The sequence below is a fragment of the Paeniroseomonas aquatica genome (assembly GCF_030409335.1).
Classification (GTDB): domain Bacteria; phylum Pseudomonadota; class Alphaproteobacteria; order Acetobacterales; family Acetobacteraceae; genus Belnapia; species Belnapia aquatica.
Window position 1 is genome coordinate 55,330 of the sequence record NZ_JAUFPN010000184.1, and the last position, 54,862, is coordinate 110,191.

The following is a 54,862-nucleotide window of genomic DNA, read 5'->3' on the forward strand; positions in this document are numbered from 1 at the left end:
CCGGGCCGCCCAGGCGTTGACCAAGTGCAGCAGCGGGATCAGCGCGACCTCCTCGCTGGCGAGATGTACCGCCTGCCGCAGCACCGCCTCGCGCTCCAGCGGGTCGAGGGTCGCGGTCGCGCGGTCGGTCAGCGCATCCAGCGCCGGGTTGGAGTAGCGCCCGGCATTGGCCGCGCCGCGCCGTGCGGCCGGGTCGTAGCTGCCGAGCACATTGGCCAGCAGGTAGCTCGCCTCCCCGGTGCTGCTGCCCCAGCCCGCCAGCCGCATGGCAAATTCCTGGCGGGCGGCGCGGGCGGAGAAGCTGGCCCAGGGCAGCGCCGCGACCTCGGTGCGGATGCCGATGCGGCTCCACATCTGGGCCACCGCCTGGGCGATCCGGGCATCGTTGGGATAGCGGTCGTTGGGGCTGTGCAGGGTGAGGCGGAAGCCCTCGGGGAAGCCGGCATCGGCCAGCAGCCGGCGGGCGGCGGCGGGGTCGAAGGGCGGCACCGGGGTGCCGGGGTCGTGGGAATAGACCCCGGGCGGCAGCCATTGCCCGGCCGGCTGGGCGGCGCCCTCCATGACCCGCCCGGCCAGCGCGGCCCGGTCGATGCCGAGCGAGAGCGCCCGGCGCACCCTCAGGTCCCGGAAGGGGTTCGCGGGCAGCGGCTGGCCGGCATGGTCGGTGACGAAGGGCAGCGGCCCCTCGTGGGAGAAATCGGGCTGCAGGAAGATCAGCCGCAGCCCCTGGATCTCGAAGACCCCGACCCGGGCATCCTGCTTCAGCCGCGCCAGGTCGGCCGTGGGCACCTGGTCGATCAGGTCGGCATCGCCGGCCAGCAGCGCGGCGGTGCGGGCGGCGTCGTTGCCGAGGAAGCGGAGGCTGACCCGGGCCCAGGGCTCGCGCGGGCCGAAGTAGCCGTCGTTGCGGGCCAGCTCGGTGCGGTCGTTGGCGGTGTGCGAGACGAAGCGATAGGGGCCGGTGCCGATGGCGGCGCGGCCGCTGTTGAACTCCTCGGTCGTCGCGCCCTGGGCGGCATGGCGGGCGATGATGGCGATGTAGCCGAGCTCGGTCGGCAGCAGCGCATGCGGCTGCCGAGTGTGCAGGCGAAGGGTGAGCGGGTCCACCACCTCCACCTGCGTCACCATGCGCAGGAAGCTGCCGTAGCCGGAGGGGCTGTTCGGCACGTTCGGCGCGCGGGCGAGCGAGAAGGCGACGTCGTCGGCGGTGAAGGCATGGCCGTCGTGCCAGAGCACGCCGGGGCGGAGGCGGAATTCCCAGACGGTCGGCGCCACCGCCCGCCAGCGCTCGGCCAGGCCCGGCTGCAGCCGGACCAGCGCGTCGCGCTCCACCAGGCGAGAGAAGACATGCGCGGCGAGCTGCGCGTTCGGCGCCGCGTTGAAGAAATGCGGATCGACCGAGGTGGCCGGCGCGGCGACACCGATGGTCAGGGCGTCCGGCGCGCGCTGGGCCATGGCGGGAATGGCGAGGCCGGCCAGCGGGAGCGCCCATAGCAAGGTCCTGGCGAGGGGCGGCACGTGATTCTCCCGGCTGCGGGGTGAGGTTATGGCCAAGCCGCCCCGGGTATGCCAGGAATTCGCCCAAGCCAACCGACAAGGGGAAGAAACGCATGCTCGAAATCGAGAACATCGCGGCGCTGCGCGGCCATATCGGCCAGAAGCTGGGCAGCAGCGACTGGCTGGTGGTCGACCAGAAGATGATCGACCAGTTCGCCGAGGCGACCGGCGACCACCAGTGGATCCATATCGACGTCGAGCGGGCGAAGAAGGAGATGCCGGGCGGCAAGACCATCGCCCATGGCTACCTGACCCTGTCGCTGCTGCCGAAGCTGAACCAGGGGATCTTCCGGATCAAGCAGCGCAGCCGCGGGGTGAACTACGGCTCCAACAAGGTGCGCTTCACCGCCCCGGTGCCGGCGGGCGCGCGGGTGCGCGGCCATCTGACGCTGAAGGCGGTCGACCCGATCGAGGGCGGTGCCCGGCTGACGATGGAAGCAAGCGTGGAGGTCGAGGGCAACAGCCGGCCGGCGCTGGTCGCCGAGACGCTGTCGCTGGTCTACGAGTAGCCGCGCATGGCCGAGGGCGAGCCCTCACTGCGGGAGCGGGTGAAGGAACCGCCCTCGGCCCTGCTGGTCGAAAGCTACTACCGCGGCGCGGTCGCCCGCGCCCAGCGCGACGTCTTCGACCACGAGATGTGGGTGCACCTGGCGCATGGGCTGATGCTCGAGCGCCAGGGGATCGTCGCCCGGCCGGCGATCGCCGCCTGCCTCGCCGAGGTGCTGGCCATGGCCGCCGAGGGTCCGGCCGGTGTGCCGGTCGATTTCGCCCAGGAGGATCTCTACTCCTATGTCGAGCGGCGGATCGTGCGGGCGCTTGGCCCCGACGTCGGCGGCCGGCTGCACACCGGGCGCAGCCGCAACGACCTGAACGTGACGAGCTGGCGGATGGCGCTGCGCGCGCAGCTGCTGGCGGTCCAGGAAGCGCTGCTGGCCCTGCGCGGCACCCTGCTGCGGCTGGCGGGCGAGCATGCCGCGGTGGTCATGCCCGGCTATACCCACACCCAGCATGCCCAGCCGATCACCTTCGGCTACTGGCTGCTCTCGGCCGCCGACGCGCTGGCCCGCGACCAGGTCCGGCTGTCCGGCGCCCTGGCCCATGCGGATCTCTGCCCGCTGGGCGCCGGCGCGCTGACCACCACGGCCTTCCCGCTGGACCGGATGTTCACCACGGCGCTGCTCGGCTTCGCCGCGCCGCTGGAGGCGGCCTATGACGCGGTCGCCTCGCGCGACGACGCGCTGGAAGCGGCCGCGGCCATGGCGGTGCTGATGACCTTCCTCAGCCGGCTGGCGACCGACCTGCAGGCCTGGAGCACCTGGGAATACGGCTTCCTGGAGCTGGCGGACCGGCACAGCGCGGTCTCCTCCATCATGCCGCAGAAGAAGAACCCGGTGGCGCTGGAACATGCCCGCGCCGCGGCGGGGGCGGTGCAGGGCGCGCTCATGGCGGCGCTGGCGGCGACCAAGAACACCGCCTTCGCCGACGTGAACGACGCCGTCACCGCGGTGAACGAGCCGGTGCTGGACGCGGCGCTGCGGACCCGGCGCATCCTCGCGCTCCTCGAGGAGGTCCTCGCCCATCTCGCCCTGCGCCCGGCGCGGATGATGGCGGCGGCGGCCGAGGGCTTCGGCACCGCCACCGAGCTGGCCGACGTGATCGTGCGGGAGGCGGGGCTGTCCTTCCGCATGGCGCACAGCATCGTCGCCGTGGTGGTGCGGGATGCGCTGGCGGCGGGGCGGCAGGCGGGGGCGATCACCGCGGCCGACCTCGACGCGGCGGCGGAGGGCCTGTTCGGCCGGCGGCTCGGCATCCCGGCCGCGGCGGTGGCCCAGGCGCTCGACCCGGCGGAGAACATCCGCAGCCGGACGGTGCTGGGCGGGCCGGCGCCGGGCGAGATGGCGCGGATGCTGGCGGCGCGCGACGCGGCGCTGGCGCGGGATGCGGCGGCGGTCGTGGCGGTGCAGGACCGCATCGGCACGGCGCGGCAGCGCTGCTTCGCCCTGGCCGAGGCCATGGCCCGGGGGTGAGGCGCGGCGCATTCGCCGCTCGATTGCCTGGAGCCGCCGGCGCATTATCTCTCCGGCAGGAGGATCGGAACATGGTCAGGCGCTTCGCGCTTCTCGCCGCCGGGCTGGTCGCCGGGCTGGCACTCCCGATGGCCGAGGCCGCGGCACGCGGCGGCCATTGGCATGGCGGCGGTGGCTACCGGGGCGGCTTCGGGGTCTTCATCGGCCCGCCGGCGCCCTATTACCGGCCACGTCCCTATGTCCACGGCTATGGCCGGCCCTATCGCTACTACGGCCCGCCGGCCTACCTGCCGCCGCCGGTGGTCTATGCGCCGCCCCCGGTCTACGCCGGCCCCCCGGTCTATGCCGCGCCGCCGCCGCTGGTCTACGGCGCACCCGCGGGGAATTACTTGCCGCCGGTCGCCGGCGCGGACGGCGGCTACAAGCGGTAGTCAGTCGAGGCGGATATCGGCGCGGCGGATGACCTCGCCGTAGCGGGCGATCTCGGCGCGGACCAGCGCGGCCGCCGCCGCCGGGGTGCCGCCGGCAGCCTCGAAGCCGGCCTCCAGCAGGCGAGCACGGAAGGCCGGGTCGGCCAGGGCCTGGTTCACCGCACCGGCCCAGCCCTGCACCACGGCCTCGGGCATGCCCGCCGGGCCGAACAGCATGTACCAGACGTTCAGGTCGTAGCCCGGCACGCCGCTTTCCATCACCGTCGGCACGCCGGGCAGCTGGTCCGACCGTGCCGCGGTGGTCACCGCCAGGCCGCGCAGCCGGCCGGCGCGGATATGCGGCAGCACCGACGACAGCGTGTCGAAATTCACGTCGACCACGCCGGCGGCGAGGTCGATGACCACCTGCCCGCTGCCGCGGTAGGGGACATGGACCATGCGGGTGCCGGTCGCCAGCATGAACAGCTCGGCCGCCAGGTGCTGGCTGGTGCCGACGCCGTTGCTGGCGAAATTCAGCCTGCCCGGGCTGGCCTTCGCCAGGGCGACGAGGCCGGCGAGGTCCTGCGCCGGCGAGGCGGTGGGCACCGTCACCACCATCGGCACCGCGGCGACCTGGACCAACGGCGTCACGTCGCGCAGCGGATCGAAGGGCGGCGCCCGCATGGCGAGCGGCACCTGCACGTTGTTGCTGACGGTGCCCATGGTGACCGCATGGCCATCCGGCCGCGACCGCGCCGTCGCCACGACGGCGATGGTGCCGCCGCCGCCGGTGCGGTTCTCGACCGCGACCGGCTGGCCGAATTCCTCCACCAGCCGGGCGGCCAGAAGGCGGGCGAGGATATCGGTGCCGCCGCCCGGGGCGAAGCCGACGGTCATGGCGATCGGCCGGGCGGGAAAGGCCGGCTCCTGCGCCCGGGCGGCGAAGGGCAGCAGGGCGGCGGCGGCGAGGCCGCGGCGGGTGGGCATGGCCTCCCCTCCCCTACAGCTTCGGCGCGCCCAGCTCGGCCGCCAGTGCATCGAGCTGGGCGCGGAGCTGGGGCGGGATCGGCACGCCCTCGATCGCGCGGCGGGCGCGGGTCGCGGCGCTCTGCTCGCCGGGGAGGAAGATGCGCTCCACCCCGGGCAGCCGCTCGCTGCCGCGGATCTCGCGGGCCAGCGCGTCGATGCGGTCGCGGAAGGCCTCCGGGTCGCCGAAGGCGGCGATGTCGATGGCGAGGATCGCCTGGCCGGTATTGGTCACGCTGGTGTCGTCGGCGTTGAAGTCGACGACGTCGCGGCCCATCGCCGCGCCGTTCAGCGTGCCGGCGAGCAGGCCGAAGATCAGCGCCAGGCCATAGCCCTTGTAGCCGCCGATCGGCAGCAGCAGCCCCTCGTTCGCCCGCGCCGGGTCGGTGAGCGCGCGGCCGAGCCGGTCGATCATCCAGCCTTCCGGCATGGCCTCGCCGCGCTGCGCCTTGACCTTCACCTTGCCGTAGGCGGCGACCGTGGTGGCCATGTCGAGCACGATCGGCGGCTCGTGCCGGGCCGGCACCGCGACCGCGATCGGGTTGGTCGAGAGCAGCAGCTCCAGCCCGCCCCAGGGCGGCAGGTGGTTGGCGCTGCCGACCGCGAGGTAGAGGCCGATCATCCCTTCCTCCATCGGCATCCGCGCATAAAGGCTGGCAGGGCCCGCGTGGTTGCCGCCCCGAACGCCGCACCAGGCGACTCCCTGGGTCTTCGCCTTGGCGATGGCGGTCCGCGCCGCCAGGGTGGTGGCGAGGTGGCCGAGGCCGTTGTCGCCGTCGATCAGCGCCGAGGCCGGGCGTTCCTCGACGATATGCGGCACGGCGCGGGGGTTCATGCCGCCGGCGCGGATGCGGCGGACGTATTGCGCCAGGCGGAAGACGCCATGGCCATCGGCGCCGATCAGGTCGGCCTCGGCCATCAGCCCGGCCACCTGCGCGGCATCGGCCGCGGGGACGCCCGCGGCCTCGAAGATGCCGGCCATGAAGCGGCGAAGCGCGGCGGCGGCGACGGTGTCTGGCATGCGATGTTCCCCCGCCGCCAGGATAGGCCAGGCGGCGTCAGAGGTGCGGCGAATAATCCACCGGGTGGAGCACCCGATCCTCGATCATGCCGACCATCGGCCCCTGGTCCTCGGGCGTGTCGCGCTTGATGCCGATCCATTCCTCGTCGGCCAGGAAGCTTTCCCAGGCGGCGCGCAGGCTCGGCTCGTCCGGCCATTCGAGCAGGTAGCTGAATTCCGGCCCCGCCTCGGACCGGGATTCCCAGATCGCCAGGATGTGGAAGCCGTGCCGGGCCATGATGCGCATGGCGTGGTCGCGGAAGCGGGCGAGGAAGGCGGCGCGGGTGGGCTCGAAGATCTCGTAGATGCGGAGTTGTTCGATCATGCGGCGGCTCCGGATGGTTCCGCCGACAGCAACGCGCCAGGGGCGGCCGGCGGTTCCCCAAGTTGGTTCCCCGCCGGCCGCATGCATCAGGCCGTGACCGCCCGGGCGGAGCGCCGCAGCCCGGCGTATTCCAGCTCGGCCAGCGCCGCGACGATGAGGGCCTGGGCCAGGATGAAGCCGACGCCGAGCCAGTTCGGCGCGATCCAGCCCGGCAGCAGCAGCAGGACGCTGTCGATCGCCCAGAGCGCATTGCCGATGATGACGCCGAGCACCGCCCAGCGCGGCACCGCCGGACGGCTGCCGAGCCAGCCGAGGGCGGCGGCGAAGGCCAGCAGGAACAGGCCCGCCTCCCGCAGCAGCGCCTCCGGCAGGTGGAACCACCCGCCCAGCGGCGCCGCGGCCAGCGCCAGCACCAGGCCCATGCCACCGCTGCAGGCCGCATCCAGCAGCAGCGCGCGGCGAAGGAGGACGGAGGGGAGGATCATCTCCATCACGCCGCCTCCCGCACCGCATCGAGGAAGCCGGTGACGCTGCCGAGGCGTCCGTCGGGGGAGAGGGTGGCGAAGTCGGTGCCGGCGGCGGCGGGCGCCGCGCCCGGGACGCCGAGCTCCCAGGCGAAGCGGAGGTTGCCGCCATGCGCCTCCACCGCGCCGCGGCGGGTGAAGCCGAGGCCGGGGAACTGCGCCTGGGCGGCACCGATCATGGCGGCGATGCCGGCATGGCCTTCGCCCTGCATCAGCGGGTCGCGGTAGCGGGCGTCGGCGGCGAAGGTGGCCGCCACCAGCGCGGCGCGGCGTCCCGCATCCGCCTCGTTCCAGCAGGCGATGTAGCGGTCGATCAGGCTGTCGTGGTCGCTCATCCGAGGTGTCTCCGGTCACGCGGCGGGGACGTCCCGCCGCGTGACCGGACCATCACCCCTCCGGCGGGTCGGAAGCGATTACCTCGGGCGTCATATCGCCCAGCCTCGGCGCACCATGCCGGATCCGCGGCCGCTCGCCGTCGAAGGACAGCGGCATGGCGACGAGGGAGAAATCCTCGCCGGGCACCGCCTGCAGCATGTCCATGGCCGCGGCCTGGGGCTCGGCCAGCACCTCGGGGATGGTATTCACCGGGGCGCAGGGGACGCCGGCGGCGACCAGCGCCTCGGCCAGCGCGGCCCGCGGGCGGTCGCGCAGCAGCTCCGCGATCTGCGGCAGCAGCGCGCCCTGGTGGGCGATGCGCTGGCGATTGGTGGCGAAATGCGGGTCCTCGGGCCAGTCCGGCCGCCCGAGCTGGGCGGCCAGCTTGCGGAACAGCCGGTCGTTGCCGCAGCAGATGAGCAGCGGGCCATCGGCGGTCTCGAAGGCCTGGTAGGGCACGAAATTCGGATGGCCCGAGGCATGGCGTTCCGGCAGCTTGCCCATGTTGACGTAGGCGCTGATCTTCTGCCCCGCCCACATCAGCGCGGTCTCGAACAGCGAGGTATTCACCACGCAGCCGCGGCCGGTGGCATGGCGCTGCTGCAGAGCGGCCAGGGCGCCGATGACGGTCCACATGCCGGTGCCCTGGTCCACCACGGAGGCGCCCATCCGCACCGGCGGGCCGTCCGGTTCGCCGGTGATCGAGGAGAGGCCGCAGAAGGCCTGGAACAGCGGCTCGTAGCCCGGGCGCCGGGCGAGCGGGCCGAGGTGGCCGAAGGCGCCCATGGCGCAGTAGATCAGCCGCGGATGCCGGGCGGTGACGGGTTCAGGGCCGATGCCGAGCGCTTCCGCCACGCCGGGGCGGAGGTTGTGGACCAGGATATCGGCATCCTCGAGCAGCGCATGCAGCGCGGCGACGCCCGCGGGGGATTTCAGGTCGAGCGCCACGCTGCGCTTGCCGCGGTTGAACTCGTGGAAGTTCAGCGCGTCGCCATGGCGGAAGGCCGGGCCCATCTGCCGGGCATCGTCGCCGCCATCGGGCTTCTCGACCTTCCAGACCTCGGCGCCGAGATCGGCGAGGATGGCGCCGGCGAAGGGGCCGGCCAGGACCTGGCCGAGCTCCACCACCTTGATGCCGGCGAGGACGCTCATGGTGCGCCGGTGAAGCGCTTCGGCAGCCCATCCCAGCAAGCGTCGTAACTCGGCTGAAGCTGCGGCGCCGCCATGGCGAAGGCACTGGGGCGGATGACCTGGCTGGTCTCGAACATGAAGGCGAGCGTCCCTTCCAGCTTGTGCGGCGCAAGCTCGGCGGCGATGGCGCGTTCGGTGGTGGCGGCATCCGGGCCATGGCCGCTGAGCCGCGGATGCAGCGAGACGCCGCCGGGGGCGAAACCCTGCGCCTTGCCGTCGTAGACGCCGTGGATCAGCCCCATGCATTCGTTCATCACGTTGCGATGGAACCAGGGCGGCCGGAAGGTGGCCTCGGCCACCATCCAGCGCGGCGGGAAGATGACGAAGTCCATATTGGCGACGCCGGCGGCGGCGCCGGGGCTGGTCAGCACGGTGAAGATCGACGGGTCCGGGTGGTCGAAGCTGACCGTGTTGATCGCCATGAAGTCGCGGGTATCGTAGACATAGGGCGCGTTGTTGCCGTGCCAGGCGACGACATCGAGCGGCGAATGGCCGAGCGTCGTGGCCCAGAGCTGCCCGAGGTATTTCTGCACCAGCTCGCACGGCTCGTCGCGGTCCTCGTACCAGGCGACGGGCGAGCGGAAGTCCCGCGGATTGGCCAGGCCATTGGCGCCGATCGGGCCGAGGTCGGGCAGCCGCAGCGCCGCGCCGTGGTTCTCGGCGACATAGCCGCGGGCGGTGCCGTCCGGCAGCTCGACGCGGAATTTCATCCCGACCGGGATGACGGCGATCTGCCCGGGTGCCACCACCAGCCGGCCGCATTCGGTGGCCAGCAGCAGCCGGCCCTGCTCGGGCACCAGCAGCAGCTCGCCGTCGCTGTCCATGAAGACCCGCTCCATGGAGCGGTTGGCGCGGTAGAGGTGGATGGTGACGCCCGACAGCGCCTCCCCCGCGGCGGTGGCGCCGATGGTCGTGAGGCCGGCGACGAAGTCGGTCGGATCCTCCGGGATCGGCAGCGGGTCCCAGCGGAGGCGGTTCGGCGTCGGCGGCGCCAAGGGGCCGCAGAGCAGCCCCTGGTCTATGGGGCGGAAGGCGCCATGCCCGGCCGAGGGGCGGATGCGGTAGAGCCAGCTGCGCCGGGCCTCGGCGCGGGGGACGGTGAAGGCGGTGCCGCTGAACTGCTCCGCATAGAGGCCATAGGGGACCTTCTGCGGGCTGTTGCGTCCCGGCGGCAGGGCGCCCGGCAGGGCTTCCGTGGCGAATTCATTGCCGAAGCCGGATTGCATGGCCAGGTCCATGGATGCCTCCCTTTGGCCGCCTGATTGCGCCACCCCGCCGGTGGTTTCAAGTGAAACCGTTCAGCGTACCCGGGCCAGCAGCCGCCGGGCGCGCTCCACCACTGGCAGGTCGATCATCGCCCCCTCGAAGGCGACGGCGCCAGAGCCCTGGGCCAGCGCCGCGTCGAAGGCGGCGATCAGCCGGCGGGCCCGGTCGGCCTCGGCCGGGGCGACGCCGTATTCCTCGTTGATGATCGGCACGTGCAGCGGATGGATGCAGGCGGTGCAGGCGAAGCCGAGCCGGCGGGAGCGCTGGAGGGAGGCGCGGTAGCCTTCGAGGTCATTGAAATCGGCGAAGGCCCCGACCGAGCCGAGCGGCAGGATCCCCGCGCCGCGCGCCGCGGCCACCGCCATCATGCCGAAGTGGTAGAGCATGTCGGCGCCGGGCACGGCCTCGAGCTCGGTCGAGAGATCCTCCGAGCCGACGCCGAGGGCTGCCATGCGCGGATCGGCGCCGGCGATGGCGACCAGGTTGGGCAGCGCCTGTGGCGTCTCGACGATGGCGATGAAGCGGGTATGGCCGATGGGCAGGCCGAGTGCCGCCTCCCGCACCGCGACCACTTCCGACAGCAGCTTGATGTGCTCGCCGCCCATCACCTTCGGCAGCATCAGCGCGGTGACCTGCGGCATGACGGCGGCGGCGATGTCGGGGATCGCCAGTTCCAGCGCCCGGTTGATGCGGACCGCGACCTCATTGCCGGCGGCATGGATTTGCGCCGCGGCGGCGGGCAGCGCGGCGCGGGCGGCCGCCTTCTCCGCCGGCGGGATGCTGTCCTCGAGGTCGAGGATGATGACGTCGGCACCGCGGGTATGGGCGCGGGCGACGAAGCGCTCGGCGGTGGCGGGCACGAAAAGCAGGGAGCGCCAGGTGGGAAGGGTCATCATCATTTCCTTCAGGCAGCCGCGCCGGACTGCAGCATGGTGGCGATCTCATCCGCGGTGTAGCCGGCCTCGGCCAGGATCTCGGCGGTCTGGGCGCCGAGCCGCGGGGCGGGCAGCACTTCCTCCCGCATGCCGCCGCGGAAGGTGACGGGGGTGCGGGTGCGGCGGATGCGGCCTTCGGTCGGGTGCTCGTCAAAATTCCAGAAGCCGACGTCGTTCAGATGCGGATCGTCCAGCAGGTCGTCGAGGGTGTTGTAGGGCCCGGCCGGGACATCGGCCTTGGCGAAGATCTCCAGCCACTCGGCGGTGTTCTTCTGCGCCAGGGCCTCGACCTGCACGCTGAAGTAGTCGGCGGCATGCTGGGTGCGGCTGCTCGGCGTGGCGTAGCGCGGGTCGGACTTCAGCTCCGGCCGGCCGATGGCCTCGAAGAAAGCGAAGGCCTGGCGGTTGTCGTTGGGGCGGACGGTGATGTAGCCATCCAGCGTCGGCAGCGGGCGGTAGTCCGGCGAGAGCAGCCGGGCATCGCCGGTCGGGCCCTCCGGCGGGTCGAAGGTGGCGGCGCCGAGGTGTTCGGAAGTCACGAAGCTCGCCATGGTCTCGAACATCGGCACCTCGATCGATTCGCCGTGCCCGGTCTTCTCCCGCCGGTACAGCGCGAAGCCGATGGACTGCGCCGAGACCAGGCCGGTGATGTGGTCGGTCATCACCATCGGCACGAAGCGCGGCTCGCCGATGGCACGGTCGAAGGTGCCGGCGACGCCGGACAGCGACTGGATGATCGGGTCGTAGGCCGGACGGTTGGCGTAGCGGCCATCGGTGCCGAAGGCGACGATGCCGCAGTGGATCAGCCGCGGATTGCCGGGCGCGAGCGAGGCGTAATCCAGCCCGGCGCGGGTGAGTGCCGCCGGCCGCACGTTGGAGACGAAGACATCCGCCGTGGCGATGAGCGCCTTCAGCGCCGCGATGCCGGCGGGCTGCTTGATGTCCAGCACGATCGACCGCTTGTTGCGGTTGAAATTGATGAACTTGCCCGACATGGCCGGGGAGCGCGACCCGGCCGCGAGATAGCGCAGGATGTCGCCGCCCGGCGCCTCCACCTTGATCACCTCGGCACCCTGGTCCGCCAGCGTGCGCGTCGTGATCGGCCCGACCACCACCGTGGTCAGGTCGACGACGCGGACGCCCTCCAGCGGCCCACCGCTCATGTTGCGAACTCGCACTCGAGCTGGGCGTTCTGGTTGCCGTCGCGGTCCTGCACCCAGGCGAGCAGCCTGCCCCCCTCGCCCGGCCGGCCGCAGAGGGTAATGGTCTCGCCGACGTAGATCGGCCGGGTCAGCCGGGCGGAAAAGCCGGCCAACCGGCCCGGCGTCTTCGCCACCGCCGCGTCGAGCAGCAGCTGCATGGTCAGCCCGCCGTTCTGCACCGTGTCCGGATAGCCTTCCTCGGCCCGGGCGTAGTCGGCGTCGTAGTGGATGCGGTGGGCATTCCAGGTGACGGCGGAATAGCGGAAGACCATGGGCGGCGTCAGCGTCACCGCCGTGCTCCAGGCGGCATCGCCGGGCGCCGGCGCCGGCGCCGGCGGCGGGACGGTGCTCTTCTCGCCGGGCTTCACCGCCTCGCGGTAGACCGCATCGAATTCCTCGATCGCCACCACCTCGTCCTTCACCCGGAAGGTATGGCGCATGGTCAGCACGGTGATGAAGCCGGTGCGCGCCTGCTTCGGGACGATGGCGGCGACCTCGGCGGTCTTCACCGCGACGTCGCCGATCCGCAGCGCGCCGGGGATGGTCACCCGGCGGCCGGCGCCCATGCGGCGCGGCAGCGGGATCGGCGGCAGCACCACGCCGGGCTTCGGGTGGCCATCGGTGCCGATGTCGGAATGCCGCGGCGTCTCGGCGCAGAACAGGGTGAACCAATGCGGCGGCAGCACGTCGCCGCGGCGGAAGTCCTCGGGGTCCATGTCGAGCATGCCGGCGATGCGGCGGACGGCGCCGAGGCTGATATCCTCCTCCACCTCGCGGGTGCGGCCCACCCAGGATTGCAGTTCCTCGCTCAGGGTCAGGGACATCAAGACCTCCTATTCGGCGACAAGGTTGAGACGGCGGATCAGCGGCGACCAGCGTGCGCCCTCGGCGCGCGCCATGGCGCTGAATTCCGCCGGCGTATTGGCCGGCGCCACATCGGCGCCGACCTTGGCATAGGCGGCCCGGACCCGCTCGTCCGCCAGGGCCTCGTTCAGGGCGGCATTCAGCCGGGCGATGACCTCGGGCGGGGTGCGGGCGGGGGCCGAGAGGCCGAAATAGCCGCCGGCCTCGAAGCCCGGGATGGTCTCGGCGACGCTGGGCACGCCGGGCCATTCCGGGCGGCGGCCGGGGGTGGTCAGCGCCACGGCGCGGAGGCTCGGCTGGTCCCTCACCGTGGCGCCCTCGGGCAGGCCCATGCAGCGGGCGTGGATGCGCCCCGAGAGCAAGTCGGTCATCGCCTGGGTGCTCTGGCGATAGGGCACGTGCACCATCTCGAGCCCGAGGCGGAGGCCGATATCCTCCATGATGAGATGGGTATTCGCCCCGACGCCGGCCGAGGCGAAGGTGAAGCGGCCGGAATTGGCGCGGATCCAATCGGTCACCTCGGTGAAACTGGCCCCGGGGATGGAGTTGTGGACCAGCAGCACGTTGAAGGTGGAGCAGAAATGCCCGACCGGGGTGAAGTCCGCCTTCCAGTCGTAGCCGAGCTGCTTGTACAGCAGCGCGTTCAGCCCGCTGTTGGTGCCGGCGGTCGCCACCAGCAGCGTGTGCCCATCGGCCGGCGCCCGGGCGACCGCCTCGGCGGCGGTATTGCCGGCGCCGCCGGGGCGGTTGTCGGCCAGCACCGGCTGGCCCAGGGCGCGGCTCAGCGCATCGGCGGTGACGCGGCTGACGATATCGGTCTGGCCGCCGCCGCCAAAGGGCACCACCAGGCGGATGGGGCGGTCGGGGAAGGCGGCGCGGGCCATGGCCGGCATCGCAAGCCCGGCCAGCAGCGTGCGGCGGGCGAGCCTCACGGCCGCCACTCCGCCCGCAGCGCCGCCATGATGCGGTCGACATCGGCCATGGCGTTGTACCCGTGGAAGCTGAAGCGGATGCGCCCGCGCCCGTTCCAGGCCCAGACGCCGTGGCGGACCAACGCTTCGGTCAGCGCCGCCGCGCCGGGCAGGGCGATGCAGACGCTGGCGCCGTGCCGGGCCGCATCGGCGGGCGTGGTGCTGGCGATGCCGGCCTCGGCGAGGCGGGCGTGCAGCGCGGCGGTCAGGGACTGCACATGCGCCAGCACCGCGCCCTCGGGATAGTGGCCGAGGTAGTCGAGCGCCGAGGCCAGCACATAGACCGACGCATGGGCAGGATTGCCGCGGGCGAAGCGCATGGCGTCCGGCACCAGCTGCAGCCCGGCGGCGTAGTCCGGCGCACCGAGCCCTTCGATCGAATTCCAGCCCGCCGTGCTCGGCGCCCAATCCGGCTGACGCGCGCGGTTCCAATAGGCGACCGCAGTGCCGGTCATGCCCAGCAGCCACTTGTAGGTGGCAGCGAAGGCGAAATCGGCGAGGCGCGGGTCGATCGGCAGGTAACCCGCGGCCTGGGTATGGTCCACCACCAGCAGCGCGCCGACACTGTCGGCCACCTGCCGCATCGCGGCGAGGTCGTAGCGCTCCCCGGTGAGGTAGGACACCTGCGAGACCGCCAGCATCCGGGTCCGCGCATCGACCACCTTCGCCAGCGCCGCCGCATCCCCGGCCCGGGCATAGCGGATGCCGATATGCGGATGGCGCTGCAGCGCGACCGGGGCGACCAGCGAAGGGTATTCGTCCGGGTCGACCACGATGGTGTCGCCCGGCTTCCAGTCGATGCTCTCGACCAGCATGGACATGCCCTCGGCGACATTGGCGACCAGGCCGATATCGCCGCGGTCGACGCCCCAGTTCGCGGCCAGCTGGCTGCGGGCGCGCAGCACCTCGGCATCCTGGGCGTGGCGGCCCTGGATGCCGTTGCTCTTGTCGGCGGCATAGCGTGACATCGCCGCGTCGTGGCGATGGAGGAAAGCGGTCTCGCCGCCGGCGCAGACATGGGCGATGCCGGCAGGGATGCGGAAGTCGGCTGGGTCGAACAGCGGATGGGTCATGCTCAGCGTCCTGCCGGTTGCAGCATCAGGGCGAAGCCCGGGATGTAGGTGGTGAGGAAGAGCACCACGAGCATGACCATGATCTGCGGCCAGATGGCGCGCGAGATCTGCCCGAGCGTGAGCTTGCTGATGGCCATGCCGATGAAGAGGCAATAGCCGATCGGCGGCGCCGCCATGCCGATCGAGACATTGGTCACGATCATGGCGCCGAAATGGATCGGGTCCTCCCCGAAGCGGTTGGCGATGGCGATCAGCATCGGCCCGAGGATGACCATGATGGCGATCTCGTCCATCACCGCCGCCAGCAGGAAGAAGGCGATGTTCAGCGAGGCCAGCGCCAGCCAGCGCTGCTCGATGCTGTCGGCCATCCAGTGGGCGAAGCGGGTGGCGATCTGCTCCTGCGCGACCAATATCCCGAAGCCGGCTGAGACGGCGATGATGGCGCAGACGATGCCGCTGGTGCGCATGGCGCTGGCGACGATGCCGGGCAGCGCCGGGACGGTCAGCTTGCGCTCGACGAACAGCCCGATGACCAGGGCATAGACGCAGGAGACGGCAGCGGCCTCGGTCGGGGTGAAGATGCCGCCATAGATGCCGCCCAGCACCACCAGCGGCGAGGCCAGCGCCCACTTGCCCTGATGGAAGGCGGCCCAGGTCTCGGCCAGGGAGGCGCGCGGCAGCCTCGGCACCTTGTTGCGCTTCGCATGCGCCCAGCAGATCACCAATAGGCCGATGGCCAGCGTCAGGCCGGGCACGATGCCCGACAGGAAGAGCCGGCTGATCGACTGCTCGGCGATGATGCCCCAGATGACGAAGGCGATGGAGGGCGGGATCAGCGGGCCGAGCACGCCGGCGCTGACCGCGATGCTGGCGGCGAAGGCGCGGCTGTAGCCGGCCGCTGCCATGGCCGGGATCAGGATGGTGCCGATCGCCGCCGTGGTCGCCGGCGCCGAGCCGGAGATGGCGGAGAAGACCAGCGCCGCCAGCACCGCGACCATGGCGAGGCCGCCGGTCCGGTGCCGCACCAGCGTGCCGGCGAGGTCGACCAGCCGCTGCGACAGGCCGCCCGCGGTCATCAGCTCCCCGGCCAGCATGAACAGCGGGATGGCGAGCAGGCTGAACTGCTGGCTGCCGCTGATGACCGCCTGGGCCAGGAAGGCCGGCTCGATGTCGGCCAGCAGCAGCGCCGCGGTGACGGCCAGCGCGATGGCGATGGCGAAGGGGAAGCCGAGCACGACCAGCCCGGCGAAGCCGGCGGTCAAGCACCAGGAGATGGCGGTCAAGCGATGTCGCCCGTCGGGCCGCGCAGCGCCCGGTCCAGCGCAAACAGCGCGACCAGCGCGCCGCAGAGGGGCGCCAGCGCATTCAGGATCTCGATCGGATAGCCGATGGCCGCCGAGGTGCTGCCGGAGGTCAGGTCGAGGAAGCGCCAGCCGGACCAGGCGAGGAAGACGCCGAGCGCCGCGGTGGTTAGCTCGGTCAGCCGCTCGGTCCAGGCGCGGAGCCTGGCCGGCAGCAGATCGGGCAGCAGGGTCAGCCGCACGTGCCAGCCCTCGTGCACGCCGAGCGCCAGCCCGCCTAGCACCGACCAGCTGAACAGCAGCACCGCCAGCTCCTCGGACCAGGAGGGCGTGTCGCCGAAGCCGTAGCGCAGGACGACCTGATAGGTGATGGCGAGCAGCATCAGCACCGCCGCGAGGCCGATGCTGGCGCGGGTCGCCCAGGCAACCGCGCCGGTGAAGGCGCCGAATGCCCGCACCTACTGCACCGCCGCCAGGGCGTCCCGGATGATGTCGGTGCCGATCTGGCCGCGGAAGCTCTCGTACATCGGCAGCACGCCGCGGCGGAAGGCGGCCTTGTCCGGCACCTCGTTCACCTGCATGCCGTGCTGCGCCAGGCTGCCGCGGAAGACCGCCTGGGCGGCGCCGTTGGCGGCGCGCTGCGCCTTCGTCGCCTCGGCCCCGGCCTCGATCACCGCGGCCTTGAGGTCGGCCGGCAGCTTGTCGAGGCTGCGCTTGGCGATGAGCAGGCCGATCATGGAGTAGATGTGGCCGGTCAGGGAGAGGTATTTGGTCACCTCGTAGAGCTTGTTCTGCTCGATGATGCCGAGCGGCACCTCGAGCCCGTCGATGGCCCCCTGCTGGACCGCGGTGAAGGTCTCGCCCCAGGCCATCGGCACCGCGTTGCCGCCGAGGCTGCGGTACATCTCGAGGTAGATCGGGCTCTGCAGCACGCGGAACTTGATGCCCTTGAGGTCGGCCGGCTGCACGACGGGGCGGACGTTGTTGATCATGTGGCGGAAGCCGCCTTCCATGTAGCCGAGCGGCACGATGCCCTTGGCCTCCAGCCGCTGGCGCAGCTGGGAGCCGACGGCGCCGTCCAGCACGCGGTGGCCCTGTTCCTCCGAGGAGAACAGGAAGGGCATGTCGTTGACCTGGAAGGCCGGCTCGACCTGGGCGATCACCGCATTGGTGATGACGCCCATGTCGACGGTGCCGAGCCGCATGCCATCCACCAGCGGCCGCTCGTCGCCGATGGCGCGATTGGGGTAGAGCTGCACGTCGATCCGCTCGCCGATGCGGGCGGCCAGCGCCTTCTGGAATTCCCGGGCGCCGAGCGCATAGGGGTCCTGGGCGCCGTCGCCGCTGGTCCAGCCGATCCGCAGGATGCTCCGCGGCTGCGCCCGCGGCAGCGCGGGGGTGGCGAGCAGGGCCGCGGCGGCGGCGAGGCCACGCCTCGAGAGCTGGTTCATGGCTTGGTTTCCTCCGGGATTGCGGCGGATGATACGGGGCCGCCGCCCGGGGGCAAGCCGTTACAGGGCCATGAGCCGGCCGAATCCCGGAACGGTGTCCGCCAGGCCGAGGCGGCGGGTGGCGTGCCAGGCCATCGCCTGGTTGCTGGTCAGCACGGGCATGCCGAGTTCGGCCTCCAGCGGGGCGATCAGCCCGGCGGAGCGGATGGCGGTGCAGCTGATGAAGCAGGCCTCGGCGCCCAGGCTGCCGGCGGGGCTGGCGGCGGCGGCGGCCCGGACCCGGGCGGCGATGGCCGCGGGCGGGATGCCGGCCATCTCGGCATTGCTGTCGACGCCCATGCGGTCGCCGCCGACGACCGCGATGCCGTGGCTGGCGAGGTAGCCGATCTCGCGCTCATGCACCGCATCGATGTAGGGGGTCACCAGCAGCAGCCGGCGGATTCCGAGCCGTGCCAGGGCGGCGAGGATGCCATCCGTGGTGGCGCAGGCGGGGATGCCGGCGGCGGCCTCGATCCGGGCGCAGATGTCGGCGGCCATGGCCGGGGCGAAGGTCGAGACCGCGGTGCAGTGGAAGGCGATGAGCCCGGGTCCGGCATCGGCCAGCAGCCTCGCGGCCGGCTCCAGCGCGCCGATCATGTGCAGCAGCTCGGGCTCGGAGCTGCCGCGCAGCTCGAGCCGGGTGACCAGGGCGGTGACGCCGGGCGGCAGCATGGCCTGCAGCTCGGGCTCCGCCACGCGGTTGCCGGAGGGGACCAGCAGGCCGAGCCGGGCGCGGTCGCCGTAGTCGATCATCGCAGCGAGTCCCGGGCGGCGGCCAGCCAGCGGCGGTCGATGTAGTCGGCGGCGCGGCGGGGGCGGCTGGGCAGGTCGCGGATCAGCGCGCTGATGTCGATCAGCGCCTGCACCCCGGCCTCGCTGGCCTCGCCGTCGCGCGGGAAGATGGCCTCGCGGGTATAGTCGTCCCAGGCCGCCTCGGCGTAGCGCGGGGCGATGCCGGCTTCCTGTTCGGCCAGCCGCACGACCAGCGCCCGGTCGGCGTAGAAGCGCTCATGCGCGCGGAGGAAGCCGCGGCAGAAGCGCAGCATCGGGTCGCGGTGGGCCTCGGCCCAGCCGGCATCGACGTCGAGGCTGGTGAACTGGAAGTCGGGCACCAGCTCGCGCGGATTGCCCAGGCTGACGAAGCCCGCGTCGAGCGCGATGCGGTCGAGCGGCGCGCCCTGCAGCCCGGCATCGATTCCGCCCGAGCGCAGCAGCTCCCAGCGCGCCAGGATCGGGCCGCAGGGCACCAGCTCGTAGTCGCCGGGCCAGTGCAGCCCCTGCCCCGCCAGCAGCTTGATGATGAGCGAGGAGCTGCCCGCCCGCAGCGAGGAGACGCCGATCCGCTTGCCGCGCAGCCCGGCGTAATCCGCGATGCCTGCCCGGGCGATGAAGGAGAAGGGCAGCCGGTTGACGTTGCCGCCGATGATGCGCTGCCGGCCGCCGGCCTCGGCGTCGAGGATGACATGCTCGGTCACGCCGTAGGCGAGCTGGGCGCGGCCGTCGCGCAGCCGGTCGTTCACCTCCTCGATGCCCTCGATGTGGTCGATGCGGAGGTCGAGGCCCTCCGCCGCGAAGAGTCCGGCATGCAGGCCGATCCACAGCGGCAGGTTGAAGTAGTTGCGCGAGACCACGGCGACCGTCAGCGGCTGCATGGCGGGTTGACCCCCAATCGTTCTAGGCTGCGTTTCCAGAGTCCAGGGAAGCACAGCATGACGGTCGTCGCCATCGTCGCCCAGGGTGCCATGGGAGCCGGCATGGCCCGGCGGCTGACCGATGGCGGCGCCCGGGTCCTGACCAGCCTCGCCGGCCGCAGCCCGGCCAGCCGGCGGCGGGCGGCCGCCGCCGGGATGGAGGACGCCGGGCCGGAGGCGCTGGCCGCCGCCGATATATTCCTCAGCGTGCTGCCGCCGGCGGAGGCGCTGGCCACCGCCCAGTGGCTGGCGCCGGCGCTGCGGGCGGCCGGGCGCCCCGCCGCCTATGCCGACTGCAACGCCATCAGCCCGGAGACGGCGCGGCAGGTGGCGGGCTGCATCGAAGCGGCGGGCGCCGCCTTCGTCGACGGCGGGATCATCGGCGGGCCGCCGCGGCCGGATGGCTATACCCCGGTGCTCTACGTCTCGGGGCCGGAGGCGGCGCGGGCCCTGGTGCTGCGCGACCACGGGCTGGAGGTGCAGGTGACGCCCGGGCCGGTCGGCGCCGCCTCGGCGCTCAAGATGTCCTATGCCGGGATCACCAAGGGGCTGGTCGCGCTGGGCGCGGCCATGATGCTGGCGGCCGGCCGCGGCGGCGCGGCCGAGGGGCTGCGGGCGGAGCTGGCGCGGAGCCAGCCGCAGCTGCTCGCCTGGTTCCAGCGGATGGTGCCGCCCATGCCGGACAAGGCCTATCGCTGGGTCGGCGAGATGGAGGAGATCGCCGGCTTCACCGGGCCGGAGGCCGCCGGCATCTATCAGGCCATCGGGCAATTCTATGCCGGGGTGGCGGCGGACCAGGCCGGGCCGGGCGAGGCCGCGGCCAGCCTGGCGGCCTTCCTGAAGGGCGGCTGAGCGGCGCGGCTCAGCCCAGCAGCCGGTCCCGCGGCAGGGTGAGCCAGGCCCGGGTGCCCACGCCGGCCAGCCCCTCCAGCCGCAGCGTCCCGCCATGGGCTTCCAGCAGGGACCGCGCCAGGGCCAGGCCCAGGCCGAGGCCCCGGGTGCCCGCGGGGGCAGCGTCGGCGAGATCCCCGGCCGGCAGGCCGGCGCCCTCATCCTCCACCACGATGGCCAGGCTGTCGGCGGTGAGCACCGGCCGCAGCTCGATCCATTCGCCGGGCCGGGTCATCCGGGCGGCGCGGCCGAGGACCTGCAGCAGCGCGCCCTGGAGGGCGCGGCGGTCGGCCTGCAGCGCCAGCGGGGCGAATTCGGGGGAGAGCCGCCAGCGCCGCTGGCCCGGTGCCAGCTGGGCGGCGACGGTGGCGACCGCATCCTCGAGCAGCGGGGCGAGCGGCACCCTGACCTGGGCCAGGTGCCGGGGGGCGGCCTCGGCGGCCAGGGCATCGCCGACGTGATCGGCCAGGGCCAGCAGCCGCTGTGCGGCGGCGGCGGCCGGGCCGGACAGCGCCAGCAGGGCGAAGCCGGAGGCCTGCAGCTCCTGCGCGACCAGGCCGAGGCAGCGGCTGCGGGACTCCGCCAGGCGCCGGGCCATGGCCGCGTCATCCCCGGCGGCCCGCAACCGGTGGGCGAGCACCAGGGTCATGGTCAGGGACGCCAGCCCCAGGACCGATCCGAGCAGGACATAAAAAAAGCCGGGCATGGCCCGGCTTTTAGCATCCAGTCGCTGAAGCGGCGGTTTACGCCGCGGCGCTGGCCGCCTTCTTGGCCTGGGCGCGGATGATCCGGCGCTTCAGGACCATGGCTTCCGCCGGCAGGTTCCGGTTCGGCGTGCCGAGCAGGAAGGCATCGAGGCCGCCGTTGTGCTCGATGGTGCGGATGCCGTTGGTGGTCAGCCGCAGCTGGATGCTCGAGGCCAGCACGTCCGAGAAGAACGAGGTATCCTGCAGGTTGGGCAGGAAGCGCCGGCGGGACTTGTTGTTGGCGTGGCTGACGTTGTTACCCGTCAACACGCCCTTGCCGGTGATGCCGCAGCGGCGGGCCATGGTGCAAATCCTGAAAGCGGGGCGCGCGGCCATAGCCACGCACGGCGGGGGTAAGAAGGTGGGGTCCTATGCCGCGCGGCGGGGGTGGCGTCAAGGCCAGGCTTGCGCGAGGCTTCGTCACCCACACGAAAAAGGGACAGGGAACGTCATGCGCCTCGCCAACAAGACCGCGCTCGTCACCGGCGCCGCCTCCGGCATGGGGGCCGCGACGGCCCGGCTCTTCGCCCGCGAAGGGGCCAAGGTGGCGGTGGCCGACATGCTGGAGGAGGACGGCCGGGCGGTGGCCGCGGCCATCACCGCCGCTGGCGGCACCGCCCAATTCGTCAAGCTCGACGTGGCCGAGGAGGACCAGTGGGAGGCCGCCATCGCCGCCGTCACCGGCGCCTGGGGCGGGCTCGACGTGCTGGTGAACAATGCCGGCATCTCCGGCAGCGCCACCAACAACCTCTATGACACCGCGCTCTGGGACCGGATCATGGCGGTGAACGCGCGCGGCGTCTTCCTCGGGGTGAAGCATGCCGTGGCCGCCATGCGGCTGCGCGGCGGCGGGTCGATCGTCAACCTCTCCTCCATTTCGGGCAACGTGGGGCAGGAGCGGATCCATTGCGCCTACAACGCCTCGAAGGCGGCGGTGCGGCTGCTGACCAAGTCGGTCGCGGTGCAGGAAGGGCCGGCGAAGATCCGGCTGAATACCGTCCACCCCGGGTTGATGCCGCCGATGCGGACCTCGGGCGCGACGGCGGACCCGGTGTTCCGGGCCAAGATGCTCGGCCATGTGCCGCTGGCCCGCTCGGGCGAGGTGGACGAGGTGGCCTATGCCATCCTGTTCCTGGCCTCGGACGAGAGCTCCTACATGACGGGGTCCGAGCTGCATGTGGATGGTGGCTACCTTGCGTCCTGACGCCGGCTTGCCAGGGGGGTGGAAACACAGTCTCATCCCGCCCGGGACGGCTCGCCGCGCGGCACCACAACAAGGTTCGGAGACGATGATGGTGCGCAAGACCATCGCGGCCGGCTTGTGCGCGCTCATGCTCGCCGCCGCCCCCGCGAGTGCCCAAGGCCCGGCGCCCGACCGGGCCCTGCTGCAGCTGGACTGGATCCCGACCGGCGAGCACGCCGCCTATTTCGCCGGCGTCGGCCGCGGCTTCTGGCGGGACCAGGGGATCGAGCTGGCGCTGGCGCGCGGCTATGGCTCGGGCGATACCGTCAACAAGCTGGCGGCCGGGGCGGCGCAGTTCGGCGTCGCCGACCTGGGCGCGGTGCTGGCGGCGCGGGCCCGGCAGGACGTGCCGGTGAAGTCCATCTCGGCGGTCTATACCCATTCGCCGCATTCGCTGTTCGTCCTGCGCAGCAGCGGGATCACCACCTTCCGCGGGCTGGAAGGCCGGCGGATCGCGGTCACCCCCGGCAACAGCCACCGGCTCTATTTCCCCGAGGTCGCCCGCCGCGCCGGCACCGACCCGGAGCGCATCACCTGGGTCAATACCGATGCCTCGGCCATGGCGGCGCTGCTGATCACGCGCCGGGTGGATGCGGCGCCCTTCTACTCGATCCACCACTACTACACGAACAAGGCGGCGCTCTCCGCGCGGGAGGAGATCGTGGTCCTGCCCTTCGTCGAGACCGGCTTCGCCATCTACGCCGCCTCCGTCGCCACCACCGACGACATGCTGGCGAAGAACCCGGAGCTGGTCCGGCGCTTCCTGCGCGGCTTGCAGAAAAGCTTCGAATGGGCGCGCGACAACCAGGCGGAGGCCTGCAAGCTGCACGTCGCCCGCAACCCGGAAGTGGCCCAGGACGACTGCGAGGGCTCGCTGAAGGCGGTGATGGGCTTCGTCTTCACCGACCATGCGCGGGAGACCGGCCTCGGCCGCTTCGGCGCCGAGCGCCTGGCCAATACCTGGCGCGTGGTGGCGGAAAGCCTGCAACTGCCCCCCGCCTGGGACCCGGCCCAGGCGGTGGATACAAGCCTGCTGCCGTGATCCGGCTCGATCGGGTGAGCAAGAGCTTCGGCAGCGTCGAGGCCTTGCAGGATGTGTCGCTGACGGTGGCAGCGGGGGAGTTCGTCGCCATCGTCGGCGCCTCCGGCTGCGGCAAGTCGACCCTGCTGCGGCTGGTGGCAGGTCTGGTGCCCACCACGGCCGGGCGTGTGGTGCTGGGCGGCACGGCGGTGACCGAGCCGCGCGCCGATACCGCCATGGTCTTCCAGGCGGCGACCCTGCTGCCCTGGGCCGACGTGCTGCGCAACGTGACCTTCCCGCTGCGGCTGATGCGGAAGGCCAAGGGGAAGATGCTCGGCGACACGGAAGCCAGGGCGCGGGCGCTGCTGGCGACCGCCGGGCTGGCCGGCTTCGAGCACCGGCTGCCGCGCGAGCTCTCGGGCGGCATGCAGCAGCGCGTCGCCATCTGCCGCGCCCTGCTGCAGGACCCCCGGGTGCTGCTGATGGACGAGCCCTTCGGCGCGCTGGACGCGCTGACGCGGGAGGAGATGAGCCTCGAGCTTCTGCGGATCTGGCAGGGCCGGGAAATGGCGGTGGTCTTCGTCACCCATTCCATCCCCGAGGCCGTGCTGCTGGCCGACCGGGTGGTGGTGATGTCCCCCCGCCCCGGCCGCATCGCCGAGATCATCGAGGTCGGCCTGCCCCGCCCGCGCAGCTTCGAACAGGAGGGCAGCCCGGCGTTCCAGCGGGCGGCGCAGCGCATCCGGGCGCTGATCTACGGCGGGAGGGTGGCGCATGCGGCCTAGCATCCGGGGCGCCCTGCCCTCGCTGATCGCGGTGGTGGCGCTGTTCGCTATCTGGGAGGGCGCCTGCCGCGGTTTCGGCATCCGCCCCTTCATCCTGCCGATGCCGAGCCTGATCGCCGCCGAGACCTGGGGCGCCTGGCCGGTCGTGCTGAACCATACGCTGGCGACCTTCGGCACCGTCATGTGGGGCTTCGCCGCCTCGGTGCTGATCTCGCTGCCGCTGGCGATGCTGATCGCCTCCTCGCCGGCGATCTCGGCGGCGATCTACCCGCTGCTGGTCATCACCCAGTCCATCCCGAAGGTGGCGCTCGCCCCGATCCTGATCGTGGCGCTGGGGGCGAACGAGTTGCCGCGGATCATCGTGACCTTCCTGGTGGCCTTCTTCCCGCTGGTGGTCGGCACCGTCGCCGGGCTGCTGGCGACGCCGCCGGAGCTGATCGAGCTGGGCCGGGCCTGCCGGGCGGGCAAGCTGCAGGAGCTGCTGCGGATCCGCCTGCCCTTCGCGGTGCCCTTCGTCTTCGGCGGGCTGAAGGTGGCGGCGGCGCTGGCGGTGGTGGGCGCGGTGGTGGCGGAATTCGTCGGCGCCGATGCCGGCCTCGGCTACCTCATCCAGACCTCGATGGCCTTCTTCCGCACGCCCTTGGCCTTCGGTGCCGTGGTGCTGCTGGCGGCGATGGGGATCGTGCTGTTCCAGGCGGTCTCGATCGCCGAGCGGGTGCTGTTCCCGTGGTCGAGCGGCGCCGACCGCCCGGTGGCCTGACCGACACGCTAGAAACCTTCCTTTTCCGTTCGGGGGACCCGATGGCGATACCTGAAAAAGGCTTTCTCCTGATCCGTGGCGCGCTGCTGGCGGACCCCTCCCGCCGCCGCGGCGAGCCGACCGACGTGCTGATCCAGGACGGCGTGATCCATTCCATGGGCACCGGCCTCGCGGCGCCCGAGGGCACGCCGGTCTTCGAAGCGACCGGCCTGCTGATGCACCCCGGCCTGATCAACGCCCATACCCATGGCCATACCGGCCTGGCCAAGGGCATGGGCGACAAGTGGACGCTGGAGCTGCTGCTGGCCGCGGCGCCCTGGATCGGCGGCAACCGCACCACCGAGGACAAGAAGCTCACCACCCTGATCTGCGCCGCCGAGATGGTGGCCAAGGGCTGCACCGCCGCCTACGACCTCTACTACGAATTCCCGCTGCCGACGCGGGACGGGCTGGATGCCGCGGCCAGCGCCTACGCCGAGGCCGGGATGCGCGCGGTGATCGCGCCGATGGTCGCCGACCGGACCATGTACGAGGCGATCCCCGGGCTGATGGATGCCCTGCCGGATGCGCTGCAGGCCCAGGTGGCGCGGCTGAAGATGATGCCCTTCCAGCAGACGCTGAGTGCCATCGGCGAGGTGCTCAGGCACTGGCGCTGGTCGGGCCAGGACATCCTGCCCGCGGTCGCGCCGACCATCCCGCTGCATTGCGCCGATGAATTCATGTGCGGCTGCGCGACCCTGGCACGCGAACACGGCGTCGGCCTGCACAGCCATGTCGGCGAGAGCAAGGTGCAGGCGGTGGTCGGCCGCCGGAAATACGGCAAGACGCTGGTCGCGCATCTCGACGGGCTCGGCCTGCTCGGGCCGGAGTTCACCGCCGCGCATGCGGTCTGGCTGGACGACGACGACTTCAGGCGCATGGCCGACCACGGCGCCTCCATGGCGCATAACCCGGGGTCCAACATGCGCCTCGGCAACGGCATGTTCCGGCTGCGCCAGGCGTTGGACGCCGGCTGCAACGTCGGTATCGGCACCGATGGGGCGAGCTGCGCCGACAACCAGAACATGTACGAGGCGATGCGCTATGCCTCGATGCTGTCGAAGGTGCAGACGCCGGACCCGCGCTTCTGGGCGACCAGCGACGAGGTCTACAAGGCGGCGACGGTGGGTTCCGCCAAGGCGCTGGGCTTCAAGGACCTCGGCGCCATCGCCCCGGGCTACAAGGCGGATATCGTCTTCCTCGACCTCGGCAGCATCAACTGGATCCCGCACAATTGGTCGACCAACCAGATTGTCCATACCGAGGACGGCGGCGGGGTGAAGCACGTGATGACCGGCGGCCGCTTCATCTTCAAGGACGGCCGCCACACCACGCTCGACCTGGCGAAGCTGGCGGTCGAGGCCGAGGCGGCGCGGGCCCGGCTGGAGGCGTTGAACGCCGAATGGGCCGAGCTCTACACCAAGCTGGAGCCGGTGGTCGCCAGCTTCTGCCCGGCCATCGCGGCGCAGCCCTATCACCTCAAGCGCTACCTCTGCGATTCGCCTGCTTGAATTTCGATTTGAGTTCTTGATACGTTCCCTCCGGCGCCGAAACGGCGCCGGAGGAATCCGACGATGGACACGCAAGCGATTGCCAAGGAATTCGTGACGCTGTGCCAGGCCGGCCAATTCGCCGAGGCCGGGGAACGCTTCTGGGCCGATGACGTGGTGAGCATCGAGGCCATGGGACCGGTGCCGGTCTCGACCGGAATCGCCGCGGTGCGGGCCAAGTCCGAGTGGTGGTACGCCAACCACGAGATCCATAGCGCGACCGCCGCCGGTCCCTACGTGAACGGCGACCAGTTTGCGGTGCGCTTCAACATCGACGTGACCATGCGCGCCTCCGGCCAGCGGATGGCGATGGAGGAGGTCGGGCTCTACACGCTCCGCGACGGGAAGATCGTCGAGGAGCGGTTCTTCTTCGGCCTGGGCTAGCCCCGCCGCAGCCCCTTCAGGTCCCGCACCGCGCCGCGCGCGGCGCTGGTGACCATGGCGCCATAGGCGCGCAGCGCGGTCGAGACCTGCCGCGGGCGCGGCTCGGCCGGCTGCCAGGCGGCTTCGCCCCGGGCCTCCATGGCGGCGCGGCGGGTGGCGATGACGTCATCCGCGACGGCGAGGTGGATGGTCCGGTTCGGGATGTCGATCTCGATCCGGTCGCCATCCTCGACCAGCCCGACCAGCCCGCCCTCGGCCGCTTCCGGCGAGAGGTGGCCGATCGACAGGCCGGAGGAGCCACCGGAGAAGCGGCCGTCGGTCACCAGGGCACAGACCTTCCCGAGCCCCTTCGACTTCAGGTAGCTGGTCGGATACAGCATCTCCTGCATGCCGGGCCCGCCGCGCGGCCCCTCGTAGCGCACCAGCACGATGTCGCCCGGCACGACCTTGCCGCCGAGGATGCCCTCCACCGCCGCATCCTGGCTCTCGAAGACCCTGGCCGGGCCGGCGAAGACGAGAATCCCGGTATCGACGCCGGCGGTCTTCACGATGCAGCCGTCGAGCGCGAGGTTGCCGTAGAGCACCGCCAGGCCGCCATCCTCGGAGAAGGCATGCGCCTTGTCGCGGATGACGCCGCCGGCGCGGTCGGTGTCGAGGCTCTCCCAGCGCATGTCCTGGCTGAAGGCGACGGTGGTCGGGATGCCGCCCGGCGCCGCCTGGAAGAAGTGGCGCACCTTGTCGTCGGCCGTCCGCCGCACGTCCCAGCGCGCCAGCGCCTCGGCCAGCGAGGGCGCGTCGACGCGGCTGCAGGACGTATCGAGCAGCCCGGCGCGATCCAGCTCACCCAGGATGCCCATGATGCCGCCGGCCCGGTGCACGTCCTCGACATGCACGTTGGCGACCGAGGGCGCCACCTTGCACAGCACCGGCACCCGGCGCGACAGCCGGTCGATATCCTGCATGGTGAAATCAACGTTGCCCTCATGCGCCGCCGCCAGCAGGTGCAGCACGGTATTGGTCGAGCCGCCCATGGCGATATCCAAGGTCATCGCATTCTCGAAGGCGGCGACCGTCGCGATGTTCCGCGGCAGGACCGACATGTCCTCGGTCTCGTAATGCGCCCGGGTGATCTCGACGATGCGCCGCCCGGCCTCGAGGAACAGCGCGCGCCGGTCGGCATGGGTCGCCACCACGGTGCCGTTGCCCGGCAGCGCCAGCCCCAGCGCTTCGGTCAGGCAGTTCATCGAATTGGCGGTGAACATGCCGGAGCAGGACCCGCAGGTCGGGCAGGCCGAGCGCTCGATCACCGCGACCTCGGCATCGGTGATGCTGGCATCGGCGGCGGCGACCATGGCGTCGATCAGGTCGATGCTGCGCGTCTGGCCGCGATGCACCACCTTGCCGGCCTCCATCGGCCCGCCGGAGACGAAAATGACCGGGATGTTCAGCCGCATGGCCGCCATCAGCATGCCCGGCGTGATCTTGTCGCAGTTGGAGATGCAGACCATCGCATCGGCGCAATGGGCGTTGACCATGTACTCGACGCTGTCGGCGATCAGGTCGCGCGAGGGCAGGCTGTAGAGCATGCCGTCGTGCCCCATGGCGATGCCGTCGTCGACCGCGATGGTGTTGAATTCCTTGGCCACGCCGCCGGCCGCCTCGATCTCCCGCGCCACCATCTGGCCGAGGTCCTTCAGGTGGACATGGCCGGGGACGAATTGGGTGAAGCTGTTGACCACGGCGATGATCGGCTTGCCGAAGTCGCCGTCCTTCATCCCCGTCGCGCGCCAGAGGCCGCGGGCGCCGGCCATGTTGCGGCCATGGGTGGTGGTGCGCGAACGGTACTGGGGCATCTTGGGGTTCCGCCTGGCTTGCTCGCCGACGCGGCCGGGCCGAGACATGGAGGGGGTTGGATTCGAACCAACGTAGGCATAGCCAGCGGATTTACAGTCCGCCCCCTTTAGCCACTCGGGCACCCCTCCGCAGTCCTGGTGGTCAAGGCCCGCGAGAGGCGGCGGGTTATCCGGTTTCCGCCCTGCCTGTCAATCCGGCCCGGCCGGGCTTCGCCCGTCAGCCGGGCGATTGCCGGCCGCCCGCGGCGCCGCCGGCCAGGAATTCGCCGAGCCACGGCTGCCGCAGGCCGGTGAGGCTCCAGCCGCTGGCCTCCGCCGCGCCCTCGGGCGGGTCCGGCACGTCGGCCCGCACCTCCTCCGGCGCCTCGCCCCGCTGGCGTTCGCCCCGCAGGTGGGCGAAGCGCCCGGCCGCCTCGAGCCGGAGGGCGCTGGCCGGGCCGCTGAGGCGGGCGATGCCGTCGCTCGGGTGGAAGACGCCGGCCACGGTCACCCCGGGCGGCAGGTGGCGCACCAGCAGGAAGCTCTGGCCCTTGCCGCCCAGCCGCAGCCCGAGGAAGGTGGCGCGCGGGCGCAGGCCGGGCGGCGGGCCGCAGTCCGCGCCGCCTGCCGGAGCCTCCATCGGGCCGGCCCGGGCGATGCTGAGGTACTCGCCCTCGAGCCCCCAGCGGCAGACGATCAGCCATTCCGCCGCCGCCGACCCGGTGCGATGCGGCGCCGCATAGCTGGCGAAGGCGAGGCTGCCGCGCATGGCCATGACGAAGCCTTCGGGCACCATGGTCCGCGGTGTCGCCACGATCATCAGGCGCCTCCCCGCCGCCTGATCTCGAGGTAGTGCCCCTCGGGCCGCAGGTCGGGAAGGATGCGGCATGCCGCGACCTCGGCGGCCGGGATGCCGTGCGCCAGCCGCATCACCCCGGCGGCGTCCCGCTGGAAGCGGACCCAGTCGAAGCAGGCCTCGTGGTATCCCGCCTCGGCCAGGTTCCGGTCGGCATTGGCCACCACCAACCGGCCGCCGGGGCGGAGCAGGGCGAAGCAGGCGGCGGTGACGGTATGGGCTAGGCGGTCGGTCAGGTCGTCGTAGAGCGTCACCGCATAGACCAGGTCGAAGCCGCCGCGCGGCAGGGTGCCGTCGAAGGTCGCCTTGGGGCTGCGGTGCAGGGTCTCGATCCCCCGCGCGGCATGCTCCACCTGCACCACGGCCAGCGAGGCGGCATCCTGGTCCAGCGCGACGAAGCGGCCGATGCGGCCGGCCCGCAGGGCGCGGGACAGCGCGGCCTCCCGCAGGTGGCCGGCGCCGAGCGCCAGCACATGCGGGGCCCGCCGGGCCTCGGCCATCTGGTCGATCTGCGCGGCCATGTGGCCGATCCGCTCCCGCGCCGCCAGCGCCGCCGGGGCGGCGAGGTCGCGGCGGAACAGCGCCAGCCCCAGCGGGGTCATCGGCTCGTTCTCCAGCGCCGCCTCGCCGAGGTAGAGCATGTCCAGCATCGGCGCATCGCCGGCATAGCCGCGCGGCTTGCGGTAGCTGCGGCGGGCCAGCGGGTTCTCGTGCAGCAGCGCGAGCAGCGGATGCGCCCGGACCGCGGCGATGACGCGCTGCCAGCTGGCCGGCGCGGCGGTGGCGCGGAGCCAGCCCAGGCCCTCGGCCAGGGCGTCGACCACCGGGCCGGCCGGCTCCCCGGCCTGCAGCCGGGTCAGGGCGAGGTCCATGAGGCCGCGCGGATCCGGCGGGGCGGAGGCTTGCGGCAGCGCGGGGGGGGGCACCGCCTGCAACGGCATATGGATCATCGGGACGCCTCACTGCATGCAGCCGCCGGCAAGCCGACCGGGGCCATCTCATGCGGTGCAGTCTGGGGCATGCATCGTGACTCCAGCGTGATTGCGCCCCGGTGCCGGGCCGTGCCACGAACGAATCACGCTGAAGTCACGCCCATCTGCGCAAGGTTCCGGCGACGGTGCTGACGGGAGGATGGCGGATGAGGACGGAGACCGATCCGAGGGCGGCTGCCACGGCATCCTGCCCGGTCGCGGCGGGGCTGCCGGATGGCATCCTGGGCGCCCTGCCGGGCTTCCGGCACTTCCTCGGCGATCCCCCGGCGGCGGAGCGCTTCCAGGTGGATGGCGCCGATCCGCGGCAATCCGCCCCGGCCATGGCCACGCTGCGCCGGCGGCTGCGCGGCCTGGCGCTGCTGATGGGCGACCGGCCGGCCCAGGCAGCGGAGAACCCGCGGGTCCCGGCCGGCTATACCTACCTGCTGCAGCTCACGGCGCATGACCTGGTCTCGACCACCACCGGCTTCTGGTCGGCGGGCGGGCCGCATCCCGGCGTCGCCAATGCCGCCGGGACGCCGCTGCGGCTGCGGACCCTGTACGGCGACGGCCCGGGCGCCTGCCCCTTCGCCTTCGCCCCGGACGGCGCCCGCGACCCGACCCGCAGCCGCTTCCGGCTCTCGGCGGTCGGCGGCGAGGTGGCGGCGGCGAACCGGGCCGCGGCCTTCCGCGACATCGGCCGGGCGGCGACGCCAGGCACGCTCGGCAGCCGGCGCGGCTACGGCGAGGCGCTGCTGGCCGATGCCCGCAACGACCAGTCCGCCCTGCTGTCCCAGGTCACCGGCCTGTTCCAGATGCTGCACAATGCCATCCTCGGCATGATCCCGGCGGTCGGTACCCTGCCGGCCAAGGCGGCACGGGAGGCGGCGGCGGCGCGCTTCGCGGTGGCGCAGGAGGCGACGGCGCTGGTCTTCCGCGCCATCCTGCGGACCGACCTGCTGCCGCGGGTGCTGCACCCGGCGGTGCAGGCGCACTACGGCACCGCCGCGCCGGCGCTGCTGGACCGGCCGGCGGATGGCGCCATCCCTCTGGAATTCTCGCATGGCGCCTTCCGCTTCGGCCATGCGATGCCGCGGGACAGCTACCGGATCGGCAGCTTCGAGGCGGCGCCGCTGGCGGAGCTGCTGCGGCTCAACTCCACCCGCAGCCCCAATGCGATGCCGCTGAGCCACGCCTGGATCCTGCGCTGGTCGCAGTTCTTCCAGCTGCCGGGCCAGGCGGCGCCGAACGCCAGCATGAGGCTCGGCCCGCAGCTCAGCCCCATGCTGATCGCCGACGGCCTGCTCGACCCGATCGCCGAGGGCGATCCCTGCGGCCTCGCCTTCCGCGACCTGATGAGCGCGGGGCTGGCCGGGCTGCGCTCGGTCGACAGCCTGGCGCAGCACCTCGGGCGGCTGCGGCCGGCGCTGGCGGCGCAGTCGCCGATGCTGGCGGATGCGGCGCTGCGGCGGGCCGCGCTGGCCGAGTGGCTCGGCCGCGACCCGGCGCTGAGCCTGCTGGATGCGGCCGATGTCGCGGCGCTGGCGGCCGATCCGCCGCTGCCCTTCTACGTCCTGTTCGAGGCGGAGCGGGAGGCCGCGGGCGAGGGCCTCGGCATCCTCGGCTCGGTGCTGGTGGCCGAGGTGATCCATGGCGCCCTGGCCCGCGCGCCGCTGGCCTCCGAGATCGGTGGCGGTGGGCTGGCCGCGGCGCTCGACCGGCTGTGCGAGAGCTGGTTCGGCCCGGGCTGGCGCTTCCCGGACAGGCCCGCGGTGGAGGACATGCCCGGGCTGATCGCCTTCGTCGCCCGCCGGCTCGACCTCGCCGCCGCCGAACCCGCCTTCCTTTGACCCCGCCATCCCCGCCGCAGCAGGAGCCAGGCCGATGACCGACCCGACCGAACCGATGGACATGTCCCCGGTGAATTTCGAGAACTGGGGGAAGCTGATGAAGACCTGGGCGACCGGGGAGGACTACGTGCAGAACGGCCACCGCTTCCCGGTGCCGCGGACGCTGGAGGAGGTGAAGGAGCAGCTGCGCATGGCGCAGACCGGCGTGGTGCTGCCGGCGCGCATCCAGCACCTCAAGGTGGTGCAGGGGCGCAGCGACACGCTGCTGCTGCGGCTGCCGCCACCCGATCTGGTCAAGGCCTCGGAGCAGCGGCTGGAGGCCGGGGATTATTCCCTGCCGGCCTTCTACAACGCGCATTACGACGGCCAGGCGCCGACTCCGCTGCCGGACAAGGCGGCACGGCTGAAATTCCACGCCCAGCGAATCGGCGACTACTCCATCGCCAATTGCCAATAAGACTGGTTCTCACCAGTCATTATGCCGGGCGCCCTCGGTGGGCAGCCCGGCGGCGGCGATCCCGTCGTGCAGCCGGGCCCATTCCTCGGGCCGGCGCATGGGATAGAGGTGCAGCAGCCAGCGCACCATCTCGCCGTCGGTCGGCGCGGTCTCGGCGAACCAGCCGGCGCGCAGGCCGCGCAGGAAGCGTTCCGCCGCCTGCCCGGCCTCCTCGGTGCGGCCGAGCCGGGCCAGCGCCGCCGCCCGCCAGGCCGGCAGGGTGCGGATGACGTCCTGGGCCCGGTCGCAGGCCTCGAGGGTCGCCTGATCGTCGCCGCGCAGGTAGGCGATGGTCACCTGGTAGCCCCAGTGGGTCAGGCTCGGCATCAGCGTCATCTCGAGCGACTGCTGGGCCAGCTCCGCCGCGCGGTCGTGGTTGCCGCTGAAGCTGTGGAACAGCGCGGCCGAGATGAGGGTCCAGCTGTCGTTCGGGTTCAGCTCGCAGGCGAGGCGCATCGGCACCTCGGCCTGGGAATGCTGGCCGCTCATCGCCAGGGACCAGCCGAGGGTGAGCTGGGCGCGGGAATCGGTCGGGTCGAGGTTCACCGCGCGGCGCGCGAATTCCACCGCGCGTTTTTCCCGGTCCCGGCTGCGGCGTTCGCCGGGATGGATGATATGGACCGAATTCTCCATCTGCGCGAGGCCGCTATAGGCCGAGGAGAAGCCCGGGTTGTGCTCGATGCATTCGCGGAAAAGCTGGCCGGCGCGGGCCCAGTTCTGCGGGCTGAAGCTGCGGATCATCGCCGTGGCCCGCAGCCAGCGGTCGTAGGATTCCAGCGAGACGTCGGACTCGACCGAGAGCCGCTGCAGCCGGGCCGAGGAGATCTGCAGGTTGAGCGCGATGGCGATGCGGCGGACGATGTCGCGATGCGCCTCGAACCAGCCGTCGAGCCGCAGCTCCATGCGCTCGGACCAGATGAAGATGCCGCTGTCCTGCTCGGCGAGGGTCAGCACCATGCTGATGCGGTCGCCCACCTGATAGGTGGTGGCGCTGATGCGGTAGCGGGCGGAGACGCGGTTGGCGGTCTCGGTGGCCGGCGGCATCAGCGGCCCGTCGACCACGAACCATTCGCGGAAGCGCACCAGGCAGGCGATGAGGTCGTGGCGGAAGCCCTGGGCGAGGTGCATCTGCTCCGGCGCCACCCCGTTCATGGCGAAGGGCTCGACCAGCAGGGCGATCCGCGCCGGCGTGCCGGCGGCGCGCGGCAAGGGCGCCGGGGCCAGCGCCTCGGCGAAGGCGGAGGCCGCCGGTCCGGCGGCCGCGGAAGCCTCGGCGAGGCCATTGGCCAGGGGTGCGATGCGGCCGAGCTTGATGTCGGCGACCAGCGCCTGGGTCGGCGCCGAAGGCTCGGTGTCGTAGTCATCCTCCAGCAGCTGCCAGAGCTGGTCGTAGGCCCTGAGCGCGCCGATGGTGTCGCCCGCCTCGGCGCTGCCGCGCATGACGTCGCGGCAGGCTTCCTCATGGGTCGGGTCGAGCTTGAGGATGGCCTCGGCCAGGCGCTGGCGGAGGCCGGGCGGCTGGCCGGGCCGGCGCATCGCGGTCTCGAGCGCACGGATCAGCCGGTCGTGATAGCTCTGGCGCGTCACCAGCAGCCAGCCGCGGAAGGCCGGGTCCAGATCCTCGAGGCCCTGCAGCAGCGCCTCGCTCAGCCGCGGCGTGGCCAGCAGCGAGGGATGCACGGCGCCGCGTTCCGCCACCTGCAGCACCTCCCGGGAATCCGCCGCGATGGCGGTGCCGTGGAGCGAGACGCTCAGCCGGCCGGCGCGCAGGGCGTGGCAGCCGACCGCCTCCAGGGCCTCGCGCAACTCATGCACCACCTGGCGCAGCGAGGCGCGGGCCTTCGCCTCCCCGGCCTCGCTCCAGAGCAGGCCGACCAGCCGTTCCCGGCTCTCCTCGCCGCCATCGGTGAGCAGCAGGTAGCCGAGGAGGGCGCGGGCCTTGCGGCTGCGCAGGCGCAATTCCTTGACGGCCATCACGGCGCGCACGGGGCCGAACACCGAGACCAGCAGGGTTGCCGGCGGGCTGAAGCCCGGTGCGACGGCGCTGATTGGCTGCGAAAGCTCCTCCATCCGCTCCTGATCCAGACAACGGCGCAAGGTAGTTGCTTGTCACAACAACCCAATTCCTCCGTGATGGCAATCGCCGCCGCCGCTTGCGGCCTGGCAGGCCAGCAGGCGCGCGCCAAGGAAGCGACCCGGTTCCACCGCCAGCCCCGGGCACAGCACCCGCAGCACCGGGACGCCGAGGGCCGGCCGGGTCAGGTCGCGGACGAGCACCGGGATGCCGCGCGCGCCCAGGCGGCCGGTCACGGCGGCGAAGGCCGCGGCCGGGTCGTCCGGCAGCGCCGTGGCCGGGTCCGCCGCACCCTCCGGATGCAGCAGGGCACAGCGATCGGCGCCGATGCCGTGGTAGCGGGCCAAGTGGGCCCGGTCGCGCGCATTCAGCGCGGCGTCGCCGCCCTCCCGCCGCTTCGCCAGCACCACGGCATGGGCCGTCTCCATCTGCGCCATCTCCAGCACCGCGGCCCGTGCCGCGGCGGCACGGCCGCTGCGGGCGGCGATGCCGCAGCAGAGGCCGCGGCCATCCGCATCGGTGGAGAGGGCGGCGAGCACCGGCACCGCGAGGTCGGTGGTGAGGTCGAGCAGCCAGCTTCGCCGCCCCGCCCCGCCCGGCGGCAGGCCCTGGCGCAGCTGCCCGAGCAACGACGCCGCGGCGGCGGCGGCCGGATCCTCGAGCGCCACCGGGCGGCCGCGGCTTCCGCCGCGCCACCACAGCGCCGCAGCATCGCGCTCGATCAATTCCAGCAGCGCATGCAGCGCCGCGGCCTCCGGCGTCGGACCGGCGGCGCAGCCGATGCTGAGCGGCCAGGGCGGCGGGCCGGAGCCGGCGCTGCGGAAGCAGAGCGACGCCGGCAGCCACAGGCTGCCCGGCGCATCCAGCCGCCGCATCTCCGCCCAGCCCTCCGGCGCTGCCCCGGCCGGCAGCACCTGGCCGAGCCAGTCGGCATCGACCGGATGCGGCGGGTCGGCACGCAGGCTGGCGCGGTCCGCCGCGGTCTCGACCGAGGCCAGCAGCTCCACGCCTTCGCCGAGGCAGCTGAAGAAGGCCTCCAGCAGGCTGGCGCCGGTGCCGCTGGCCGCGGCCAGCGGCAGGCCGGGGCTGGCCGCCAGCAGGTCCAGCGGCACTTCCGCGCCGAAGACCGCAAGCCCCGGCGCGGTGGGACAGTCAAGGCCGAAGAGCCGGGTGAAGCGGCCGGCCGCCCGCAGGAGCAGGGCCCGGTCGCGCTCCACCGGGCCCGGGTCGGCGGGGACCGGGCAGGCGATCCAGTCGAGGAATTCCTGCACCTCGGCGGTGGCCGGGAGGCCGGGTTCCAGCAGGCGGCGCGCGGCGGCCTCGCAGAGGGCGGCGGTATCGTGCATCGGGTCCCCACCATGGCTCCGGCGGAGGATAGCCCGGGGCTGCTTCAGGCCAGGAGGAAATCCCCGGCCTGCAGCGAGGCCCTGGCGACGCCCAGCAGGGTGACGCTGTCCCCCTCGCCGAGGTCGAGGACCAGGCTGTCGCCGTATTGCGCCGTCGCCGCCAGCACCGCGGCGAAGTCGCCGAGCGGGAGGCCGGCCAGTCGCATCCGGTCGGTGCCCGGGGCGAAGTCGCCGATCACGTCGCCGCCGCAGCCGCGGGCGAAGGCAAAGATGTCGACGCCGGCCTCGCCGAACAGCACGTCATTGCCGGCGCCGCCGGTCAGGGTATCGTCCCCGGCACCGCCCAGCAGCCACTCCGCCTGCGCGCTGCCGGTGATCGCGTTGGCGAGCTCGTTGCCGACGCCGAAGGGCGTGGCCCCGAGCAGCACCAGGTTCTCGATATTGGCGTAGAGGTAGTAGCCGGCACCGGCGATATCGGCGAAGACGGTGTCGACCCCCTCCCCCGCCTCCTCGAAGACGACATCGAAGGGCGTGTCGACGCGGTAGCTGTCGCTGCCGGCCTGGCCGAAGAGGTAGTCGCCCTCGCCGAAGCCGCCGGCGCCGTCGAGCGTATCGTCGCCGGCCCCGCCCACCAGCATGTCGAAGACGAAATCGGCACCCCCGGTGAGGCTGTCGGCGCCCTCCTCGCCATAGAGGAGGTCCGCATCGGCGCCGCCATCGAGCGTGTCGTTCCCCGCACCGGCGACCAGGTAGTCCAGCCCGGCGCCGCCGAGCAGCCGGTCGTCGCCGGCCTCGCCATAGAGGGCATCGCCGCCATCGCCACCGGCCAAGGCATCGGCACCCTCGCCGGCGATCAGGTAGTCGGTGCCGGGGCCGCCATCGAGGCTGTCCCCGCCGGCGACCCCGTAGAGGATATCGTCGCCGCCGCCGCCCAGCAGGGTGTCGTCGCCATCCTCGCCGATGAGGAGGTTGGCGCCGGCATTGCCGGTGATGGTGTTCGCCAGCGCATTGCCGACCGCGAAGAGGTCGCCGGCACCGGCCGCCAGGGCCAGCGCCTCGATGTTGTCGAAGAGGTAGTAGCTGCCGGCGGCGACGACCCTGTCCTGGCCCTGGACGGCGAATTCGAAGACCACGTCGGCCTGGCTGTCCACGTAGTAGGTGTCGTCGCCCAGGCCGCCGGCCAGGGCGGTGTCCCCGGCCAGGGCGTAGTGCCAGCCGAGGCCGGCGAAGCCGCCGCCATCCCAGTCGTTGCCGGCGGCATCGGCCACATGCCCTGGCGTCAGTCCGCCGCCGAGCTCGATGTCCTGCGGCAGGGAGGGGCCGAGGAGCGCGCCGAGGTGGAAGACCAGCAGGGTCGGCTGCGCCGCCTCGCCCAGGGCGAGGACAAGCGGCACGCCGTCCAGCTCCAGCGCCAGGGATGGCGCGTCGCCCGAGAGCACCAGCGGCTCGGAGAATTCCAGCGTGAGCTCGAAGCCGTTGTCCGGCGTCGGTTCGGTGACCTGCAGGACGGCGGGCGGGATCTGGTCGGCCGGCCAGAGGCTGGCGGCCAGCGGCTGCGCCGGCGGGACGAAGGCCAGCGCATTGCCGGCGGCGTCCTGCAGGCGTCCGGCAGGGTCGTCGAGCCCGGTGACGAGGATGCCGGACCGCGCCACGTCGCCGGGCTGCACCACCAGGGTGAAGGCGAGGCTGGTCGGGCTGCTCCGGGCCGGGTCATAGGTCGCGGTGCAGGGGGTGCCGTCGAGGTCGAGCAGCAGGCCGGGCAGCGCGAGGCCGTCGGCGAGGCCGACCGCCTCGGTGGTGGTCAGGACCAAGTGGAGGCTCTCGCCGGGGATGTAGCGCGCCGCCGCGGGGGCGACGAGGCTGGCCTCCGGCGCCAGCGCATCCACCAGGACGGTGGCAAGGCCCGGTGCAGCCGGCAGGTCGAGGCTCGAGGGATGGCCCGCCAAGTCGGCGATGCCGTGGTCCGGGTCGTGCAGCTGGACGAGGCCGATGCCGGTGCCCAGCATGCCGGGGGTGACGGTGAAGCCGAAGCGCAGCACCCCCGGATCGCCGCCCGGCAGCAGCGCCGCCCGGACCGGCACGCCGGCGACGGTCAGGTCCAGCGCCGGCGGCGCCCCGGCGGGGTCGATGCCGACCGGCTCGCTCATCCGCAGGAGAAGCACGACCGCATCCCCCAGGCCGAAGGGGCCGGGATCCTCCAGGGTGACGGCACCGATGGCGGGCGCGGTGAGATCCGCCTGGACCAGCACGCCGGAGAGGTCCGGCGGGGCGCCGAGCGCCCCGCTCCAGGCATTGCCGGCGCCATCGGCGATGCCGGCGCCGCCCGGCAGCAGGCGGCCCAGGGCGATGCCGTCCTGGGCTACGGCCTCCGCCTGGATCACCAGGGCGAAGGCGAGGCGGTCGGCGGCCGGCTGGCCCTGGTAGGCGGCGAGCCAGGGGGTGCCGCCGATCAGCACCTCGAGCTGCGGGCCGGCGCCGCCGTCCGGCCGGAGCTGCACCGCCTCGTCGAAGGCGAGGGTGAAGACGAGCAGCTCCCCGGCCGCGTAGTTCCCGGCCGCCGGGCCGGCGATGCCGGTGAGCGCCGGCGCGGCCAGATCCGCCTCGACCAGCACGCCGGAGAGGTCCGGGAGCCCGTCCAGGCCGCCGGACAGCGGGTTGTTCGAGGTATCCGCGATGGTCCCGCCGGTGGTCAGCAACCGGCCGAGGGCGATGCCATCCTGGTCGGCGGCACCCGGCGGCGGCAGCAGCCGGAAGGTCAGCCGGTGCGGTGCCGGGCTGGAGAGGTAGCCGGCGGTCAGCAGCTGGTCGCCGACCAGGACCTCGAGCGCCGGCCCGGCGCCGCCCGGCAGGCTGCCGACCACCACCGGCTTGTTGAACTGGACGGTGAAGTCGAGCGCGGCGCCGGCCGGGTAGTTGGCGGCCGCCGGGCCCTGGACCGCGGTGACCACCGGCTGCGTGGTCTCGCCGACCCGGAGGTCCAGCCCCGCCCGGGCGGAGACGTTGCCGGCGCCGTCCTCGGCCTCGATCCCGATGGCATAGTACTGGCCGAGCGGCAGGGAGCCGAGGTCGAGGCTCCAGGCGCCGCCCAGCCCGGCCAGGGCGGTCCCGAGCAGCCGGCCGCCGTCGTAGGCGCGGATGATGGCGCCTGCCTCGGCGGTGCCGGTGACCGCGGGGGTGGTGTCGGCGGTCTGCCAGATCGGCTGCGACCGGTCCCCGGTGGTATCCCCGGCGAAGCCGGTGACCAGGGGCGCATCCGGTGCGGTCTGGTCGACCACCAGCCGGTAGCCGGCGCTGTCGCCGCCGGCGGTGCGGGCGACCAGGGTGACGCCGGCTTCCCCGATGAGATTGGCCAGGGCATGCCAGGCGCCGCTGCCGTCGGCGATGGCGCTGCCGATCTGCGAATTGCCCAGCATCAGCCGGACCAGGGCGCCGGGGTCGGCGGTGCCGAAGAGGATGGGCGAGGAATCGGCGGTGATGCCGTCGCCCGGCGCGCCGGTGTCGTTCTGCAGGCCGAGGATGGCCGGGGTGGTCAGGCCCATGGGCGGGCCGACCGGGTGGCGGGGCGTGCGGCGGGGCGGGCGGGCATGGCCGGAGGCGTCCTGTCCGAAGGTCGCCGGAAGATGCCGCCGGGCGGTAAAGGAAGCGTAGCCGCCGAGGGCCGGTCCCGGCTCGGGCCGAGGCGCGGCGCCCGGGCCCGAGACGCATCGGGACGGCCATGCTATCGGCCGGGGATGTGTACCGTCCTCCTGCTGCACCGGCCCGGCCATGCCTTCCCGGTGCTGATCGCCGCCAACCGGGACGAACGGCTGGACCGTGCCTGGGACCCGCCCGCCGCCTGGTGGCCCGACCGGCCGGGGGTCGTCGGCGGCCGGGACCGGACGGCGGGCGGCACCTGGATGGCGGCGAGCTGCGCCGGGGTGGTGGCGACCGTGCTGAATCGGCCGGGAAGCCTGGGGCCGGCGCCGGGCCTGCGGTCCCGCGGCGAACTGCCGCTGCTGGCGCTGGCGGCGGGGACGGCCGCGGCAGGGGTGGCGGCGCTCGGCCGGCTGCCGGCGGCGGAATGGCGGCCCTTCAACATGGTGGTGGCGGATGCCGCGGGGGCCTGGTTCCTGCGCGGCACCGGCCAGGGGCGGCCGGCGGTGGAGCCGCTCGGGTCCGGGCTGCACATGGTGACGGCGCATGACCCGAACGACCTGGCCAGCCCGCGCACCGCCCGTCACCTGCCGCGCTTCCGCGCCGCGCCGGTGCCGCGGCCCGAGACCGGCGACTGGGCGGCCTGGGAGGCGCTGCTGGCCGATGCCGGCCAGGAGGGCGGCGCCGCCGCGGCGCTGCGGGTGCCGCCGATCGGGGGCTTCGGCACGGTATCGTCCAGCCTGCTGGCGATCGGGCGCGACGGCGGCCTGGACTGGCGCTTCGCCGCCGGCCCCGCCGGGGCGGCGCCCTTCCTGCCGGTGGCCATGGCCTGAACCGCGCCGGCCCAGCCCTGCTCAGCCCCGGCCGGCCCACCGGCCCGCCGGCATTTCCCCGAAGCCGGCCGGGGGGCCGTGGCGCCCCCGGCCACCCCTTGCTATACCCCACCCGCCGGAGCACCCGGGTCGGCCGGATCGCTCCGCGTTCGGCCATGGGTGCGCCTGCGGAAGTCGCCGACAGAAGGATACTCCACACCATGGCGCGACGCCGTCAGCTCTTTGAGGGCAAGGCCAAGATCCTGTTCGAAGGCCCCGAGCCCGGGACGCTGGTGCAGTACTTCAAGGACGACGCCACCGCCTTCCACTCGCAGAAGAAGGGCATCATCACCGGCAAGGGCGTGCTCAACAACCGCATCAGCGAATACCTGATGACCCGGCTGATGGAGATCGGCGTGCCGACCCATTTCATCCGACGGTTGAACATGCGCGAGCAGCTGATCCGCGAGGTCGAGATCATCCCTCTGATGATCGTGGTGCGCAACGTCGCCGCCGGCAGCCTGAGCACCCGGCTCGGCATCGCCGAGGGCACCCGCCTGCCCCGCTCGATCATCGAGTACTACTACAAGAACGAGGCGCTGAACGATCCGCTGGTCTGCGAGGAGCACATCACCGCCTTCGGCTGGGCGGCGACCCAGGACCTGGACGACATCGTCGCCCTGACCTTGCGGGTGAACGACTTCCTCACCGGGCTGCTGCTCGGCGTCGGCATCACCCTGGTCGACTTCAAGCTGGAATTCGGCCGGCTGTACGAGAACGACGAGATGCGGATCGTCCTGGCCGACGAGATCAGCCCGGACAATTGCCGGCTCTGGGACAGCAAGACCGGCGAGAAGATGGACAAGGACCGCTTCCGCCGCGACCTCGGCAAGGTCGAGGAAGGCTATCAGGAAGTGGCCCGCCGCCTCGGCATCCTGCCCGAGGCCGGGGTGCGAGACCTCAAGGGGCCGGAGATGATGCAATGAAGGCGCGCGTGACCGTCATGCCGAAGGCCGGCGTGCTCGACCCCCAGGGCAAGGCGATCGGCCATGCCCTCGCCGGCCTCGGCTTCCAGGGCGTCGGCGAGGTTCGCGCCGGCAAGGTGATCGAGCTCGAGCTGGCCGAGACCGACCCGGCCAAGGCCCGGGCCGAGGCCGAGGCGATGGCCCGAAAGCTGCTGGCCAACATGGTCATCGAGAGCTTCTCGGTGACCGTCGGCTGAGGCGATGAAGACATCGCTCTTCATCCTGGCGGGGCTGACGGTGCTGATCTCGATCGGCCTGCGCTGGCGCGAGGAGCGGGTCGGCGCGATGCGCCCGGCGGCCGGGCCCCGGCGCGGCTGGGTCGCGGCGCAGAAGCACAGGCTGAACCGCTGGCTGACCGCCGCCACCCTGGCGGCGGTGCTGACGTTACTGGTGCTGGGCGGCCTGCATTGGCTGAAGGTCTGGCAAGGGAGTTGAGCGGCATGCAGGCTGGAATCGTCCTTTTCCCCGGCACCAACCGGGAGCGCGACATGGCCCTGGCGCTGCAGCGGGTCACCGGCCGCAAGCCGGCGATGCTCTGGCACCGGGACACCGACTTGCCGGCCGGGACGGATCTGGTGATCCTGCCCGGCGGCTTCTCCTATGGCGACTACCTCCGCTGCGGCGCCATGGCGGCGCAGAGCCCGATCATGCGGGCGATCCGGGACTTCGCCGCCGGCGGCGGACATGTGCTCGGCGTCTGCAACGGCTTCCAGATGCTGGTCGAGGCCGGGCTGCTGCCCGGGGCGCTGCTGCGGAACGCCTCGCTGCGCTTCCTGTCGATGGACTGCCACCTGCGGGTCGAGCGGACCGATACGCCCTATACCCGGCATTTCCAGCGCGGCGCGGTGTTCCGCTCGACCATGGCGCATGGCGACGGCAACTACTTCGCCGACGAGGCGACGCTGGACCGGCTGGAGGGTGAGAATCTGGTCGCCCTGCGCTACGTGACGCCGGCCGGGGAGCCCACCGCCGCCGCCAACCGCAACGGGAGCGCCCGCAACATCGCCGGCGTCCTGTCGCCGAACCTGCGGGTGATGGGGCTGATGCCGCATCCGGAGAACCAGGTGGACCCGCTGATCGACGGCACCGACGGCCTGCCGCTGTTCGAGAGCCTGGCTGAGGCGCTGGCGGCGGCCTGAGGCCGCCTTGCTACTGCATCCGCGCCGCCTGCACCCGGCGGTTCAGCGACCGGCCGGACTCGCTGGCGTTGTCGGCGATCGGCTCATTCGGGCCGCGTCCCTCGGCGCCCAGGCGCTCGGCGCCGATGCCGCTGGCGACCAGCCATTGCCGGACGCTCTCGGCGCGGCGCTGCGACAGCGGCAGGTTGGTCGCCGCGGTGCCGGTGCTGTCGGTATGGCCGATCAGCCGCAGCCGCAGCGCCGGGTCGTTCACCAGCGCATCCCGCACCTGGTACAGCACCGGTGCCGCCGCCATGTCGAGGTCGGCCGAGCCGGTGCGGAAGGTGATGTAGAGCTGGACCTGGCCGGTCCGCTGCAGGCTCTCGGCCACCGGCGCCTGGACCGGCGCGCCGGCCTTGCCCGCGCGCGCATCGCCGGTGAAGCGGAAGCTGGCGCCATAGGCCCCGAAATTGTTGCTGGCGATGCCGTTGCGGGTGGTGCCGGGATAGCGCGCCGCACCGGGCAGCATCTGCAGCGCGACGCTGCCGCCGGTTTGCGCGATCATCCCGGCATGGACGGCGGCGCGGCAGGTGGCGCTGTCGGCGGTGTAGGTGTCGGTGCCCCAGACCGCGCCGCGCAGGGTGGCCTCGCCGGGGCAGAGGCAGCTCAGCTGCTCGTCGCTGTCGGCGAAGGCGCTCATGTTGTCGGGGCAGACCTGCGGCGCGCCCGGGGCGGCGGCCGCCTGGCGGCGCGGGTCGCCGCGGAAGCGGTAGCTGGCGCCGTAGGGCCCGTAATTGGTGCTGGCGACGCCGTTGCGGGTGGTGCCTGGATAGCGGGCCTCGCCGGGCAGCATCTCGAGCGTGACCGTCCCGCCCTGGCGGGGCAGCAGCCCGGCATGCAGCGCCGCCCGGCAGGTGGCGCTGTCCGCGGTGTAGGTATCGGTGCCCCAGACCGCGCCGCTGCCGGACTGCGCCGCGGGACAGGTGCAGGTCACCACCTCGGCGCTGTCGGCGAAGGCGGTCATGGTGTCGGGGCATTGGGTGATCTGCGTCTGGGTCGCGGCGGGCGCGGCCTGGGCCCGCACCGGCTCACCCTGGAAGCGGTAGCTGCCGCGGTAGCTGCCGTAGTTCTGGCTCTGCACCCCGTTGCGGGTGGTGCCGGGGTAGCGGGCCAGGCCCGGCAGCATCTCCACCGTCACCAGGCCGCCCTGGCGCCCGACCATGCCGGCATGCAGCGCGGCGCGGCAGGTCGCGCTGTCCGCGGTGTAGGTATCCGTCCCCCAGACCGAACCGGCGCCGAGCTGCGCCGCCGGGCAGAGGCAGCTGAGCACCTCGGCGCTGTCGGCGAAGGCGTCCATGTTGTCCGGGCACTGGGAGGGCGGCGCGGCGGCGACCGGCGCCTTCGGCGCCCCGTCCAGCTGCGCCGCGGCGGGGAATGCCAGCAGCGCGAAAAAGACCAAGGACAGAACCGCTCTCGGCATGGCAGGTGTTCCTCCAAGGCTACGGGACCGGCGCAGGCCATTTTCGCGGCGGATGCTATAACACCCCAACATTTCGCCCCCATGGGAATCTCGAACGCGTGAGCATCGAAACACTCGCACCCGCCAGGGCCAGCCAACTCGCCGCCGAATTCGGCCTGAAGCCGGACGAGGTGGAGCGTATGCTGGCCATCCTCGGCCGCTCTCCCTCCTTGACCGAGCTCGGCATCTTCTCGGTCATGTGGTCGGAGCACTGCTCCTACAAATCCAGCCGGGTCTGGCTGCGGGAGCTGCCGACCAAGGCGCCCTGGGTGGTGCACGGCCCGGGCGAGAATGCCGGCGTCATCGACATCGGCGGCGGGCTGGTCGCGGTCTTCAAGATGGAGAGCCACAACCACCCGAGCTTCATCGAGCCCTACCAGGGCGCGGCGACCGGGGTGGGGGGCATCCTGCGGGACGTCTTCACCATGGGCGCCCGGCCGATCGCCAACCTGAACGCGCTGCGCTTCGGCCTGCCCGGCGCGCCGCGGATGAAATCCACCATCGACGGCGTGGTCCGCGGCATCGGCGGCTACGGCAATTGCGTCGGCGTCCCGACAGTGGGCGGCGAGGTCAACTTCCACGCCGCCTACAACGGCAACCCCCTGGTCAACGCGATGACCGTCGGCATCGCACCGAAGGGCGGCATCTTCCTCAGCGCCGCCGCCGGCGTGGGGAATTCCGTGGTCTATGTCGGCTCGAAGACCGGCCGCGACGGCATCCACGGCGCCACCATGGCCAGCACCGAGTTCACCGCGGACTCGGAGGAGAAGCGCCCCACGGTGCAGATCGGCGACCCCTTCGCCGAGAAGCTGCTGATCGAGGCCTGCCTCGAGCTCATGCAGACCGACGCCATCGTCGCCATCCAGGACATGGGCGCCGCCGGCCTGACCTCCTCCTCCGTGGAGATGGCCGGCAAGGGCGGCGTCGGCATCGAGCTGGTGATGGACAACGTCCCCCAGCGCGAGGAGGGCATGACCGCCTACGAGATGATGCTCTCGGAGAGCCAGGAGCGGATGCTCATGGTGCTGCGCCCCGGCGCCGAGCACATCGCCGAGCGCATCTTCACCAAGTGGGAGCTGGATTTCGCGGTCATCGGCCACCTCACCGATACCGGCCACATCACCATCCGCCACAAGGGCATCCTGGAAGCCGATATCCCCCTCGCCCCGCTCGAATCCGAGGCGCCGCTCTATCGCCGGCCGACCGCCGAGACGCCGAAGCAGCCGGTGCTCCGGGCCGACGCGGTCGCCGACCCGGTCGGCATCGAGGCGGCCCTGCTGCAGCTGGTCGCCTGCCCCGACCTCTGCTCTCGCCGCTGGATCTGGGACCAGTACGACAGCATGGTCGGCGGCCAGACCGCCAAGCGCCCCGGCGCCGCCGATGCCGCGGTGGTGCGGCTGGAGGAGACCAGTCGCGCCCTGGCGCTGACCACCGACTGCACCCCGCGCTACTGCTTCGCCGACCCCGAGGAAGGCGGCCGCCAGGCGGTGGCCGAGGCCTGGCGCAACATCACCGCGACCGGCGCCCTGCCGCTGGCGATCACCGACAACATGAATTTCGGCAATCCCGAGAAGCCCGAGATCATGGGGCAGTTCGCCAGCGCCGTCCGCGGCATGGCCAGCGCCTGCATCGCCCTCGACTTCCCCGTCGTCTCCGGCAACGTCAGCCTCTACAACGAGACCGAGGGCAAGGGCATCCTGCCGACCCCCGCCATCGGCGGCGTCGGCGTGCTGGAGGACGTGGCGCTCGCCATGGGCCTCGCCATGCCGGAGGGCGCCGAGCTGGTGCTGATCGGCGAGACCCGCGGCTGGCTCGGCCAGTCGCTCTGGCTGCGGGAGATCGCCGGGCAGGAAGCGGGCGCCCCGCCGCCGGTGGATCTCGCCGCCGAGCGGCGCAACGGCGACTTCGTCCGGGCGCAGATCCTCTCCGGTACGGTGCGCGCCTGCCACGACTGCTCCGATGGCGGGCTGCTGGTGGCGGTCGCCGAGATGGCCATGGCCAGCGGCGTCGGCGCCACCCTGCAGGCCGGTCCGGACGCGACGCCCGCCCATGCCCACTGGTTCGGCGAGGACCAGTCGCGCTACGTTCTGGCGGTGCCGGATGCGGCCGCGCTGCTCGCCGCCGCCCGGGCGGCCGGGGTGCCGGCAACCCGCCTCGGCCGCAGCGGCGGGGAGGCCTTGGTTCTGCCGGGGGGCGCGTCCATATCCGTCGCGACACTGCGGCATGCGCATGAAGCGACCTTGCCGGCCTTGATGGGGAACTGACGGATGGCGATGCAACCGGCGGAAATCGAGGCGCTGATCAAGGCGGCGCTCCCCGATGCCGAGATCACCATCGAGGATCTGGCGGGGGACGGCGACCACTACGCCGCCACCGTCGTATCCGAAGCCTTCCGCGGCCGCAGCCGCGTCCAGCAGCACCAGCTCGTCTACGCCGCCCTCCGCGGCCGCATGGGGGGCGAGCTGCACGCCCTCGCCCTGCAGACCTCGGCCCCCGCCTGACAGACCCGTCCGGCCACCGGACGCCCGCCGACCAGAATGCCTTAACGGAGCAGATCCATGACCAATCCCGCCTTCGAGCGCATCGAGACCGACATCAAGGCCAATCCCGTGGTCCTCTACATGAAGGGCACCCCGGTCTTCCCGCAGTGCGGCTTCTCCGCCCGGGTGGTGCAGATCCTCTCCCACATCGGCGTGCCCTTCAAAGGCGTGAATGTCCTGGAGGACGCCGAGATCCGCGAGGGCATCAAGGCCTACGCGAACTGGCCGACCATCCCGCAGCTCTACGTTCAGGGCGAGTTCGTCGGCGGCTGCGACATCGTCATGGAGATGTACCAGGCCGGCGAGTTGCAGACCCTGATGAAGGACAAGGGCATCGCGGTCTCGGCCGAGGCCTGAGCGGAGCGCGGGGCGGGTCCTCCCGCCCCGCCACCCGGGCCGTCATTCCGCATCGGGATGAGCGAATTGAGTTCACAATTCTGACGCAACGGTGTTCCCTGCTCTCTGTTCCGTGAACAGAGCGAGCGAGGTCATCCTTTGCCGGATACGAACCAACCCTCCCCGACCCCCGCCGCGCTCGACCGCTCACACCTGGGGGAGCCGGCGGCCGAGGGTGCGACCTCCGACACAGACCTGCTTTTCGGCACGCCGGCCACGCCGCCGATCTGGCTCTGGCTGACCATCGAGCCGGCCGAGCTGGCGGCTCTGGAAGCCGCCTTGCTGCGGCACCTGCGCTCGCCGCTGTTCCCCTCCCGCATCGGGGAGGAGGCGGTCCGCCCCGGCGACGACGCCGGCCTGCTGGAATTCGCCACCCGCTTCGGTTCCATCTGCGGCCGCTTCGCCGAAGGCTCGGCCCTCGTCCTGACCGCCACGCGCATCGTCGCCGAACGCGGCGGGCCACTCTCCCGACAGGGCGCGCTGGCCTGCGTCGAGGCCCTGCAGCACCGCCTGCATGCCGAGGCCCGGGGCCTCGCCGGCAACCCGGCGAGGCTGCGGCAATTCGTCCTCGCGGCGCGGCTCTCGGCCGACCTGTGGCTGCGCTACATCCCCGGCCTGGAACAGGGGCGGCCCTTGCCGGCCCGGCTCGCGGAATTCCTGGAAGCGCCCGCCGCGCCGGCTCCTGCCCCGCCGCCCCCGGCGGCCCCGGCCGCGCCGGGGAGTCGCGCCATCGTGCTGCAGCCCTTCACCGCGCCCAACGACCGCAGCGAGTGGCAGTCCTACCAGCCGCTGACCACGCCCCTGCCGCTGCAGCGGGTCCCGAAGGAGGCCCTGGCCCGGCTCGCCACCCTCGCCGAGGCCGCCCCCGGCTTCGCCGCCCCCATCGCCGAGATCCGCCGCACCCTCGCCTTGGCCGCGCATGCCGGGCGTCCCTCCCCCCGGCTACGGCCGCTGCTGCTGGTCGGCCCGCCCGGCGTCGGTAAGACCTGGTTCGCCCGCCGGCTGGCCCAGGCGCTCGGCCTGCCCTTCGCCAGCCTCAACCTCGGCGGCGCCACCGACAACCGCTGCCTGCAGGGCACCGCCCGCGGCTGGTCCGCCACCACCCCGGCCTGGCCGATCTCCGAGATGGCCCGCCTCGCCGCGCCCAACCCGGTCTTCTTCCTCGACGAGATCGAGAAGGCCGGCGGCCAGCGCGACAGCAACGGCCGGGCGCACGACACGCTGCTGGCGATGATCGAGCCGGAAAGCGCGGCCGGCTGGTTCGACGAATGCCTGCGCACCGCGGCCGACCTGCGGCATGCCATCTGGGTCATGGCGGCGAACGAGACGCGCGGGATCTCCGCGCCGCTGCTCTCCCGCCTTTCGGTGCATCACATCGCCCCGCCCCCGGCCAGCGCCTTCGCCGGGACCTTCGCCAGCCTCCTGGCGGGCATCGCCGCCGACATGGGCTGCGAGGCGACCGATCTGCCACCGCTCGAGCCCGAGACCCGGGAGGCGCTGCGCCTGGGATTCGCCGGCCACCGCAACATGCGCCGGCTCCGGGCGCAGATGGAGGAGTGCCTCGGCATAGCGGCCGAGGCCGCACTGGCGGCACCGCGCTGCTGAGGCCTCCCCGGGCGGCGGCGTGGGAGGATGATTTGGCCCGCCGATGAGCCTAGATTGGCGGGATGAGCAGCTTCCTCTCCCTCTACCGTCACGGCTTCGCCCGGGTCGCCGCCTGTTCCACCCGCTGCGCCATCGCCGATCCGGCGACCAATGCCGGGACCATCCTGGCCATGGCGGCGCGCTGCGAGGCGCAGGGGGTCGCGGTCGCGGTCTTCCCGGAGCTCGGCCTGTCCGGCTACGCCATCGACGACCTGCTGCTGCAGGACCCGCTGCTCGATGCGGTGGAGGCCGCCACGGCGCGGCTGGTCGCCGCCTCGGGGGCCATCCGCACCCTGCTGCTGGTCGGTGCGCCGCTGCGCTGGCAGGGCCGCCTGTACAATTGCGCCCTGGCGATCCAGGGCGGCCGGCTGCTCGGCGTGGTGCCGAAGGTGCATCTGCCGAACTACCGGGAGTTCTACGAGCATCGCCACTTCGCCTCGGGCCAGGGCACCGGGGGCGGCCGCATCGCCCTCGCCGGGCAGGAGGCGCCCTTCGGCCCCGACCTGCTGTTCGCCGCGGCCGATATCCCCGGGCTGATCGTCCATGCCGAGATCTGCGAGGATGTCTGGGTGCCGGTGCCGCCGAGCTCGGAGGCGGCGCTGGCCGGCGCCACCGTGCTCGCCAACCTCTCGGCCAGCAACATCACCATCGGCAAGGCGGAAACCCGGCGGCTGCTGTGCCAGTCCCAATCCGCCCGCTGCCTCGCCGCCTATGCCTACGCCGCCTCCGGCCCCGGCGAATCGACCACCGACCTCGCCTGGGACGGCCAGTGCTCGATCTTCGAGAATGGAGCGATCCTGCGCGAGAGCGAGCGCTTCCCCACCGGCAACCAGATGGCGGTCGCCGACGTGGACCTCGACCTGCTGCGCCAGGAGCGCGCCCGCCAGGGCACCTTCGACGACAACCGCCGCCGCCAGCCCGGTGCCGCCAGCTTCCGCCGGGTGGAGTTCACCCTGGACCCGCCCGGCGGCGACCTCGGCTTCGAGCGGTCGATCGAGCGCTTCCCCTTCGTGCCGGCCGACCCCGCCCGGCTCGCCCAGGATTGCTACGAGGCCTACAGCATCCAGGTTTCCGGCCTGGAGCAGCGGCTGGTCGCGGCGCGGATCAAGCGGATCATCATCGGCGTCTCGGGCGGGCTCGATTCGACCCAGGCGCTGATCGTCGCCGCCAAGGCGATGGACCTGCTGGGCCGGCCGCGCACCGACATCATCGGCTATACCCTGCCCGGCTTCGGCACCAGCAGCGGCACCAAGGACAATGCCCACCGGCTGATGGCGGCGCTCGGCATCGATGCGCGGGAGCTGGATATCCGCCCGGCGGCGCGGCAGATGCTGGGCGACCTCGGCCACCCCTTCGGCCGCGGCGAGCCGGTCTACGACATCACCTTCGAAAACGTGCAGGCCGGGCTGCGGACCGACTACCTGTTCCGCGCCGCCAACCTGCATGACGGCATCGTCCTCGGCACCGGCGACCTGTCGGAGCTGGGCCTCGGGTGGTGCACCTACGGCGTCGGCGACCAGATGTCGCACTACAACGTCAATTCCGGCGTGCCCAAGACGCTGATCCAGCATTTGATCCGCTGGGTCATCGGTTCCGGCCAGTTCGACGCCGAGGTCAGCGCGACGCTGGACTCCATCGTGAATACGGAAATCTCGCCCGAGCTGGTCCCGGCGACGGAAGGCGAGCCGATGCAGAGCACCGAAGCCAAGGTCGGCCCCTATGCGCTGCAGGATTTCCATCTGTTCTACACGCTGCGCTACGGCTTCCGCCCTTCGAAGATCGCCTTCCTCGCCTTGCAGGCCTGGGGCGATGCGGCGCGAGGCGGCTGGCCGCCCGGCTTCCCCGAGGAGTCCCGCCGCGCCTTCCATCTGCCCGAGATCCGGCGCTGGCTGGAGGTCTTCATCCGCCGCTTCTTCGGCTTCAGCCAGTTCAAGCGTTCCGCCATGCCGAACGGCCCCAAGGTCTCGGCCGGCGGCTCGCTCTCGCCGCGCGGCGACTGGCGCGCACCCTCGGACGGCAATGCCAATGCCTGGCTCGAAGAATTGCGATCGAACGTACCGGAATAGGCCTGCATCCCGGCCGGCCCTGGCTCGTTTACAGGCCATGGCACAGGATACACTCCAGCATGGCCCGCTGACCGAACGCTGCCTGCACCTCTGCATCGACATGCAGAACCTCTTCACAGGCCAGACCGAGTGGCACACGCCCTGGATGCAGCGCGTGCTGCCGAAGGTCGAGCAGCTGGCCCAGGCGCATCCCGACCGCATCATCTTCACCCGTTTCATTCCCGCGGCACGCCCCGGCGAAGGCACCGGCACCTGGCGGCGCTACTGGGACCGCTGGCCCTCGATGACCCAGGCGCAACTGCCGCCCGACGCCATCGACCTGGTCCCCTCCCTGGCGCGGCTGGTGCCGCCGGCCGAGGTCTTCGACAAGCCGGTCTATTCCCCCTGGCTGGACGGTAGGCTGCATCGCCGGCTGCAGCAGCGGAATATCGATACCCTCATCGTCAGTGGCGCCGAGACCGATGTCTGCGTGCTGGCCGCGGTGCTGGGCGCGGTCGATCTCGGCTATCGGGTGGTGCTGCCGACGGATGCGCTCTGCAGCTCCTCGGACCACACCCATGACGCGCTGCTGACGCTCTACAACGAACGCTACGGCCAGCAGGTGGAAGCGGTCACGACCGGGCTGATCCTGCAGGAGTGGCGCTAGAGCGGGATGTCGACGTCGAGCAGCGGCGCATGCTGCTGCGCGCCGTAGACATCGGTGTCGCCGAAGTCCCCCGCCGGCACCAGCCGCGGCAGCGTCGCCTTGAAAGCGGAGGCGGTATCGTAGGGCGTGAACAGCACATCCGCCTCCGCCACGCTGTACAGCCGGGCGAAGAGCGCGGCGTTCAGCACGCCGGTCGCCTTGACCCGGCGGTAGACCGCCGGATCCTCAAACAGCACGTCGATCGTCACCATGAAGGGCCCGGCGTTCTTGCTCTTGCAGACCTGGGCGATGTCGCGGATCAGGGCCATCAGCCGACCTTCTCGTATTCGATGGGGAACATCTCGTAGGGATCGTCGGGCGCGACCACGTGGAAGATGCTGAAGCGGTAGAGTGCGCCGAGCGGGATGTCGGACGGCGAGAAGGGAAAGGCCATGTTGCCCTCCTTGCAGAGCCGGCCGGCGAAATCCGCGTGCAGCAGGCTGGTGCGGGCCATGGCCAGCACCGCATTGGCCACATCCTGGGTCTCGGCCAGCACCTCGACGATGAAGCCGAGCTCGTGCGAGGTGACCGTCTTCACCGGCTCCCACCCCGCCATGACCGCATCGCGGCCAATGGTGCGGACCGACATGCGGTAGCTCTCGGCGGGGACACCGAAATCCGCCGCCTTGGCCGCAACCTTGGCGCGGTGCGTCGCCAGGTAGTCGTCGATCTGGCTGATCAGCACCGGGTCGCGCGTCGCGCAGATGGTGATGGCGCGGTAGCCCGCCAGCTCCACGCCTTCGAGCTTCACGGTATAGGTCGCGGCCGGCGTCCAGCGCATGCCGGCGACCTTCACCACGCGGTCCGTCATCGCCTCGAAGGTGACGTCGCTGGTGTCGAGCAGCCCGCCCGGCTCGACATGGTGAATCGGGCTCGAGTTCTCATGCAGGGCGAAATTCGCCACCGAGAGCGGGGTGCAGCGGCGGATCGGGTTCGGCGGCTCGCAGGTAAGGTGATCGCCCTCGATCGTCACCAGCAGGCAGTCGGGCTCCTTCGGCGTGGTCGGCTCGGCGCCGCATTCCAGCATCTTGCCGGCGTACCAGCTCGGCGCCGGCGCCATGCCGGCGCGGATCGCGGGCGCCGCCCATTGCGCCGGGTCGCTGCTGCGGCCGGCGAGGATGACCTGCGCGCCGCCATCGAGCGCCCGGGCGATCGGCTCGGGCCCCATCATGCCGACGATGCGGGTGGCGCGGTCGATGGTCGCGGCATCGAGCGGCGGCAGCTTGGCCAGCGGCCGGGTGCGGCCGAGCCGTTCCGTCAGCCATGGCTTGTCCTGTTCCGCGTGGATCAGCGCCATGCGGAAGGACAGCTTCTCCTCGCGGGCGATCTCCCGCACCAGCGCCGCGGTATCCTGCAGGTGCGGCTCGCCGCCGGCGCCGCCGGAGGTGCCGATGATGCAGGGGATATTGGCCGCGACGGCGGCCTGCAGCATCAGCCGCAGGTCGCGCTTGACCGAGAGCCGCGAGCAGAAGGAGGTCCCGGCGCCGAGGTAGTGCGGGCCGGGATCGGTGCTGCCGCCGTCGCAGCCGATCACCTGCGGCTTGCGGGACATGCCGATACGCAGGGATTCCTCGGCATAGCCATAGCCGAGGATTCCGCTCGTCGAGAGCATCGTGAAGGTCTTCATTGTTTCGGCAACAGCCCCTCGCGGTCCGCCTTCGCCCAGCGTGCTTCGTCGTCGCGCAGCACCGCGGCCAGCGCCTCCAGATCCATCGGCGCCGGATCCACCGCCATGCTGTTGTAGCGGGCCTGCATGGCCGGCGTCGCGCTCAGTTCGGCACAGGCCTTGTTGAGCCGCACAGCGATGTCATGCGGCAGCTTGGCCGGGCCGAACAGGCCGGTCCAGCCGATGAAGAGGCACTCGGGCAGGCCGCATTCCACCAGGGTCGGGGTGTCCGGCAGGAAGGAGGAGCGTTCCGGCGAGGTGACGGCGATGACCTTCACCTTGCCGCCCGGCAGCAGCGGCATCGCCGTCGCGGTGCTGCCCCAGGCGAGCTTCAGATGGCCGCCGGTCAAATCCCCGAGGTAGGCGCCGCTGCCGCGATAGGGCACCTCGGTCAGGTCGATCCCGGCGACCTTGGCGAACTGATTGGCGGCATAGGAGGATTGCGCATCCGACGTGGCATGCGCGATCTCGCCCTTCGGCCGCGTCTTGGCATAGGCGATCAGGCTCCGCACGTCCTTGAAGGGCGCATCGACATTCGCCATCAGCACCAGCGGATAGCGCGCCAGCAGCGCGATCGGGGTGAAGTCGTTAGTCGGGTCGAAGGGCAGGTTCGGCACCATGTACCGGTTCATCACATGCGTGCTGGTGACGGCAACGAAGGAATAGCCATCGGCCGGGCTGCGGGCCACCGCCTCGGAGCCGACGATGCCATTGGCGCCGGGGCGGTTCTCCACCACGACGCTCTGGCCGAGCCGTCCGGTCAGCGCCTCCGCCATGGCGCGGGCGGTCAGGTCGGTGCCGCCGCCCGGCGCATAGGCGACGACGATACGCACCGGCCGGGTCGGCCACTGGCCCTGCGCCCGCGCGGCGGGCGCCGCCGCCAGCCCCATCGCCGCAGCCGCCAGCCCACGCCTGCTCCAGTTGCTCATCGTGCGTTCCTCCATTCGCCGTGCCGGGGCCGTTCCAGCCCCAGGTTCTCGCGCAGCGTATTGCCGGCATAGTCGCGGTGATAGAGACCGCGGCGCTGCATCTCCGGCACCACCATGCGGGTGAAATCCTCGAAGGATCCCGGGTTCTGCGAGGCCACCAGCACGAAGCCGTCGCAGGCGCGGCCCTGGAACCAGGTCTCCATCTGGTCCACCACCTGCGTCGGCGTGCCGGTGAAGTTCGGGAATTCGCGCGTCGTGCCGCGGCCGGAGAAGGTGACGAAATCCCGCACCGTCGGATTGGCCTTGCCGCTGAGCGAGACGATGCGGTCCTTGAACCCGCCCCAGGACAGGCCGGCGAGCTCGGCGTCGGTGAAGGGCTCGTCCATCGGCTTCGAGGCGAAGTCGAAGTTCAGCGCCTCAGACAGCAGCACCACGCCATCCTCGGCGGTTGCGAGGGATTCCGTGTAGCGGCGCTTCTCCTCGGCGATCTCGGCGGTCTCGCCCACGTTCACGTAGCAGGCGGGCGCCACCGTCACGCTGTCGGGGTCGCGGCCGGACTCCTTCACCGCGGCCTTCAGGTCGGCATACTGCTTCTTGCCGGCGGCGAGGTTCGGGTAGACCACGAAGATCAGCTCTCCCCAGCGCCCGGCGAAGCGGCGGCCGCGGCCGGACTGCCCGGCCTGGATCAGCACCGGAT

General features: G+C 72.2%; 54 protein-coding genes and 1 tRNA gene (2 of these 55 running past the window's edge). 23 read left to right on the top strand and 32 right to left on the bottom strand.

From position 1 onward, the window contains the following. On the bottom strand, positions 1-1,518 hold the 5' portion of the coding sequence (locus QWZ14_RS21460) for an ABC transporter substrate-binding protein (protein ID WP_353959328.1). 72 nt of this gene lie to the left of the window's left edge; the window shows 1,518 of its 1,590 coding nt (coding positions 1-1,518); its start codon is at positions 1,516-1,518; its stop codon lies beyond the left edge, outside the window. Between the two features lie 92 nt (positions 1,519-1,610). On the opposite strand from QWZ14_RS21460, the gene QWZ14_RS21465 reads away from it, so the two are divergent. The 3 genes from QWZ14_RS21465 to QWZ14_RS21475 all read left to right on the top strand — a co-directional run bounded on the left by QWZ14_RS21465 (position 1,611) and on the right by QWZ14_RS21475 (position 4,015). After that, positions 1,611-2,066 (top strand): MaoC family dehydratase, encoded by a 456-nt coding sequence (locus tag QWZ14_RS21465; protein ID WP_290318941.1) that lies wholly within the window; start codon positions 1,611-1,613, stop codon positions 2,064-2,066. Between the two features lie 6 nt (positions 2,067-2,072). Next, the gene (argH, locus tag QWZ14_RS21470; protein WP_290318943.1) at positions 2,073-3,584 is read left to right on the top strand and encodes an argininosuccinate lyase; all 1,512 of its coding nucleotides are present in this window, start codon (positions 2,073-2,075) and stop codon (positions 3,582-3,584) included. A 71-nt stretch (positions 3,585-3,655) separates the two neighbouring features. Then, positions 3,656-4,015: a hypothetical protein gene (locus tag QWZ14_RS21475; protein WP_290318946.1), complete on the top strand. Its 360-nt coding sequence runs from the start codon at positions 3,656-3,658 to the stop codon at positions 4,013-4,015. On the opposite strand, the gene QWZ14_RS21480 is transcribed toward QWZ14_RS21475, so the two are convergent. From QWZ14_RS21480 to QWZ14_RS21560, 17 genes are all read right to left on the bottom strand, one after another. Further along, entirely contained in the window at positions 4,016-4,981 is a 966-nt protein-coding gene (locus QWZ14_RS21480) for a Bug family tripartite tricarboxylate transporter substrate binding protein (RefSeq protein ID WP_290318947.1), read from the bottom strand. A 13-nt stretch (positions 4,982-4,994) separates the two neighbouring features. After that, positions 4,995-6,041, bottom strand: a complete 1,047-nt coding sequence (locus QWZ14_RS21485; RefSeq protein ID WP_290318948.1) for an Ldh family oxidoreductase — start codon at positions 6,039-6,041, stop codon at positions 4,995-4,997. Positions 6,042-6,078: 37 nt separating this feature from the next. Beyond that, on the bottom strand, positions 6,079-6,405 hold the full coding sequence (locus QWZ14_RS21490; protein ID WP_290318949.1) for an NIPSNAP family protein: 327 nt from the start codon (positions 6,403-6,405) through the stop codon (positions 6,079-6,081). Positions 6,406-6,491: 86 nt separating this feature from the next. Continuing rightward, positions 6,492-6,896: a hypothetical protein gene (locus QWZ14_RS21495; RefSeq protein WP_290318950.1), complete on the bottom strand. Its 405-nt coding sequence runs from the start codon at positions 6,894-6,896 to the stop codon at positions 6,492-6,494. Beyond that, the gene (locus tag QWZ14_RS21500; protein ID WP_290318951.1) at positions 6,896-7,264 is read right to left on the bottom strand and encodes a nuclear transport factor 2 family protein; all 369 of its coding nucleotides are present in this window, start codon (positions 7,262-7,264) and stop codon (positions 6,896-6,898) included. The genes QWZ14_RS21495 and QWZ14_RS21500 overlap by 1 nt, the downstream gene beginning before the upstream one ends. A gap of 52 nt (positions 7,265-7,316) precedes the next feature. Continuing rightward, positions 7,317-8,456, bottom strand: coding sequence for a CaiB/BaiF CoA transferase family protein (locus tag QWZ14_RS21505; protein WP_290318952.1), 1,140 nt, complete (start codon positions 8,454-8,456; stop codon positions 7,317-7,319). After that, the gene (gene hmgA, locus QWZ14_RS21510; RefSeq protein ID WP_290318953.1) at positions 8,453-9,733 is read right to left on the bottom strand and encodes a homogentisate 1,2-dioxygenase; all 1,281 of its coding nucleotides are present in this window, start codon (positions 9,731-9,733) and stop codon (positions 8,453-8,455) included. The genes QWZ14_RS21505 and hmgA overlap by 4 nt, the downstream gene beginning before the upstream one ends. Before the next feature lie 60 nt (positions 9,734-9,793). Next, a complete protein-coding gene (locus QWZ14_RS21515; RefSeq protein WP_290318954.1) occupies positions 9,794-10,654 on the bottom strand; it encodes an HpcH/HpaI aldolase/citrate lyase family protein in 861 nt (286 codons plus the stop codon). An 11-nt stretch (positions 10,655-10,665) separates the two neighbouring features. Further along, a complete protein-coding gene (locus QWZ14_RS21520; protein ID WP_290318955.1) occupies positions 10,666-11,859 on the bottom strand; it encodes a CaiB/BaiF CoA transferase family protein in 1,194 nt (397 codons plus the stop codon). Further along, the gene (locus QWZ14_RS21525) at positions 11,856-12,722 is read right to left on the bottom strand and encodes a MaoC/PaaZ C-terminal domain-containing protein (protein WP_290318956.1); all 867 of its coding nucleotides are present in this window, start codon (positions 12,720-12,722) and stop codon (positions 11,856-11,858) included. Before QWZ14_RS21525 ends, QWZ14_RS21520 begins: the two co-directional genes overlap by 4 nt. A 9-nt stretch (positions 12,723-12,731) precedes the next feature. After that, positions 12,732-13,694, bottom strand: coding sequence for a Bug family tripartite tricarboxylate transporter substrate binding protein (locus QWZ14_RS21530; protein WP_290318957.1), 963 nt, complete (start codon positions 13,692-13,694; stop codon positions 12,732-12,734). Further along, on the bottom strand, positions 13,691-14,806 hold the full coding sequence (locus tag QWZ14_RS21535) for an aminotransferase class V-fold PLP-dependent enzyme (RefSeq protein WP_290318958.1): 1,116 nt from the start codon (positions 14,804-14,806) through the stop codon (positions 13,691-13,693). The genes QWZ14_RS21530 and QWZ14_RS21535 overlap by 4 nt, the downstream gene beginning before the upstream one ends. Before the next feature lie 2 nt (positions 14,807-14,808). Next, the gene (locus QWZ14_RS21540; protein WP_290318959.1) at positions 14,809-16,089 is read right to left on the bottom strand and encodes a TRAP transporter large permease; all 1,281 of its coding nucleotides are present in this window, start codon (positions 16,087-16,089) and stop codon (positions 14,809-14,811) included. Next, a complete protein-coding gene (locus QWZ14_RS21545) occupies positions 16,086-16,565 on the bottom strand; it encodes a TRAP transporter small permease (RefSeq protein ID WP_290318960.1) in 480 nt (159 codons plus the stop codon). Before QWZ14_RS21545 ends, QWZ14_RS21540 begins: the two co-directional genes overlap by 4 nt. Then, complete coding sequence (locus QWZ14_RS21550; protein WP_290318961.1) at positions 16,566-17,558, bottom strand: TRAP transporter substrate-binding protein; 993 nt, start codon at positions 17,556-17,558, stop codon at positions 16,566-16,568. Between the two features lie 60 nt (positions 17,559-17,618). Beyond that, the gene (locus tag QWZ14_RS21555; protein WP_290318964.1) at positions 17,619-18,350 is read right to left on the bottom strand and encodes a maleate cis-trans isomerase family protein; all 732 of its coding nucleotides are present in this window, start codon (positions 18,348-18,350) and stop codon (positions 17,619-17,621) included. Then, complete coding sequence (locus QWZ14_RS21560; protein ID WP_290318966.1) at positions 18,347-19,249, bottom strand: ABC transporter substrate-binding protein; 903 nt, start codon at positions 19,247-19,249, stop codon at positions 18,347-18,349. Before QWZ14_RS21560 ends, QWZ14_RS21555 begins: the two co-directional genes overlap by 4 nt. 57 nt (positions 19,250-19,306) lie before the next feature. On the opposite strand from QWZ14_RS21560, the gene QWZ14_RS21565 reads away from it, so the two are divergent. Then, positions 19,307-20,140, top strand: a complete 834-nt coding sequence (locus tag QWZ14_RS21565; RefSeq protein ID WP_290318968.1) for an NAD(P)-dependent oxidoreductase — start codon at positions 19,307-19,309, stop codon at positions 20,138-20,140. Positions 20,141-20,150: 10 nt separating this feature from the next. On the opposite strand, the gene QWZ14_RS21570 is transcribed toward QWZ14_RS21565, so the two are convergent. Next, the gene (locus tag QWZ14_RS21570) at positions 20,151-20,885 is read right to left on the bottom strand and encodes a sensor histidine kinase (protein ID WP_290318969.1); all 735 of its coding nucleotides are present in this window, start codon (positions 20,883-20,885) and stop codon (positions 20,151-20,153) included. Positions 20,886-20,922: 37 nt separating this feature from the next. Next, positions 20,923-21,228 carry a 50S ribosomal protein L28 gene (rpmB, locus tag QWZ14_RS21575; protein ID WP_290318970.1) on the bottom strand — a complete coding sequence of 102 codons (306 nt, stop codon included), beginning with the start codon at positions 21,226-21,228 and terminating at the stop codon, positions 20,923-20,925. Positions 21,229-21,376: 148 nt separating this feature from the next. Between rpmB and QWZ14_RS21580 the strand changes: the two genes are divergently transcribed. The 6 genes from QWZ14_RS21580 to QWZ14_RS21605 all read left to right on the top strand — a co-directional run bounded on the left by QWZ14_RS21580 (position 21,377) and on the right by QWZ14_RS21605 (position 26,707). Beyond that, a complete protein-coding gene (locus tag QWZ14_RS21580; protein ID WP_290318971.1) occupies positions 21,377-22,129 on the top strand; it encodes a glucose 1-dehydrogenase in 753 nt (250 codons plus the stop codon). 88 nt (positions 22,130-22,217) lie between these two features. Continuing rightward, entirely contained in the window at positions 22,218-23,210 is a 993-nt protein-coding gene (locus QWZ14_RS21585) for an ABC transporter substrate-binding protein (RefSeq protein ID WP_290318973.1), read from the top strand. Beyond that, a complete protein-coding gene (locus QWZ14_RS21590; protein WP_290318974.1) occupies positions 23,207-23,974 on the top strand; it encodes an ABC transporter ATP-binding protein in 768 nt (255 codons plus the stop codon). The genes QWZ14_RS21585 and QWZ14_RS21590 overlap by 4 nt, the downstream gene beginning before the upstream one ends. Next, positions 23,964-24,734, top strand: coding sequence for an ABC transporter permease (locus QWZ14_RS21595; RefSeq protein WP_290318975.1), 771 nt, complete (start codon positions 23,964-23,966; stop codon positions 24,732-24,734). Before QWZ14_RS21590 ends, QWZ14_RS21595 begins: the two co-directional genes overlap by 11 nt. Positions 24,735-24,775: 41 nt before the next feature. Continuing rightward, positions 24,776-26,284, top strand: coding sequence for an amidohydrolase family protein (locus tag QWZ14_RS21600; RefSeq protein ID WP_290318976.1), 1,509 nt, complete (start codon positions 24,776-24,778; stop codon positions 26,282-26,284). Positions 26,285-26,347: 63 nt separating this feature from the next. Next, positions 26,348-26,707 (top strand): nuclear transport factor 2 family protein, encoded by a 360-nt coding sequence (locus QWZ14_RS21605; protein ID WP_290318977.1) that lies wholly within the window; start codon positions 26,348-26,350, stop codon positions 26,705-26,707. On the opposite strand, the gene ilvD is transcribed toward QWZ14_RS21605, so the two are convergent. From ilvD to QWZ14_RS21625, 4 genes are all read right to left on the bottom strand, one after another. Further along, positions 26,704-28,560, bottom strand: coding sequence for a dihydroxy-acid dehydratase (gene ilvD / locus QWZ14_RS21610; RefSeq protein WP_290318978.1), 1,857 nt, complete (start codon positions 28,558-28,560; stop codon positions 26,704-26,706). The two genes, QWZ14_RS21605 and ilvD, sit on opposite strands and share 4 nt — an antisense overlap. A 47-nt stretch (positions 28,561-28,607) precedes the next feature. Next, positions 28,608-28,689: transfer RNA gene (locus tag QWZ14_RS21615), tRNA-Tyr, on the bottom strand. 88 nt (positions 28,690-28,777) lie between these two features. Beyond that, a complete protein-coding gene (locus QWZ14_RS21620) occupies positions 28,778-29,359 on the bottom strand; it encodes a hypothetical protein (RefSeq protein WP_290318979.1) in 582 nt (193 codons plus the stop codon). Next, on the bottom strand, positions 29,359-30,345 hold the full coding sequence (locus tag QWZ14_RS21625) for a class I SAM-dependent methyltransferase (protein ID WP_290318981.1): 987 nt from the start codon (positions 30,343-30,345) through the stop codon (positions 29,359-29,361). Before QWZ14_RS21625 ends, QWZ14_RS21620 begins: the two co-directional genes overlap by 1 nt. A 188-nt stretch (positions 30,346-30,533) precedes the next feature. Between QWZ14_RS21625 and QWZ14_RS21630 the strand changes: the two genes are divergently transcribed. Beyond that, positions 30,534-32,216, top strand: a complete 1,683-nt coding sequence (locus tag QWZ14_RS21630; protein WP_290318983.1) for a peroxidase family protein — start codon at positions 30,534-30,536, stop codon at positions 32,214-32,216. Between the two features lie 34 nt (positions 32,217-32,250). Continuing rightward, positions 32,251-32,673 (top strand): hypothetical protein, encoded by a 423-nt coding sequence (locus QWZ14_RS21635; protein WP_290318985.1) that lies wholly within the window; start codon positions 32,251-32,253, stop codon positions 32,671-32,673. Between the two features lie 9 nt (positions 32,674-32,682). Here the strand turns inward: QWZ14_RS21635 and QWZ14_RS21640 are convergent, their stop codons facing one another. Genes QWZ14_RS21640 through QWZ14_RS21650 form a run of 3 tightly spaced genes read right to left on the bottom strand, consistent with a single transcriptional unit; the run spans position 32,683 to position 39,671 of the window. Beyond that, complete coding sequence (locus tag QWZ14_RS21640; protein ID WP_290318987.1) at positions 32,683-34,782, bottom strand: BTAD domain-containing putative transcriptional regulator; 2,100 nt, start codon at positions 34,780-34,782, stop codon at positions 32,683-32,685. A 39-nt stretch (positions 34,783-34,821) separates the two neighbouring features. Beyond that, a complete protein-coding gene (locus QWZ14_RS21645) occupies positions 34,822-36,132 on the bottom strand; it encodes a YcaO-like family protein (protein ID WP_290318988.1) in 1,311 nt (436 codons plus the stop codon). A 44-nt stretch (positions 36,133-36,176) separates the two neighbouring features. Then, entirely contained in the window at positions 36,177-39,671 is a 3,495-nt protein-coding gene (locus QWZ14_RS21650) for a hypothetical protein (RefSeq protein ID WP_290318990.1), read from the bottom strand. 192 nt (positions 39,672-39,863) lie between these two features. On the opposite strand from QWZ14_RS21650, the gene QWZ14_RS21655 reads away from it, so the two are divergent. From QWZ14_RS21655 to purQ, 5 genes are all read left to right on the top strand, one after another. After that, positions 39,864-40,598 (top strand): NRDE family protein, encoded by a 735-nt coding sequence (locus tag QWZ14_RS21655; RefSeq protein ID WP_290318991.1) that lies wholly within the window; start codon positions 39,864-39,866, stop codon positions 40,596-40,598. Between the two features lie 200 nt (positions 40,599-40,798). Beyond that, on the top strand, positions 40,799-41,563 hold the full coding sequence (purC, locus tag QWZ14_RS21660; RefSeq protein WP_290318992.1) for a phosphoribosylaminoimidazolesuccinocarboxamide synthase: 765 nt from the start codon (positions 40,799-40,801) through the stop codon (positions 41,561-41,563). Next, complete coding sequence (gene purS / locus QWZ14_RS21665) at positions 41,560-41,799, top strand: phosphoribosylformylglycinamidine synthase subunit PurS (RefSeq protein ID WP_290318994.1); 240 nt, start codon at positions 41,560-41,562, stop codon at positions 41,797-41,799. The genes purC and purS overlap by 4 nt, the downstream gene beginning before the upstream one ends. Before the next feature lie 4 nt (positions 41,800-41,803). Beyond that, complete coding sequence (locus QWZ14_RS21670) at positions 41,804-42,037, top strand: hypothetical protein (protein ID WP_290318995.1); 234 nt, start codon at positions 41,804-41,806, stop codon at positions 42,035-42,037. 5 nt (positions 42,038-42,042) lie between these two features. Beyond that, positions 42,043-42,741: a phosphoribosylformylglycinamidine synthase subunit PurQ gene (purQ, locus tag QWZ14_RS21675; RefSeq protein WP_290318996.1), complete on the top strand. Its 699-nt coding sequence runs from the start codon at positions 42,043-42,045 to the stop codon at positions 42,739-42,741. Positions 42,742-42,751: 10 nt separating this feature from the next. Here purQ and QWZ14_RS21680 read toward each other — a convergent pair whose 3' ends face one another. Continuing rightward, positions 42,752-44,200 (bottom strand): LCCL domain-containing protein, encoded by a 1,449-nt coding sequence (locus tag QWZ14_RS21680; protein ID WP_290318997.1) that lies wholly within the window; start codon positions 44,198-44,200, stop codon positions 42,752-42,754. A 104-nt stretch (positions 44,201-44,304) separates the two neighbouring features. Between QWZ14_RS21680 and purL the strand changes: the two genes are divergently transcribed. From purL to QWZ14_RS21710, 6 genes are all read left to right on the top strand, one after another. Beyond that, positions 44,305-46,503, top strand: coding sequence for a phosphoribosylformylglycinamidine synthase subunit PurL (purL, locus tag QWZ14_RS21685; RefSeq protein WP_290319117.1), 2,199 nt, complete (start codon positions 44,305-44,307; stop codon positions 46,501-46,503). A 3-nt stretch (positions 46,504-46,506) separates the two neighbouring features. After that, positions 46,507-46,740 carry a BolA family protein gene (locus QWZ14_RS21690; RefSeq protein WP_290318998.1) on the top strand — a complete coding sequence of 78 codons (234 nt, stop codon included), beginning with the start codon at positions 46,507-46,509 and terminating at the stop codon, positions 46,738-46,740. Between the two features lie 57 nt (positions 46,741-46,797). Beyond that, entirely contained in the window at positions 46,798-47,136 is a 339-nt protein-coding gene (gene grxD, locus QWZ14_RS21695; RefSeq protein WP_290319000.1) for a Grx4 family monothiol glutaredoxin, read from the top strand. Positions 47,137-47,274: 138 nt separating this feature from the next. Further along, positions 47,275-48,780 carry an AAA family ATPase gene (locus tag QWZ14_RS21700; RefSeq protein ID WP_290319001.1) on the top strand — a complete coding sequence of 502 codons (1,506 nt, stop codon included), beginning with the start codon at positions 47,275-47,277 and terminating at the stop codon, positions 48,778-48,780. 62 nt (positions 48,781-48,842) lie between these two features. Beyond that, positions 48,843-50,885, top strand: a complete 2,043-nt coding sequence (locus tag QWZ14_RS21705; protein WP_290319002.1) for an NAD(+) synthase — start codon at positions 48,843-48,845, stop codon at positions 50,883-50,885. A gap of 37 nt (positions 50,886-50,922) precedes the next feature. Next, positions 50,923-51,531, top strand: a complete 609-nt coding sequence (locus tag QWZ14_RS21710; RefSeq protein ID WP_290319003.1) for a cysteine hydrolase family protein — start codon at positions 50,923-50,925, stop codon at positions 51,529-51,531. Here QWZ14_RS21710 and QWZ14_RS21715 read toward each other — a convergent pair. The 4 genes in view from QWZ14_RS21715 to QWZ14_RS21730 are tightly spaced (each overlapping or abutting the next) and all read right to left on the bottom strand, a layout consistent with a single transcriptional unit that may run on beyond the window. Further along, positions 51,528-51,839, bottom strand: coding sequence for a DUF4387 domain-containing protein (locus QWZ14_RS21715; RefSeq protein ID WP_290319004.1), 312 nt, complete (start codon positions 51,837-51,839; stop codon positions 51,528-51,530). The two genes, QWZ14_RS21710 and QWZ14_RS21715, sit on opposite strands and share 4 nt — an antisense overlap. Further along, the gene (locus tag QWZ14_RS21720; RefSeq protein WP_290319005.1) at positions 51,839-53,197 is read right to left on the bottom strand and encodes an acyclic terpene utilization AtuA family protein; all 1,359 of its coding nucleotides are present in this window, start codon (positions 53,195-53,197) and stop codon (positions 51,839-51,841) included. Before QWZ14_RS21720 ends, QWZ14_RS21715 begins: the two co-directional genes overlap by 1 nt. Then, a complete protein-coding gene (locus tag QWZ14_RS21725; RefSeq protein WP_290319006.1) occupies positions 53,194-54,165 on the bottom strand; it encodes a Bug family tripartite tricarboxylate transporter substrate binding protein in 972 nt (323 codons plus the stop codon). Before QWZ14_RS21725 ends, QWZ14_RS21720 begins: the two co-directional genes overlap by 4 nt. Then, on the bottom strand, positions 54,162-54,862 hold the 3' portion of the coding sequence (locus QWZ14_RS21730; RefSeq protein ID WP_290319007.1) for an LLM class flavin-dependent oxidoreductase. The gene runs 655 nt beyond the window's last position; 701 of the gene's 1,356 nt are visible here — the last part of the coding sequence; the start codon falls outside the window, past its right edge; the stop codon is at positions 54,162-54,164. Before QWZ14_RS21730 ends, QWZ14_RS21725 begins: the two co-directional genes overlap by 4 nt.

Bases quoted from the DNA above. Each gene is read 5' to 3' on its own strand.
- purQ (WP_290318996.1), top strand. From the start codon at position 42,043: ATGCAGGCTGGAATCGTCCTTTTCCCCGGCACCAACCGGGAGCGCGAC.
- QWZ14_RS21705 (WP_290319002.1), top strand. From the start codon at position 48,843: ATGAGCAGCTTCCTCTCCCTCTACCGTCACGGCTTCGCCCGGGTCGCC.
- QWZ14_RS21640 (WP_290318987.1), bottom strand. From the start codon at position 34,782: ATGGAGGAGCTTTCGCAGCCAATCAGCGCCGTCGCACCGGGCTTCAGC.
- QWZ14_RS21720 (WP_290319005.1), bottom strand. From the start codon at position 53,197: ATGAAGACCTTCACGATGCTCTCGACGAGCGGAATCCTCGGCTATGGC.
- QWZ14_RS21500 (WP_290318951.1), bottom strand. From the start codon at position 7,264: ATGAGCGACCACGACAGCCTGATCGACCGCTACATCGCCTGCTGGAAC.
- QWZ14_RS21550 (WP_290318961.1), bottom strand. From the start codon at position 17,558: ATGAACCAGCTCTCGAGGCGTGGCCTCGCCGCCGCCGCGGCCCTGCTC.
- rpmB (WP_290318970.1), bottom strand. From the start codon at position 21,228: ATGGCCCGCCGCTGCGGCATCACCGGCAAGGGCGTGTTGACGGGTAAC.
- QWZ14_RS21535 (WP_290318958.1), bottom strand. From the start codon at position 14,806: ATGACCCATCCGCTGTTCGACCCAGCCGACTTCCGCATCCCTGCCGGC.
- QWZ14_RS21710 (WP_290319003.1), top strand. From the start codon at position 50,923: ATGGCACAGGATACACTCCAGCATGGCCCGCTGACCGAACGCTGCCTG.
- ilvD (WP_290318978.1), bottom strand. From the start codon at position 28,560: ATGCCCCAGTACCGTTCGCGCACCACCACCCATGGCCGCAACATGGCC.
- QWZ14_RS21635 (WP_290318985.1), top strand. From the start codon at position 32,251: ATGACCGACCCGACCGAACCGATGGACATGTCCCCGGTGAATTTCGAG.
- QWZ14_RS21560 (WP_290318966.1), bottom strand. From the start codon at position 19,249: ATGCAGCCGCTGACGGTCGCCGTGGTCTCGCGCAACTACTTCAACCTG.
- QWZ14_RS21625 (WP_290318981.1), bottom strand. From the start codon at position 30,345: ATGATCCATATGCCGTTGCAGGCGGTGCCCCCCCCCGCGCTGCCGCAA.
- hmgA (WP_290318953.1), bottom strand. From the start codon at position 9,733: ATGGACCTGGCCATGCAATCCGGCTTCGGCAATGAATTCGCCACGGAA.
- QWZ14_RS21580 (WP_290318971.1), top strand. From the start codon at position 21,377: ATGCGCCTCGCCAACAAGACCGCGCTCGTCACCGGCGCCGCCTCCGGC.
- QWZ14_RS21585 (WP_290318973.1), top strand. From the start codon at position 22,218: ATGGTGCGCAAGACCATCGCGGCCGGCTTGTGCGCGCTCATGCTCGCC.
- QWZ14_RS21565 (WP_290318968.1), top strand. From the start codon at position 19,307: ATGACGGTCGTCGCCATCGTCGCCCAGGGTGCCATGGGAGCCGGCATG.
- QWZ14_RS21650 (WP_290318990.1), bottom strand. From the start codon at position 39,671: ATGGGCCTGACCACCCCGGCCATCCTCGGCCTGCAGAACGACACCGGC.
- QWZ14_RS21630 (WP_290318983.1), top strand. From the start codon at position 30,534: ATGAGGACGGAGACCGATCCGAGGGCGGCTGCCACGGCATCCTGCCCG.
- QWZ14_RS21620 (WP_290318979.1), bottom strand. From the start codon at position 29,359: ATGATCGTGGCGACACCGCGGACCATGGTGCCCGAAGGCTTCGTCATG.
- QWZ14_RS21655 (WP_290318991.1), top strand. From the start codon at position 39,864: ATGTGTACCGTCCTCCTGCTGCACCGGCCCGGCCATGCCTTCCCGGTG.
- grxD (WP_290319000.1), top strand. From the start codon at position 46,798: ATGACCAATCCCGCCTTCGAGCGCATCGAGACCGACATCAAGGCCAAT.
- QWZ14_RS21505 (WP_290318952.1), bottom strand. From the start codon at position 8,456: ATGAGCGTCCTCGCCGGCATCAAGGTGGTGGAGCTCGGCCAGGTCCTG.
- argH (WP_290318943.1), top strand. From the start codon at position 2,073: ATGGCCGAGGGCGAGCCCTCACTGCGGGAGCGGGTGAAGGAACCGCCC.
- QWZ14_RS21485 (WP_290318948.1), bottom strand. From the start codon at position 6,041: ATGCCAGACACCGTCGCCGCCGCCGCGCTTCGCCGCTTCATGGCCGGC.
- QWZ14_RS21490 (WP_290318949.1), bottom strand. From the start codon at position 6,405: ATGATCGAACAACTCCGCATCTACGAGATCTTCGAGCCCACCCGCGCC.
- QWZ14_RS21570 (WP_290318969.1), bottom strand. From the start codon at position 20,885: ATGCCCGGCTTTTTTTATGTCCTGCTCGGATCGGTCCTGGGGCTGGCG.
- QWZ14_RS21475 (WP_290318946.1), top strand. From the start codon at position 3,656: ATGGTCAGGCGCTTCGCGCTTCTCGCCGCCGGGCTGGTCGCCGGGCTG.
- QWZ14_RS21725 (WP_290319006.1), bottom strand. From the start codon at position 54,165: ATGAGCAACTGGAGCAGGCGTGGGCTGGCGGCTGCGGCGATGGGGCTG.
- QWZ14_RS21690 (WP_290318998.1), top strand. From the start codon at position 46,507: ATGGCGATGCAACCGGCGGAAATCGAGGCGCTGATCAAGGCGGCGCTC.
- QWZ14_RS21645 (WP_290318988.1), bottom strand. From the start codon at position 36,132: ATGCACGATACCGCCGCCCTCTGCGAGGCCGCCGCGCGCCGCCTGCTG.
- QWZ14_RS21670 (WP_290318995.1), top strand. From the start codon at position 41,804: ATGAAGACATCGCTCTTCATCCTGGCGGGGCTGACGGTGCTGATCTCG.
- QWZ14_RS21680 (WP_290318997.1), bottom strand. From the start codon at position 44,200: ATGCCGAGAGCGGTTCTGTCCTTGGTCTTTTTCGCGCTGCTGGCATTC.
- QWZ14_RS21515 (WP_290318954.1), bottom strand. From the start codon at position 10,654: ATGACCCTTCCCACCTGGCGCTCCCTGCTTTTCGTGCCCGCCACCGCC.
- QWZ14_RS21600 (WP_290318976.1), top strand. From the start codon at position 24,776: ATGGCGATACCTGAAAAAGGCTTTCTCCTGATCCGTGGCGCGCTGCTG.
- purC (WP_290318992.1), top strand. From the start codon at position 40,799: ATGGCGCGACGCCGTCAGCTCTTTGAGGGCAAGGCCAAGATCCTGTTC.
- QWZ14_RS21520 (WP_290318955.1), bottom strand. From the start codon at position 11,859: ATGAGCGGTGGGCCGCTGGAGGGCGTCCGCGTCGTCGACCTGACCACG.
- QWZ14_RS21465 (WP_290318941.1), top strand. From the start codon at position 1,611: ATGCTCGAAATCGAGAACATCGCGGCGCTGCGCGGCCATATCGGCCAG.
- QWZ14_RS21480 (WP_290318947.1), bottom strand. From the start codon at position 4,981: ATGCCCACCCGCCGCGGCCTCGCCGCCGCCGCCCTGCTGCCCTTCGCC.
- QWZ14_RS21555 (WP_290318964.1), bottom strand. From the start codon at position 18,350: ATGATCGACTACGGCGACCGCGCCCGGCTCGGCCTGCTGGTCCCCTCC.
- QWZ14_RS21495 (WP_290318950.1), bottom strand. From the start codon at position 6,896: ATGGAGATGATCCTCCCCTCCGTCCTCCTTCGCCGCGCGCTGCTGCTG.
- QWZ14_RS21715 (WP_290319004.1), bottom strand. From the start codon at position 51,839: ATGGCCCTGATCCGCGACATCGCCCAGGTCTGCAAGAGCAAGAACGCC.
- purS (WP_290318994.1), top strand. From the start codon at position 41,560: ATGAAGGCGCGCGTGACCGTCATGCCGAAGGCCGGCGTGCTCGACCCC.
- QWZ14_RS21605 (WP_290318977.1), top strand. From the start codon at position 26,348: ATGGACACGCAAGCGATTGCCAAGGAATTCGTGACGCTGTGCCAGGCC.
- QWZ14_RS21525 (WP_290318956.1), bottom strand. From the start codon at position 12,722: ATGTCCCTGACCCTGAGCGAGGAACTGCAATCCTGGGTGGGCCGCACC.
- QWZ14_RS21595 (WP_290318975.1), top strand. From the start codon at position 23,964: ATGCGGCCTAGCATCCGGGGCGCCCTGCCCTCGCTGATCGCGGTGGTG.